The organism is Oxobacter pfennigii (assembly GCF_001317355.1).
Lineage (GTDB): Bacteria > Bacillota > Clostridia > Clostridiales > Oxobacteraceae > Oxobacter > Oxobacter pfennigii.
The window spans coordinates 57,672-115,342 of record NZ_LKET01000016.1 but is presented as its reverse complement, the minus strand read 5'-3'; the positions used below and the strand labels follow the sequence as shown (position 1 = coordinate 115,342).

Below are 57,671 nucleotides of genomic sequence, written 5' to 3'. Positions count from 1 at the left end.
CTTATACCTTCTCTGGCCTGCAGATAAATCATTGGCCCCAATGTGCCGTGGCCATACTTTCCGCCATAGCGGCCAAGGTTCCATTCCACCATCATAAGAGGAATACCTATAATTAATAATGCTGCAAAATAAGGAACCATGAAAGCTCCGCCGCCGTGTTTTCCAAGGAGGTAAGGATATTTCCAAAAGTTCCCCAAACCTACTGCATTTCCTGCCATAGCGAGAACCAGGCCTACTTTGCTCCCCCAGTTCTTTCTGTCCTCTGACATTTAAAATTCTCCCTTCTAGTTGTGTTACATTTATGCTTAAAATACTTTATTCAAACAAAAAAATGCCTGATAACGACCTGTTCCGTATGGGTTTAATTTAAGACTTATACAATGATACTGCTGTAAATAGTGCTGCAAATAATGCTGTATTTACCTTCAAAATATCTCTTCCTCACAATATTATGAAAGGCATCAAAAACTAAAACCCTCAAATCATTACTGGGCAATTTTTTTGTTGAACAAAGTATATAAACAATAAATATAATTTATCATATTTTTTAACAGTAGTGAAGTGCTTTTGTCGATATACTCAAAATATTTTGATAATTTGCTTGATTATACTAAATTCCAATATTATTTTACCCGCGTGACACGCAAAAAATGCATGTAAAAGCAGGCTATACCTATGAAGGAGCCTGCTTTTTAGCTCAATTAAAATTCATTTATGCTTTGAGACATTTCAAGAAGATTTATGCCTTTATTTCCTTCCACAAATCTCTGTATGCCCCATTCGTAGACAAATAGCACAACCAGGTCTTCGTTTTTATCGCGGGCTATCATGCTGTCACTGGAGATATAGAGCTTTGATATATCTGAATCTTTATAGTCCGCCCATCTTATGAATTTATAGGGCAGGTTTTGGATTCTTATATCCACACCATATTCATTCTTCAGGCGGTATTCCAGAACTTCCAGCTGAAGCATGCCTACAACCCCTATAATAAGCTCTTCTCTGCCTATATCCGTCTGCTTAAATACCTGTATGGTGCCTTCCTCGGATAATTGGCTGACACCCTTTATAAACTGCTTGCGCTTCATGGTATCAGCTGAATACACCCTGGCAAAATGCTCTGGTGGAAATACAGGTATGCCCTGATATTTAAAATAAGGCGGCTTTTGGCATAATGTATCACCTAAATTGAAAATCCCTGGATCGAATATGCCTATTATATCTCCGGGATAGGCTTCGTCAACAATTACCCTGTCCTGGGCTAAAAATTGCTGAGGCTGTGCTAATTTAACCATCTTTCCTGCCTGGACATGATTTACTTCCATGCCTTTTTGGAATTTACCCGAGCATATCCTCATAAAAGCTATCCTGTCGCGGTGAGCCGGGTTCATATTTGCCTGTATTTTAAAAATAAAGGCCGAAAAATTCTCATTGTCAGGATATACATCCCCTGCATCTGTAGTCCTCGGCATAGGCAATGTAGTCATTTCCAGAAATTCATTCAAAAATGGCTCCACGCCGAAATTTGTAATGGCGCTTCCGAAAAACATGGGGGTCAATTCTCCGTTATGGACCCTTTTTATATCGAATTCATCTCCTGCCATATCTAAAAGCTCAATATCATCGCAAAGCTTTCCGTATAAATGATCACCTAACAGTTCTTTGAATATTTCATCCTCGGTGCTTCCCACAGTGGATTCAACAGTTGCCCGGCCATGGTCTCCCCCTCCGAATACTTCAATTTGTGCAAGCTTTCTATTGTATACACCTTTGAAATTTCCGTCGGTGCCTATAGGCCAGTTTATGGGATATGACTGTATTCCCAGGACTTTTTCGATCTCTTCCATTAGTTCAAAAGGATCCTTCCCTGCTCTGTCCAGCTTGTTAACAAAGGTGAATATTGGGATTCCTCTCATTTTACACACCTTGAAAAGCTTTTTAGTCTGTGCCTCAACGCCTTTTGCAGCGTCGATAACCATTACCGCACTGTCGGCTGCTACCAGAGTTCTGTAGGTGTCCTCACTGAAGTCCTGATGCCCCGGTGTGTCAAGTATATTTATACAGTATCCGTTATATTCAAACTGAAGTACGCTGGATGTAACGGATATGCCTCTTTGTTTTTCAATTTCCATCCAGTCTGATGTGGCGTATTTTTGTGCCTTCCTGGCTTTTACCGTTCCTGCCAGCCTTATGGCTCCGCCATACAGCAATAATTTTTCTGTCAGTGTTGTTTTTCCTGCATCCGGGTGGGAAATAATCGCAAAAGTCCTTCTTCTGCTTACTTCTTCTAAAAATGTGTTGTTTTGCTCCGGCATTTTATTTCCTCTTTCTTAGGTATAATTAGATAGTCATATATGATTTTACAATTATGGTGCCCCATTGTCAATTAAAGAATATGGCCGGAAGCTTTCGCCTCCGGCTTCGGTTAAACTGTATTTTTTAATTGAATAAGTCCGTAAAAATTCTCTGCTTGACTCCAGATTTTAATGCTTTTACAACAGCCTTTGCAGTATCAACTGAGGTTAAGCACGCTACTCTTTTTTCCGCCGCCAGCCTTCTTATTTTATAGCCGAACCTGTCAGGCTCCCTGCCTCTCGTAGGTGTGTTTACAATGATATCAAGCTCCCTGTTCTTTATAATGTCAAGAAGAACATTTTCATTTCTGTCTATATCATCTAAGACATTGCAGGGAATGTCATTATACATTAAATATGCTCCGGTTTTTTTAGTGGCATATATCAAGTAATCCATTGAATGCAATTCCTTTGCAATTTCAAGTACATCTGCTTTATCTTTATCTGCTACGGTCAGCAATGCCTTTTTCTTATCCCCTATCTTTATTCCTGCACCTGAAATTCCTTTTAGAAGGGCTTCGTTCAAATCATAGGAAATCCCCAATGTCTCTCCTGTGGATTTCATTTCAGGACCTAAACCCGGCTCCACCAATTTGAGCTTTTCAAAGGAAAATACCGGCACTTTTACGGCATAATAATCCTTGTCCTTGCATTTGCCCACTCCAAAGCCCATACCGGCAATCTTCTCACCGCACATGCAGCCCACGGCTATATCAATCATGGGGATTCCGGTAACCTTCGATAAATATGGTACCGTTCTGCTGGAGCGGGGATTTACTTCTATTATATATATATCATCTTCACGTACGATAAATTGTATATTCACAAGTCCAATGACATTTAATTCCCGGGCAATTTTTTCGCTGCATTTTACTATATCCTCCTGTACCTTTTGTGAAATTGTAAATGGAGGATAAACAGATATACTGTCTCCGGAATGAATTCCCGTCTTTTCTATATGCTCCATTATTCCCGGTACAAGTATGTCCTTGCCGTCAAAAATCAAATCGACCTCTGCTTCCGTTCCTTTGATGTATTTATCAACTAAAACGGGATGCTCATTTTCGCCCTGCTCATTTATTATATCCATGTATTCTTCAACATCGCTGTCTGAATATGCTATTACCATTCCTTTGCCGCCAAGCACATAGGACGGCCTTATAAGTACGGGGTATCCTAAGCTGTTAGAGCTTAATAATGCCTCTTCCTTGGTTAAAACACTGTAGCCTTTAGGCCTTTTTATATTAAGCTTTTCCAGCATAGCATCAAATTCTTTTCTGTCTTCCGCCATATTAATGCTCTCATATCCGGTGCCATATATTTTAATGCCGGTTTTTGAAAGCTTTTCGGCAAGCTTTATGGCAGTCTGGCCTCCGAACTGCAGCACTATTCCATCAGGCTTTTCATTTCTTATAACCTCATATACGTCCTCAAAAGTCAAGGGCTCGAAATACAGCCTGTCGGCGGTATCAAAATCCGTACTTACAGTTTCAGGGTTATTATTTATAATGATGGTCTCGTATCCTCTTTTTTTAAAAGCCCAGACTGCATGAACGGTGCAATAATCAAATTCTATCCCTTGGCCTATTCTTATGGGGCCGGAACCAATGATTAGCATCTTTTTATTTTGAGTGCTTATTGCCTCGTTATTTCCGCTGTAATCGGAATAGTAATAAGGGGTATAGGCTTCAAATTCTCCCGAACAGGTATCAACCATCCTGTAAGATGCCATTATGCCTTCCGTCTCCCTTATTGCCCTTACTGTGTTTTCGTCACTGCCTATAAAGTAAGCTATGGCAACATCACTGAAGCCCATTTTTTTAGCCTTATTGAGAATTTCCATGTCAATTGTCTTTATAGTGTATGCTTTCAAGCTCTCTTCCATGGTGATGATATTTTTAAGCTTTTTAAGAAACCACCGGTCAATCATAGTGAGTTCATAGAGCTTATCAATGCCAACGCCACGCCTTAAGAGCACAGAGAGGGCAAGAAACCTTTCATCATCGGCGGTTTTTATCCTATCTTCAATTTTGGTATTTGTAAATTCCGTAAATCTTTGGCTGTCCAGATGATACATATTAAGCTCCAATGAGCGTACAGCTTTTAAGAAAGCTGCTTCGAAGCTGTCCCCTATGGACATGACCTCGCCGGTTGCTTTCATCTGGGTCCACAAGGACCTGTCTGCCTTTACGAATTTATCAAAGGGCCATTTGGGTATCTTAACAACTATATAATCCAATGCCGGCTCAAACATTGCCACCGTCTTTTTTGTAACGCTGTTTTTAATCTCATCCAAGGTATATCCAATTGCTATTAAGGTGGACACCTTTGCAATTGGGTATCCCGTTGCTTTTGATGCAAGGGCGCTGGAGCGGCTTACTCTGGGGTTAACCTCTATTACCTTGTATTCGTAACTTTGAGGATTTAGTGCAAACTGTACATTGCAGCCGCCTTCGATGTTAAGAGCCGTTATGATTTTAATGGATGCATTTCTTAACATCTGGTGCTCATAGTCTGACAATGTCTGTGACGGAGCGACGACAATGCTGTCCCCGGTGTGTACCCCGACGGGATCAAAGTTTTCCATATTGCATATGATTATGGTATTGCCGTTTTTATCCCTTATGACCTCATATTCGATTTCCTTCCATCCTGCGATTGATTCTTCTATTAAAACCTGATTAACCCTGCTTTCTGCAAGGCCTATATTGCTTATTCTTATTAGTTCTTCTTCATTTGATGCTATACCCCCGCCGCTTCCCCCTAAAGTATAAGCTGGCCTGACAATTACAGGATAGCCTGCCTTTGAGGCAAAGGATACGGCACCCTCTATATTGTTGACAACAGCACTTAAAGGAATAGGTTCATTTATGTTTTGCATGGTCTTTTTGAATTCATCCCTGTCCTCGGCTTTCTTGATGGCCGTTGCATCCGTCCCTAAAAGCCTTACACCATGTTTATCAAGTATGCCTTTTTCATAGAGCTCCATTGCAAGATTCAGTCCCGTCTGGCCCCCTAAAGTTGCCAGCATGGAATCGGGGCGCTCATATGCGATTATCTGTTCAACAATTTCAACATTTATTGGATCGATATATATTTTATCTGCTATTTCTTTATCAGTCATGATGGTGGCGGGATTGGAATTTAAAAGTACTACCTCTATCCCTTCATCCTTAAGGGTCTTGCATGCCTGTACTCCTGCATAGTCAAATTCGGCCGCCTGCCCTATTATTATAGGGCCCGAGCCTATAACAAGCACCCTTTTTATGCTGCAGTCCTTCATTCTAGCTCCTCCTGACCATATCTATAAATTCGTCAAACAAGTATGCAGTATCCTGAGGTCCGCAATTGGCTTCAGGATGAAACTGTACTGTAAAACTTGGATGAGATTTGTATCTTATCCCTTCAATTGTATTATCATTAAGATTGACATGGGTAACTTCCATATCATTATTGAGACTTTCGGTATCCACTGAATAACCGTGATTCTGGCTGGTCATATAGCATTTATTGCTCTTCAAATCCTTAACGGGATGATTTGCTCCCCTATGACCATATTTAAGCTTTACGGTATTTGCATCACAGGCTAAGGCCATCAGCTGATGCCCCAGACAAATTCCAAAAATCGGTGCATTTCCCTTAAGCTTTTTGATTGTATTTATGCTCTCAGCGTTATCCTGCGGATCCCCAGGGCCGTTGGTTAAAAGTATGCCGTGGGGATTTAAATCCATTATCTCTTCAGCCGATGTTTTTGCGGGATAAACTGTAACGCTGCAGTCCCTGTCTATCAGGTTTTTTAATATATGATACTTAAAACCATAGTCTATAAGTGCAATCCTGTACTTTCCATTACCTTCCTTATAGGGATTTTGAGTTGTGACATTGGCTACGGCATCCTTTATGGAATAACTGTCAAGTTCTTTTTGTATGGTATCTATATCCCGGATGCTGCCGGTAATGGCACCTTTTAAAACGCCCTTTTCCCGTATTATTTTTACAAGGTATCTGGTATCTATATCATGCAGAAGAGGGATTTTATTGATTTTCAGGAAATGCTGCAGGCTGTCCTGACTCTGGCAATTGCTGTCAATATCAGAAATTGATTTTGTTACAAGTCCCTTTACCTTTATACCCTTTGATTGATTGAAACTTTGATTGATTCCGTAGTTTCCAATCAACGGATATGTCATAACAACAATTTGACCATAGTAAGAAGGGTCTGTGAGTATTTCCTGATAGCCTGTCATGGATGTATTAAAAACAACTTCACCAATTGTATCGTCACCGTTCAATAATTCACCGGTAAGTATCTTCCCGTCTTCTAAGACCAAATATCCTTTCATATTTATTCCCCTCTCAAAACTATATAACAATTAATTTTACTCATAGAAATATTATTCATTATTATGTATAATATCTCATTTTGTTGTATTTGTAAAGCCCCTATAACGCTTGTTTTAAAATAATTATGTTAATTTGCAAACATTAGTTAATAACAGGTTTTTAGTGCTATACCTTACATCATTTTAACACTTGAATATCCGTTCAAAAAATAAATGGCTTTAAAACCCAATGAATATCTTCTTTATATATACCGTATATTTATTCATATTAAATTGACAATTAGTATTGATATCTTAAAATTGCAAAAATACCACAAGATGCTTATTATCATAATTCCATCAACATCAGAAATGTTAATTCCACTTGTTTAAGAGCTGTTTTTATGTTAAAATACCCACAATATGTTTACACAATCGGTCATTAAGTATCAAATACCACTAAAATAATTCGGAGGATATTATGGTTACTGTCAGAATTCCGGCTACATCAGCAAACTTAGGCCCCGGATTTGATTGCTTAGGTATGGCACTTTCAATATATAATACAATAAGCGTCGAATTATCAGACAAGCTAGTCATAGAAACAATACAGTCAGGCACCGGAGTGGAAGAGAATGCGGACAATCTCATATTCCAATCCTTCAAAAAGCTGTACGATTCTCTCGGAAAGCCCGTACCAAACGTGAAAATAATACAAGATGTAAATATACCGATAAGCAGAGGTTTAGGAAGCAGTGCCGCCTGCATAGTAGGGGGCCTCTTTGCTGCAAATGAAATGCTAGGCAAGCCTTATAGCAAGTCAAAGCTTTTGGAATTAGCAACAGAAATAGAAGGTCATCCCGATAATGTGGCTCCGGCACTTTTAGGCGGTTTTGTCGTATCGGTGAGGACCGATGACGGGATAAGATTCCTGCAAAACAATATCAGCAAAAATATAACGCTTATGGCTATCATCCCGGATTTCAGGCTCTCAACGAAGAAATCCCGCGGAATATTACCCACAAGCCTTGATTATAAGGATGCCGTGCACAATGTATCAAGGGCCAGTCTTCTAACGGCAAGCCTTATTACAGGTGATTTAACAAATATAAAATATGCTGTGGAAGATAAAATGCACCAGCCTTACAGGCTTGATTTGATAAACGACGGTAAAAAAGTATTTGCATCGGCATATGAAAATGGTGCCAGCGCAGTGTTTTTAAGCGGTTCAGGCCCAACACTCATGACAATCATATGCGACATATCCACAATTGATAAGGTTAAAAACTGCTGCAGCAAATTAAGCACCAATTGGGATATAAAGCTTTTAGAAGCCGATAATACCGGTGCAATGATTGTTGAATGATAAAAATAATATATGACACAAAAACAGAGGAGTGCACTCCTCTGTTTTTGTTAGATAGTATTAAGCTTTTATCCGAAATACCGTTGCTTAATTTTGACACCTATCTCTCGATAGGTGGGTGTCCGCATACATACCTCTATCTTCCCCTGCCATAAATGGACTTACACTGGGCCTGATATCAGTGATGAGATATAGGACTCCCTTATTAACTCTGTAGGTTCAAAATATAAGTCTGACGAATATTTCAGAAATTTGCATGTATCTTAGTATCTCCATTATATAAATTTTTTATATATTTTTCAATAAGTATTTTGCCTAAACACAGCTATAATGCCCCTTTTATGACATTCAAGTTTTGCTAATATTAGTTATTAATGCATATTTTCAAGTAAATAAAAAAGACTTCTACTGATTAAAAAAACTCATCTCATTTTGAGTTTGGAACTTTTATCACAATCCTTCAGACTCTTTAAATTAAGCTGTAACTTTAAGGTTTTCAGAGTTTTAAGACGTTATAACGATATAAGTATCGACATATTACGAGGTATTTGTTAATACTATTGAGACAGCCTCAAAATAGGTAACAAGCTGATGTTAACCAGCAGTTATCCTCTAAAACAGCGTATTGTTATGAGATATTCAATGCAAGGGAACCGAACATTGTCCCAAGTCACGTGTAACTGTTAAGCGTCGTCAATAAAGTTAAAGGGCTTCAATGGCAGACGGTATGGAAGCATGGGAAGCATGCATTCCCGTAAGTCGAGAGGTAAATTCTCTTGCCCAGGCTGTTTTGATGTTTATGCGTAACAAAGTGGAGAAAACCACAATGTCAGTATCGTAACCACAATAATTTTAAATTGATATTATTGTGTATCACACAGTATAATGATAATGAGGTGATATGATGCCAGTGAACGAGCAAATACAAAACTTTATCACGGAGCTTCGCCGAGGTAGTTTAACGCTGGCAGTTTTGGGATGTTTGAAACAATCGCACTATGGCTACGCATTGCTTGAAACAATGCAGGAAAAGCAAATAGACATTGAAGCTAACACGCTATATCCCCTTTTGCGTCGGCTGGAAAGCCAGGGTTTACTTGTTAGCGACTGGAATACCAGTGAGAGCAGACCACGAAAATACTATACTATCAGTGAAAAAGGCGAAATGGTGTATAAAGAATTAATAGCAGAATGGAAGAAGCTACAAAGCAACATTGAATCCATCTGCAGGGAGGATGACCATAATGGATAATTTGATTGAGCGTTATGTCTATGATGTTACACGCCGCCTCTCGGAAAAAGACCGGGATGAAGTAAGTAAAGAGTTGAAATCTAACATCTATGACATGTTGTCGGAGCATGCAGATGAAAACGAAATAAAGATGATATTGTATAAATTGGGTTCGCCCACTTCATTAGCAGAGAAGTATCGGCAAAAGCCCCGATATTTAATATCTCCGGCTATTTACGACGATTATGTGCGTGTACTAAAGTGGGTTCTTCCTCTGGTCGGAATTGTAGTTTTGGTTATTGGCATAATTCTGGGGGCTATTGCTTCTATAAAAGATGGTATGGTTGATTTGCCTTATTTAATAAGCAATACTTTGTCAAAGGGTATTTCCATGGGCATATCTGCGGCCCTTCAGGCCCTCGTATGGACAACGGTTGGCTTTATAATTGCCGAACGTACAGGGGCTAAAGCAGGCCAAAGCGAAGAACAGGAATGGAAAATTGAAGATTTGCCGGAAGTATTGCCTAATGATAAAGGCAAAATACCATTGTCCGACAGTATTACTGAATTGGTGTTAACCGTTGTATTCTCTGTTTTGGCTATTTTAATGTGCAGTGGATTTTTGCCTATCGCTTTCGTTATCCAAAATGGTGATGTGCAAATACACACCCTTTTTAGCGCCGCATTTTTGGCAATCTGTGTCCCTGCTGTTGCTTGTATTGCTTTATTGGGCGTTTGTGAATGCATTTCCAAGATCAAGGCCCGTAGATGGACGCCTTTTGTTTGCGGCGCAGTTATTGTAAACAATATAGTAAGCACATGCATAATAATTTACCTGCTAAACAGGCCCGATTTGTTTAGCGCGGAATTCACATCTTTTCTGCTGGCTGTTGATTGGGGCAGCTCTGATTTCCTGCGCTTTATGGGAACGAGTGGAATAAATGCATTTATTGTTTTTATTTCCATTGTTGTTGCAGTCTGTTCATTGGTGGAATGCGGTCATGCAGTTTACAGAACTCTAAAAAACAGGAAGCAGTAATAACCGCGATACAAAAGATAGAGGATGCCGGAATGAAAAGGCATCCTCTATCTTATTTTTTAGATATATAACACAAATCCGAACCCTTCATCAACAGGATTAACCTGTCGTAAATGGTTCGGATTATATTAATTTGGTGCGAGAGACGGGACTTGAACCCGTACGGTTGCCCACACGCCCCTCAAACGTGCGCGTCTGCCAATTCCGCCACTCTCGCATATATCAGTTTTAATCCTGACAAGAATAAATTATACTATGTTTATAATTTGCCGTCAACATATAATTTCAACATTTTCATTGGTAACTTAATACTGTGCTCTAATCTTCAGGCAGGTTTTCTAAATACTCCAGAACATCTCTGAAGCTTTTATAATTGATATATTCTATATTGTTCTGTAAACAGAATACAGCCAAATTATCCTTTGCAAAGACCACATCGGCAGCTTCTGCGGCACATCTGTCTGTAAACCCGTCCCCTACATATACTAAGCTGAATTTGTCTTTATACTGCATCATGTATTTATATTTGCATATGCCGCAAGGTCCGTAATCCTTTATGCAATCCGGAACCTCCCCGTATTTTGCTGCCATAATTCCATCCTTTATCTCCAGACTGTTGGAGAATACAGGTATATCTATGCTTCGGCCGTACTTATTGAACAGCCTTTTAACGTAGTTTATAAATCCGCCGCTTAAAATGATAGTAAGGATATTATTATCCCTTGCATAGTCAAGCATATCAAAATAAGCACTGTCTATCTCCATATACCTATCAACATACTCAAAAAAATCTTCTTCGCTTACCCTTATTTTCTCATATTGGGTCTGCAGGCTTTCTCTCAGGCCAATAAGGCTCCCCCTATAACTTTGTTCTATTGTCCTGGTTTCTTCATTTCCAAAATGCTCGAATATTGCCGTATTAACATCTTTTAGCGATATAGTCCCGTCAAAATCACAAATAACAGCCACAGGTTTATTGTTCAGTTTCTTCAATATTAACACCTCTATATGTACAGCATTTGTTTTACATTATATTTTAACATACGTATGTAAAAAGTGAATGAAATATCGGCTACGCCAGGCAGTATTTCTTACTGCAAGGCTTATTTTGTTGCCATTAAAAAATAAGTTATAATATAAGCGTATAATAACAGTTGATTATTGTAGCAATGATTACTAAAATATTGCAAATGAGAGCGTTATGGTTTGCAGCATGAGAAGGTAATTATTATGATAGTGCTGTGCTGATTTTCATCTCTTTAGCAATTACTTTTCATAACAGAATAGATACAGAGCTTACACCATATATAAGAATTACCTATGATATTTTTGGTATTAGCAAAAACTTAGAAGAGAAAATAAGTATCATCAGCTCCTATTTAAATGAACCAGTAAGTGATTAAATCACGTTTGCCCTGTAAATTCTACCTTGTCCTCGTTAATGCTTTCTATAATTGAAGGTTGATTGAATGTAAAAAGCCGATAACATGATTAGCCGTAAACATTAAATACAGCGTCCGCATTTCAATATAATAGAAAAGCCCAACGTCTCAATTTATTGATACGTTAGGCTTTTCTATTTCATGGTGGGCCATCAGGGACTCGAACCCGGGACACCCTGATTAAGAGTCAGGTGCTCTACCAACTGAGCTAATGGCCCATATTTTTTTGCTTTCCCTATGTGGGAAAGGTGTGACAAATTATCTTCGATGTATTATTTTTCGAATCCTAGTAGTTTCAATGGTTTTGGCGCGCCCAGTAGGATTTGAACCTACGGCCTCCAGATTCGAAGTCTGTAACTCTATCCACTGAGCTATGGGCGCCCACCTGGATACAAACTTGGAGCGGGTGATGGGAATCGAACCCACGTAATCAGCTTGGAAGGCTGACACTCTACCATTGAGTTACACCCGCAGGTTTGGAGCGGGAAACGGGGCTCAAACCCGCGACCTTCGCCTTGGCAAGGCGACGCTCTATCAACTGAGCTATTCCCGCATGATTATTGGTGCGGACGAAGGGACTTGAACCCCCACACACTTGGTACTAGATCCTAAGTCTAGCGCGTCTGCCAATTCCGCCACGTCCGCATTTTATTGACAGAAGATAACTTCTGTCATAAGGCGAGGCAAATACCTCTCCTTACATTCTAATGGTGAGCCACCAGGGAATCGAACCCTGGACACCATGATTAAAAGTCATGTGCTCTACCGACTGAGCTAGTGGCTCATACTGGCTGGGATGGCAGGACTCGAACCTACGGAATGCGGGAGTCAAAGTCCCGTGCCTTACCAACTTGGCTACATCCCAACAAATTAATTAGTTGGGGTGGATGATGGGGCTCGAACCCACGACCTCCAGAGCCACAATCTGGCGCTCTAGCCAACTGAACTACATCCACCATATTATTTGAATGGTGCGCCCGAGACGATTCGAACGTCCGACACACGGATTAGAAGTCCGTTGCTCTATCCGACTGAGCTACGGGCGCATATTGGAGCGGGTGATGGGAATCGAACCCACGTAATCAGCTTGGAAGGCTGACACTCTACCATTGAGTTACACCCGCACTGGTTTTCAATCATTCATTTTGTTGCCTTAAGAGAAGCAATGGTCGGGGTGACAGGGATTGAACCTGCGACCTCATGGTCCCAAACCACGCGCGCTCCCATCTGCGCCACACCCCGTTTTCTCTGACGACAAAATATAGTATACCTCAATTTTTTTGTTCGGTCAATAGCAATTTATAAAATATTCTTCCGACTTATTCTTAAACTTTATAAGTGCAAATCCCATATTTTAGGCATGATTAGACCCTTCTCAATTATAACAATTCCGTAAGTTCTTCCTGTTCCTCTTGGTTTAGAAATACTGCCGGGGTTGAACAATATAATATTATTATTCTCTATTATTTCGGGAAAATGCGTATGACCGAATAAAACCATATGGGCATCCTCCTTAATAGCCTTGTAATGAATATTAAGATAATCGGATTTTACATTATAATTATGTCCATGGGTAATCAACAGCCTCTTATTTTCTGCCATAATGATTCTTTCGGCGTCTAAGCCTGAATTAAAATCACAATTGCCTTTAACTTTTATTATTTCGGTTTTTATATACTGTGACACAGCATCAATATCATTTATTCCGTCTCCAAGATGTATTACTAAATCTGCGTCCCCAATGCTTTTAAGAGCACTTCTCAATGCATGTATATCACCATGAGAATCGCTAACTACCCCGATTTTCACTCTGCTATCCCCCTTTATAACTTATATTTCAATATGTTTTTCAACTCCTCTAAGGCCTTCCCCCTGTGACTGATTTTATTCTTTGCTTCGCTACCAAGCTCGGCAAAGGTTTTATCATATTGAGGGATTATAAATAAAGGATCATATCCAAATCCCTTGTCCCCTTTTTCTTCTCTTGCTATTATGCCTTCTACCTCACCCCGAGCCGTGAACTTGCTGCCATCAGGATATACCAATACAATAACGGCGACAAACTTAGCCCCCCTTTTTTCGTAGGGCACATCTTCTAAAAGCTTTAAAAGCTTTATATTGTTGCTTTTGTCATCTCCGTGGATTCCCGAAAATCTTGCGGAGTTCACTCCTGGAGCTCCATCTAATGCAAAAACCTCAAGGCCGGAATCATCTGCCAGAGAGGGAAGGCCGGTGGCTTTCATGACTTCCATGGCCTTTTTCTCCGCATTTCCTTCGAAGGTATCCTTATCTTCAACTACGTCTATATCCAGTCCCATATCTTCAAGAGACAATATTGAAATAGGAAAACCCTCTAATATTTCTTTGAATTCTCTTATTTTATTCCTGTTTTTGGTAGCCGCCACAATCTTCATCATTGCTTTGAACTCCCTATTTTTGACGCACTTTCACCTAGGACTTCCTTTTGAAGCTCAATTAATTCCATTATTCCTTTTTGCCCTAAATTAATAAGCTCATCCATTTCTTCCCGAGTAAAAGGCCTTTGTTCTCCAGTTCCCTGGACTTCAACCAGCTGGCCTGACTGAGTCATGATTATATTCATATCCACCATGGCATTTGAGTCTTCTTCATAACATAAATCAAGTAAAGGTTCATCCTCAACTATACCAACGCTTATGGCAGCGACGAACTCCCTAATTGGGTAGCTTTCAAATTCCACAATCTTGCTTAACTTTTCCATGGCACAGGCAAGTGCTACAAAGGAACCTGTTATGGAAGCCGTCCTGGTTCCTCCGTCGGCCTGTATAACATCGCAGTCAATCCATATGGTCCTTTCCCCTAATAATTTAAGGTCGACAACAGACCTTAATGCCCTTCCTATGAGTCTTTGAATTTCCATAGTCCTTCCGTCTACTTTTCCCTTTGAGGATTCCCTTGGCTTTCTGCTCTGTGTTGACCCCGGCAGCATCCCATATTCGCTGGTTATCCATCCTTCTCCCGTACCTTTAAGAAATGGCGGAACCTTATCTTCTATACAGGCGGTGCAAACAACCTTTGTATTTCCTGTTTCTATAAGCACAGAACCATCAGGATATTTAATATAATCTTTAATTATATTGATTATTCTTTTTTCATCCTTGTTCCTTCCATCAATTCTCTCCATATAAAATTGCCTCCTATCTATATGTGACAAATATTATTATAACCATTTATGGCACCTAAAACCATATTAAAAATAAAAAGAGGGGTTTCCCCCTCTTAATAACTAAATCCAAAGTATTGATTTATTGCATTTGCAATAGCTTGGGCAGCTTTTTGTTTTGTATTATCATCTTTTATCAGTTCTAATTCTTCAGGATTGGATATAAACAGTATCTCAGCCAATGCCGCCGGCATGTTGGTTGAATTTAACACTGCTAAATCAGGCCTGCTCACTATACCTCTGTTTGTCCTTCCTAGTTCTGATATCAATTGATTTTGTATGTATTGTGCCAGAGTGGCTCCAGGTTTTACTGCCTGGCTGTTGTATAATGTTTCTGTACCGTTTGTGGTTTTTGAGGTGAAGCTGTTTAAGTGTACGGACACGAAAATATCTGCTTTTAAAATGTTTGGGCCTTCTGCCCTGTCGGCTAATGATACATATTTATCTGCATCTCTTGTAAGATATATATCAAAGCCTTGGGCCTTTAGTATGTTGTTTGCTCTTAAAATTATATCTAATACAAGGTCTTTTTCCTTGTATTGTCCATTAACAGCTCCCGGTGTTGAACCGCCGTGACCAGCATCCAGCGCTATTATATAGTCGCCTCTTGCCTTGCCCTGGCTGTTTAATTCCACTCCCGGCATTGAATTCGTACTCTGACTGTTTGCATCTTCTACATTTATTACAACGTATGTTTTTAAATACATGTACTGGCTGTCTTTTGTAACCTTGGTCTGGACGTCAGCAATATTGTATTTTAAGGTGGTATTAGGATTAACAGTTATTTTAACTGAGCTTTGACCTTCATTTAAAGCTAATATCGATGAAACAAGATTGCTGCTGGCATCGATAATATTGCTGCTACCTGCGTATCTTGAATTATTAACAGTAACTACTATCCTGCCGTTTTGGTCCATTGAATGGACTATATCGGGTTTGAAAGTACTTATGTTACTGTTAATATCAACCTTCATTGTGACAGGTATTGCTATTGAGCTTTTCTTTGCAGTACTGTAAATCTTTATACTGTCTATCTGGTTTAAGTTTGTGGTACCGGTTTGTCCCGATGTGTTTGTACCGCCGTTTTTAGAAGCGACATACTCGCTTTTAATCCATCCCTTTCTGGAACCGAACTGTATCTTAATCCATCCAGGAGCACTTTCCAATACTTCATAAGTGCTTCCTTTAGTAGCATTACCAATAATTTTAGCATCAACCTCTTTGTCAGCCCTTACAGTAAGCAAAGCTGTGTTTACCGTAACATCTTCTCCTGCAGATATGGTTTCATCATTTTGAGTTGGTGCCCCATCTTCATCTGCCGGCGCTGAAGGATTGGCCGTTGTTTTCTCAACGTAAACACTGCGTACCCACCCTGTTGTGGACTTTTTAAACTGTATTTTTATCCACTTGTCCTGGCTTTCCAAAACTGAGTAAGTGCTTCCCTTTTCAGCCCTTCCTATTATGGAGGCACTGAGGGACTTGGTGCTTCTTACAGTCAGCTGGTCGATCTTTGCAATAACTGTGTCACCGGTTTTAATGATTGAATCATCAATCTCTTCTTCAGGTTCATTTTCACTTTGCTCAGGCTGTTCTGTCTGAACAGGCTGTGTCGGCTGTTCCTGCTGTTGAGGCTGCTCCGTCTCAGCAGGCTGTGCTGTTTCGGGTTTTGTTTCCTCATCAGGAATCACAATAACATAGGTGCCGCTTACCCACCCATATGAAGAGCCATACTTGATTTTAAACCATTCGCCCGATTTTTCATAATACTGATATGTTTCATTCATCTTCACGCTTCCGATTTTTTCTGAGGACGTGGAAGCAGTCTCCCTTACATTCAGAATATCGGCTGTAACTTTTACTTTCCCCATTGGCGTGGGCTGTGAAGGTGCAGTGACAGTTGGTGCCGGTTTTTCTTCAACAAGAGTGAGATAATCACCGCTAACCCATCCGGTGACAGAACCTATCTGTAATCTGTACCAACCATTCTGGCTGGATATTACAGGATAAGCCTGACCCATGATAACTGTGGTCATCTTCTCGTATTCAGTTCCCGGTCCTGACCTTACATTCAGTACTGTCGCAGTTACCGAACCCTTTGTAGCTGCCTTTGCTATTTTAGCTGGAAAGATAAAGACTGAAAACATAACAGCAAACAAAAATGCTGTTATTATTGCGCCTCTCTTGCTCAATTGTTCACCTCCTTGTCGTATTGTGAGATTTGCAACAGCAAAATAGCATGCATCAATTTTACTTATTCGCCATGAATTATAAAATTCCTACAAATACTTTTAAAAAATAAAGCGTGTTATCAAAAAATTAACAACTTTTAGCAGAAATTAAAAAACAGGTGCCTTTATCAATCACCTGTTTTATCGATTATATCAGATTATTATAGATTAATATTGAATAATTCGTCGGGTTGCGGCGGCAAAACTGTTTGTGCCTTACCTCCTCTAAAGAGTACCCGTGTGTTTTTATCCTGGGTTATCTTTCCTATACATTCAGCATCAATCCCTTCATAGGATAAGGCTTCCAATAACTCTTCCCTGTTTTTAGTAGTAATCAGCATCATGCCGCTGGATATAAGCCTTAAGGGATTTAATCCGAAGACCCTGCAGATTTCTCTTGTCTCTTGTGCTATGGGCATGAATTCTTCATAAATCTCAAAACCTTTGCCCGATGCTTCAGCCACTTCCCATACTGCGCCTAATATTCCTCCTTCAGTGACATCGTGCATGCTGCTTACTCCGACTTTTCCGCCTATTATGCCTTCTTTTACCACACTTATTTTATCGATAAATGATTTTGCCTTTGAAATTGTATCCTGGCTTACCTTGTCTTTTAAATAATCTTCATAATCAGAGGCTATAATAGATGTGCCTTCCAAACCTGCCGATTTTGTTACTATTATATAATCGTCGGCTTCTGCCCCTGATGTGGTTACATATTTATCGATGGGACCTTTTCCAATGGCTGTAGTTGATACAACTATCCGGTTAACGGCATCTGTGATTTCGGTATGTCCGCCCAAAATTTCAACGTTTATTTTTGCTGAAGCCTCGTTGATTTCCTCCATCAGTTCATATATATCCTTTTCGGTAACAGAAGGCGGGGCTAATATAGTGACCAATACTCCCAATGGTTCCACGCCGCTGGCGGCAATATCATTACAGCTTATATTAACTGCAAGATAGCCTACAGAGGAACTTGAACCGGTAATGGGGTCGGTTGATAAAACACAGCAATGTTCTCCAAACCCTATTATGCTGCAATCCTCTCCAATTGCGGAATGCACCAGAACCTCCGGCCTCTTCACCTTTATGTTGTTAATAACGCATTTTTCCAATACCTCCGTCGGGAGCTTGCCGATTTTCATATTCCCACCTACTCTATATTTTAAATTAAATTTGCAATCAAATGTAAGTAAAAGCATTGAAGTAGTTCGAATGGCTACAAATAAACATACAGTCAAACTACAAATTATTATATCATATTAAAATATATCTTTACAGAAAGTCTAAAGTTAAAGATTACTGACATATTATTATATATAGATTTTCTTATGAATACACAATCAATATAATAGCTTTCGTTTCTGTGCCTTTATATGAATTTACTTTGGGTGGTGATAATTTGAAGAGTATAAAAGATCATCTGAACAGCAAGGGATATACTCTGAAGAATATATTGGGGCAGGCAATGTGGTACAGCAAGAATGCCGTGCTGTCCGTGTCTTTGATGTCAGGTCTTGGACTTCCCTGGAATTATGATAATTTTAGAATTCGTGAATGGATGGATGGAATTAATGATGAAGATTTTAAATATAAAGTTCCGGAAAATGCTATTTTGCTGCGTGCCGTGTATAAGAAAGGAAATCCTTCTTTCAGCAATGCATACAACGGCAACAGAAACGACTATCAGAACTATTTATGGGATGATACCGGCTTTAAAAAGACTATAACACCCGTATCACAATCCTACCTTATTATAAATGAGTTAATGCTGGCAAAATATCTTGTCAAAGATATAGATGAAGATTTTGAAAATACCGATAACATAAAGGACAGGAAGGCAACTGCCCTTCTATTGCTGAACTCTGCTCTTCTACAGGCTGACTTTTTATGTGAACATATGAGAAATCAGAGCCGTCTTTTTGTTTCTAAAAATGATAAGACCGAAAAACCTTATGGAGAACCTATATTGGAGGAGACAGACAAACCCCCGACAATATCCGAACAGGCAATAGTCTTGGAAGCCTTCTCTCTCCTGGCAAACACTCTTGATAACGAAAAATATCCCGAATTTTTAAATTTGGATTTATCGCAAAAATATTTAAAAAATGCTCAGGAAATATATACAATGTTCAAGGATTCTCCGGGAGACATTTACGGCGCTAAAAGCAAAGAATTGTGCAATATTATTTCCTCTTGTTTGGAATACAGTAAAACCAATGTAAGCAGCGAAATATTGGACTATGCTACTACCTTGGCCATAGAATTGGAATCAAGGGTCGATATGTCCGGAAACCTCATGCGTTATGCTTACGAGGACAGCTTAACATCCAATTCCTCCAGCTTTGTGGCTGTTAAAGCACTTATACAGGCATACGCTTTAACCGGCATTTATAAATTTTTAAGCTGTGCTCAGCTGCTTTACAAAAAGCTTAATTTGCTGTGGGATAAAAGCAATTACCTGTTTTTGTTGGACGATTCGGATAAATATAAGTATACATTAAGAGATATTGGCTCTGTTTTGGGAGGTATAAATGCCATAAGGCTGTTTGGCGATGATCATTACAAGGAGGATGCTAAGGAAAAGCTTATAAACTTCTTCAACACCTCAATTAATTTATCAGGTATATTGCTGTCAACTGCTCCAGTACCCGGCGCCGAGGAATATGAAGGATATTTAAGCCATGCAAGAAGCGACTCAAATGCTGTTTCAATTGAGGATTTTGCAAGCCCCAACATACCTCAGGCATTGGATGTAAGCATGGCTCCTGTTTTTGGCAAAAAATTCACCTTCAAGCCTAAAAAGAAAAAATTCACCATTAACAGTCAAAGCTTTTATTCGGATTATGCACTTTATACCATAAATGAGCTTTTGTGCTTAAATTATCCTGAAATTGAATGTTATGACCTAAAATAATTCGGGCACCCTTTTGGGCTGCCCTTTGACATATATAGAAATTTTTCATCCCATTCACTTATATTCATAGAACAATGATCTGAAACAATTTTTACTATCCTTATATCCTTTGGAGGAATATCGTGCATAATAAGCACTTCGGCATCATATCCCTCTTCAAAATCCCGCCTATCTTTTAAATTTTTCTTAAAGCTTAAGGAATTGTTCCAATAGTTACGTACCCATTGACTTCCTCTGGTTTTTACCAATTCTTTTGCATATTTAAAAACTCCAATATCCTGCAAAATAAAAGGTTCATAAAAAATATTAGCTGAGTTTTCATTTCCGATCCAGCACTCATCCTCGTTTATATTGAAAGCCAGAAGCGCCGAATGGGAATGCCAGTAATGCTCAATCTTAAAATTCAATGAGCCGTAAATTGCTGTGCTTCTTTTTACCCAATGCGGTATATCCTGGGGTTTTAATGAATCGAAATATCTGTTGAACTCTGTATATCTTTCATTGCAGCTTAAATTAGTTTTAAGCCCATTTTCCATTATTTCTTTTAAGTCCATGATATTAGTCACATGATAAACAAGACCTGTTTCTTTATAATCACAAAATCGATTTTTTCTTTGATTTTCCGTGGTGTTCATTTAACATACCTTTCCATTTATAAATTCCTTAATTCTGCTAACAATAAAATCAAAGGAGGCGAACCGTTATATGACAAACATAAACTGCTCTGCCAAGTGCTCCTATGAAAATAACGGTAAATGTACTTTAAATCACATAGGTATATCCTCAAATATCGCCGGCACCGGCGGGGATTGTGCATATTTTCAACCTCGTCAGAGCAAAAGCAGCAAAGATAAGCAATACTAATTTCATTCTGTAAAACATGCAATTATATTCACAAAAGCCTATCGAAATCCTTCTTAACAAAGAAAAGCTGCTTATTTTTCGCAGCTTTTCTTTGTCCTTTATAATTATCACTGCTTTATTTAATCACCAATATATGCCCTGTCAAAGTACATATGCCCTAAAGGAGATTTTATAATGCCTTTTACCTTCGAATTTATAAGCATTGTATTTGTGTAGAAGAAAACCGGCAGAATGGGCATATCATCCATCAGCATGTTTTCAGCATTATGAAGGTATTCCATTCTTTTTTCCAAATCCGCTTCTTTTCTTGCCTTCATAATCAATGCGTCGTATTCCTTATTGGAATAAAAGGTTTCATTATTTTCTCCCTCGGACACAAACAGCTCCAAAAAGCTTAATGAATCCACATAATCGGCAATCCATCCATATCGGGAGATCTCATAATTTCCCCTTTTCCTATTGTCTGCAAACTCTTCCCACCCCAATGCTTTAAGGCTTACATCCACATTTAGATTTGTTTTAAGCATATCCTTTATTGCCTGGGCAATTTGAGCATGATTATTTGTATTATTATATATAAGAGTCAGTGCCGGAAAGCCTTTGCCATCCGGGTAGCCTGCATCGGATAAAAGCTTTTTAGCATTGCTTATCTGGCCGTCGGGATTTAAATATTTGCCGCCCACATCCCTGAAATCCTCATCATTTACATCGGGTATTCCCCTTGGAACATAAGCTGCTGCCGGCAGCACTTCATTCATGGCGGTAAATTCAATTATTTCATTCCGGTTTATGGCAAATGATAAGGCTTTTCTGACCCGTTTATCATTTAATGGTTCTTTATTTGTGTTAAAAGCATAAAAATATGTGCCTAAATAAGGCTCAACCATAAGCTTATTTTCGCTCTTAAGCCTTGAAATTTCCGAAACAGGCGGGTTTTCAACAATATCAACTGTACCTGCTTCCCAGTCCTGAAGGCTTATATTTGAATTTTCCTCAATATTAAAAGTTAGTATGTTAAGCTTGACATTTTCTGCATCATAGTAATATTCATTTCTGGTAAATTCAATTTTATCCCCTAGGGATATCATTTTAAAAGGACCGTTGCCTATATATTTTTGGGGGCTTTCAGTCCATTCATCTGAATATTGTTTTATAATATCCTCACGGACCGGCATGAAAATAGGTTGAGCCAGCATCTCAAGAAAATAAGGTGTCGGATACTCTAATACCACTTCCAGTGTATTATCATCAATTGCCCTGACGCCTACATCTGTTGAAAGGGTTTTTCTTTTGTTGTAGTTTTCTCCGTTCTTTATACAAAAAAGCTGATATGCGTAACTTGCTGCGGTTTCAAAAGACAATGCCCTTTTCCATGCATATTCGAAATCCCTTGCCGTAACTGACTTTCCATCCGACCAGAATGCATTTCTTAAGTTGAATATGTATTTTGTATCCGATTGCTGGCTATAGCTTGATGCGATGCCGGGGACTGCCTTGTTATTGCTGTCTAGTTTCATAAGCCCTTCAAAGTTGGCAAGTATGATATTGGAATCACTTGTTTCGCTGCACAAAGCCGGGTCTAATGAAACAGGCTTTGCACCCAAATTATATGATAGGGTTTGCTTGCCGAAATAATTAGTATTTAAACAGCCGGTCGCTGAAAGAGAAGTACAAAGTATTAATGAAAAAGCCATTATCTTAAATATTTTTTTCATTTGCAATTCCTCCGTAAAAAATATAGGAGACAGCTGCAACTTGATAAATAGCAGCTACCTCCTATTAATTTCCCGAAAAACTGTCTTTTTTATACAATTATATTTTTGATACAGACATGTTTAATTTCTCGCCGTTTATGTTCCATTCGGTGTATTTAAGCTCTGTTTTATTTTCTTCAGCTACTTTGTCAGACAAGGTTTCTGCCATGATAAAGTCAGCATTTGACTCAATTACAACCTTTAATTTTTCATTTCCATAATAATGGAATTCTATCCTGTCGGATACCTCAAAGCCCGAATCCTTTCTCATGTTCTGTATCTTGCTTATTATTTCTCTTATATAACCCTCGTTTATAAGCTCTTCAGTTAATGCCTTATCCAGGACTACTGATATATGTCCGTTGGTCTGGAAAGCATAGCCCTCCTTGCCCTTCATGACAACTTCCACATCATCGGTTGTAAGAGTTACATCCTCACCTGAAACGGTGATTTTAAGCTCGCCCTCGCTCTTGAACTTCTTTGAAGCTTCAAGAGGAGATGCACTTTTTAAAGCCTCTCCTATTTTAGGCACCAGTTTGCCGAATTTAGGTCCTAACACAGGGAAATTGATTTTAAATCCATATTCTACATATTCGTCGATGCTATCGCTGAATTGAACATCTTTTATATTCAGTTCGTCATTTACTATGCCGATGTAGTATTCCGGAAGTTTTGCATTTTTAAAGTTTATTATCATGCGGGACAATGGCTGCCTGTTTTTGATGTTGGCATCATTTCTCGCTGCCCTGCCCAACTGCACTATTTTGTATGCAACATCCATATCATTTTCCAATTCTGTATCTATAAGTGATTCATCAAATTCAGGATATTTGCATAAATGAATGCTCTCGGGTGCATTTTTGTCCGTACTCCTAACTATATTCTGATATATTTCCTCAGTTATAAAGGGTACAAAAGGTGCTGCCAGCTTTATAAACTTATCAAGGATATTATATAGAGTCATATAGGCTGCAACCTTGTCGTCGGTCATTTCGCTCTGCCAGAACCTGGCCCTGTTTCTCCTTACATACCAGTTGGAGAGCTCGTCAACAAACTCGGATAAAGCCCTTGCAGCTTCTGTTATCCTGTAATTGTTAAGGTAATTATCAACTGTCTTTATAACGGAATTAAGCTTGGATATTATCCATTTATCCATTATGTTCTCGCTTGGCTTAAACTTGTAATCATAAGGATTAAAGCTGTCGATTTCAGCGTATAGAACATAGAAGGCATACACGTTCCACAAAGTTCCCATGAATTTCCTCTGATATTCTATAACTGCATCTTCATAGAATCTTGAAGGCAGCCATGGAGCGGAGCCGGCGAAGAAATACCATCTTGTTGCGTCAGCGCCTTCTTTATTTAAAACAGTCCATGGGTCTAATACGTTACCCTTGTGCTTTGACATCTTCTGGCCGTTTTTATCCTGAACGTGGCCTAATACTATACAGTTTTCAAAAGCAGCCTTGTCAAATAAAAGTGTTGATATAACATGAAGAGTATAGAACCACCCTCTTGTCTGGTCAACAGCTTCGCTTATGAACTGAGCCGGGAACATGTTTTCGAACTTTTCCTTATTTTCGAAGGGGTAGTGCCATTGTGCAAAAGGCATGGAGCCAGAGTCAAACCAACAGTCTATAACCTCAGTTACCCTGGTCATTTCGCCGCCGCACTGGGGGCATTTAAGCTTTACTTCGTCTATATAGGGCTTATGAAGCTCAATATTTTCAGGTACATTTATACCCTTTTCCTTAAGCTCCTGTTTGCTTCCTATGCATTCCTTGTGTCCGCAGCCGCAGGTCCATATATTAAGAGGGGTTCCCCAGTACCTTTCCCTGCTTATGCCCCAGTCTATAACATTTTCAAGGAAGTTACCAAACCTTCCTTTTTTTATGTTGTCTGGAAGCCAGTTTATTGTGTCGTTGTTTCTTAAAAGATTTTCCTTTATGGCTGTAGTCCTTACAAACCAGGTATCCCTTGCGTAATAAAGAAGCGGTGTATCACATCTCCAGCAGAAAGGGTATGAGTGCTCGTGCTTTTCTTCCTTGAATAACAAGCCTCTGTTATCCAAATCATTTGTTATGGATTTATCCGCATCCTTTACAAACTGTCCCTTCCAGGGAGTAACTTCCTCTTTGAATTTACCCTGGGTATCAACAAGCTGTATAAAGGGCAGATCGTTCTGCTTGCCTACATTATAGTCATCCTCACCAAAGGCAGGAGCCATATGAACTATTCCCGAACCGTCGGATAAGGTTACAAAATCACCTGCAACTACATAGTATGCTTTTTTATCCGGCTTCGCAAAGTCAAAGAGGGGTTCATATTCTATCCCTAGAAGCTTGTCACCCTTAAATGTTTCTAGAACCTTTCCTTCCTCTCCTAAAAGAGAGAGCCTTGCTTCAGCAAGTATCAATGTCTGGCCCATATATTCCGCTTTTACATAGTTTTCGTTTTTATTGACTGCCAATGCCACGTTGCTGGGCAGTGTCCAAGGAGTTGTGGTCCACACCAAAAAGTAAGTTTCAGCTTGACCCTTTACACGGAATTTTACATATATGGAGGAATCCAGGACATCCTTATAACCTTGTGCTACTTCGTGGCTGGATAATGCGGTCCCGCACCTTGGGCAGTAGGGCACTACCTTGTGTCCTTTGTATAAAAGGCCTTTATCCCATATCTGCTTTAATGCCCACCATTCGGATTCTATATAATTATCATGGTAAGTTACATATGGATCATCCATGTCCACCCAGAAACCTACCCTGTCGCTCATATCTTTCCACTCACTGGCATAGGTAAATACGCTGTCTTTGCATTTCTTGATAAAATCCTCAACACCGTATTCTTCTATCTGAGGCTTACCGGAAATTCCAAGCTGCTTTTCAACTTCCAGTTCAACGGGAAGTCCGTGGGTATCCCAGCCTGCCTTTCGCAAAACCTTATACCCCTTCATTACTTTGTATCTCGGAATCAAATCCTTGATAACCCTGGTAAGAACATGGCCTATATGGGGCTTTCCGTTAGCTGTGGGCGGCCCGTCATAGAAGGTAAAATATTCACCATTGCCTTCCTGTTCCCGGCTTTTCTTAAATATCTGGTTTTCTTCCCAATACTTGAGTATCTCTTCTTCCATATTAATAAAATTCAAAGAAGATGAAACCTTCTTATACATCGAAAATTCCTCCTGACATATATAAATTTTGCATTATGGCAATTAAAATTAATTTCTTCCTTTAATATTATCCATAATATATGAAATCAAAACAAAACCCCTCGTCTCTATAACAGGACGAAGGGTAAATTCGCGGTACCACCTGATTTGGCATAAAAGCCCATCTCAATTACAGTACTTATATACTGTTTCCTGTTAACGGCAGGAATTCCCGGCAGCACTTACTTAATTCGGCCTGCAGCTTAAGGGTGATTTTCGATGAATCCTCTCATGCCGCCTTCCACCAACACGGCTCGCTGTATTTTGAAGATATACCTACTCTTCCCTATCATTGCATTTCTTATAAATTATATGATTTCAAAAATCATTTGTCAATATATTTGTAAAAAAGGCTTTTATCCCTTATTTAATGCAGTATCTGCTTCATTTTTCATACAATTTGCTTCGCAAATTGTATGTCATAATGATTTCAATGGCTAACCATTATTGAAATCATTCGTCATTTTCTCGAACTCATCCTCACTTATTACATTCACACCGAGTTCTCTTGCTTTTGTAAGCTTGCTTCCTGCGTCCTCACCAGCCAAGACGTAAGATGTCTTTTTGGAGACGCTGCCGGAAACCTTGCCGCCGAATTCCTCAATTATCCTTGAGGCTTCCTCTCTTTTAAACTTTGAAAGGGTGCCTGTGAGCACAAAGGTTAGTCCTGCAAAAACTTGGGGCTTATCAGATGCTGAAGCTTTTGATGCCATGTTGACACCGGCGGCCTTCAGCTTTTCTATAAACTGCCTGTTCCTGTCGTTAATGAAGAAATCATAAATGGTCTCCGCCATTTTAGTACCTATTTCTTCTACCATAAGAAGCTCTTCCTTTGACGCAGTCATCAAATTATCCATGGAACCAAAATGTTTTGCAAGGTTCTTGCCTGCTTTTTGACCTACATAACGGATGCCCAATGCATTAATCAGTCTTTCAAGATCGTTTTCACGGGTCTTATCAATGGAGTTTAACAGGTTTGTTACGGACTTTTCACCCATTCTCTCTAAATTAACCATGTCCTCAAACTTAAGATAGTATATATCTGCCGCGTCATGTATAAGGCCGTTATCCAATAAGAGGGCAATAATTTGGGGCCCCATACCGTCTATATTCATGGCGTCTCTTGATACAAAATGCTGTATTGCCCTTCTCTGCTGCGCAGGACAGGCAACATTTGTACATCTTACAGCCGCTTCCCCTTCTTCCCTTATAACTGGGGCATTACAATCGGGACATAGCTTTGGCATTTCAAAAATTACTTCGCTGCCATCCCGCTCTTGTTTTAAAGACTCAACCACTTCGGGAATTACATCTCCGGCTTTTTGAATTACAACATAATCTCCTATTCTTATGTCCTTTTCCTTTATATAGTCTTCATTGTGCAGAGTGGTTTTTGATACCGTGGAACCTGCGATACGAACGGGTTCCAATATTGCCATGGGAGTCAAGGCGCCGGTTCTTCCCACATTTATTATAATATTTGTAAGCTTTGTTTTTTTCCTCTCCGCGGGATATTTAAAAGCCGCTGCCCAGCGCGGCGTTTTGGCGGTGGTTCCTAAAATTTCTCTTTGTGATAAAGAATTCACCTTAACAACAACGCCGTCAATTTCGAAGGGAATATCCCCTCTTGATTCGCCTATTTCATTTACAATATCATATACTTCCTCGATAGTTTTACAGACTATTCTTTTGGGGCTTACCTTAAAGCCCAAGCTATTTAATGCTTCAAGGCTTTCAATATGGGTTTGAAAGGCTTCACCCCCGTATCTTTGAACATTGAATATAAATATATCCAGGGGCCTTCCGGCGGTAATTTTAGGGTCTAGCTGCCGCAACGATCCTGCTGCAGCGTTTCTTGGGTTGGCAAACAAAGGCTGCCCTTCTTCTTCTCTTTTTTCATTCAGCTCCTGAAAGCCTTTTTTAGGGATGTATACTTCTCCCCTGACTTCCAGTAAATTTGTATCCTTAATTTTAAGAGGAATGCTCTTTATGGTTTTAAGATTTAATGTAACATCTTCACCCGTTACGCCGTCTCCCCTTGTTGCCCCCCTTGCAAACTGACCGTTTTCATATAAAAGGGCTACTGATAAACCGTCAATCTTTAACTCCACAACATATTCCGGAGCTTCGTCCAAACCATTTCTGACTCTTGTATCCCAATCTCTTAACTCTTCAAAGCTGAATACATCCTGAAGGCTCTGCAATGGTACTGTATGTACCACCTGTTCAAATTCCTTCAAAGGCGTTGCACCTACCCTTTGAGTAGGTGAGTCCGGAGTAACAAGCTCCGGATGCTCTTCCTCAAGTTTTTTTAACTCCCTTAGCAGCATATCGTAATCGTAATCATCTATTTCCGGATTATCTAAAACATGATATCTATGATTATGGTAATTGATTTCTTCCCTTAACTTTTCAATCTTTTTTTCTATATCCATATGGCAACTCCTTAATTCATGTGTCAAGTGATAAGGCATTCGAACTGTCTTCAGCCCACGAATTCTATGGGGGCATATTTAGCCGACAGCCTTTTTATACCCTGGCTGTCAAAGGCAACGGTGATTTCAAAATCATCGTCCTTTTTATCAACAGCAACGATAAGACCCATGCCCCATTTTTTATGGGATATTTTCTGGCCTATCTTTATAGTATCTCCCGAATTTATAATTTTTGTCTCTTTAGGAGTTAAAACCGGCATTTTATTTATTATCTTTTCTGCGATAGTCTGCTTCTTAACTTCCGGCTTTGTTCTTTCTTCCAGACCTTCTATGCAGTCTTTAGGAATTTCATCCAAGAAATCTGACACTGAGTTAAACTGGGTTCTTCCGTATATGGTCCTCTGATAGGCATAAGATAAATAGAGCTTTTTCATCGCCCGGGTCATACCTACATAGCAAAGGCGCCTTTCTTCCTCCATTTCCTCTTCATCCTCAAAGGATTGCATATGAGGGAAAATGCCCTGCTCCATTCCTGCCATGAACACAACGGGAAATTCCAATCCTTTTGCGCTGTGAAAGGTCATTATTATAACAGCTCTTTCATTTTCATCCACAGTATCAATATCGGCTACCAGGGCAATGCCTTCCAAAAATGCATTCAGAGATTTGTCCTCGCTGGTTTTTTCAAATTCCTGGGCAACTGATATAAATTCCTGGAGATTTTCAATCCTTGATTCATCCTCCACCTCTCCGGAATCCTCAAGCTCTTTGACATAGCCTGTGATATCAAGTATATCCTTTATCAAGGCCGTTACCGAATACTCCTCGACGCTGCCTATATAGGTTTCCATAAGCTTTGAGAATTTTTTAATGGATGTAACGGCGCGAGAAGAAAGACCTTCAATATTATCAACGGTATTTACAGCCTCCATTACGCTTATTCCCATACTCGAAGCATAATTTTCAAGCTTTTCATAAGATGCAGCCCCTATATTTCTTTTAGGAACATTTATAATTCTCTCCAATGAAACATTATCGACGGGATTATTTATAACCCTTAGATAGGCGATTATATCCTTTATTTCCTTTCTCTCGTAGAACTTCTTTCCTCCCACTACTTTGTAAGGAATCTGATGCTTCATGAAGCTTTCTTCAATTACCCTGGATTGGGCATTTGTCCTGTAAAGAACGGCATAATCATTGTAACTGTCGCCTTCATCAATCCCCTTTAATATCTTTCGGGCAATGAATTGTGCTTCTTCGTGCTCTGTCATTGCTTCATATATGGTTATTTTTTCGCCTTGTTTTTTCTCTGTCCATAATTCCTTTGACTTTCTGCCTCTGTTGTTTCTTATAACGCCATTGGCAGCTTTTAAAATGCTGGTGGTGGACCTGTAGTTTTGCTCCAGCTTTATTATTTTAGCATTGGAATAATCCTTTTCAAATTCCAGTATGTTTCTTATATCCGCGCCTCTCCAGCCGTATATACTCTGATCATCATCACCCACGACGCATAAGTTGTGGCTTCTGGCAGAAAGATGATGTATAAGCCGGTACTGGGCATAGTTTGTATCCTGATATTCATCAACATGGATGTATTTGAACTTGTGCTGATAATAATCAAGTATGCCGCCGTCAAAATTAAAGAGGTGGATTGTCTTCATTATTATATCGTCAAAGTCCAGTGCGTTGTTTTCCATCAGCTTTTTTTGATATAGAGAGTATATTTCATATACCTTCTTTGCTCTGAAATCATATTCCTTTCCCTCCAGATATTTATCGGGATATATAAGCTCATTTTTAGCCTTGCTTATGCTTTCCTGAACCCATTTCTGAGGATATATTTTATCATCAATGTTAAGCTCCTTCATGCATCTTCTCAATAGAGTCTGCTGATCGCTGCTGTCATATATAACAAAATTCCTTTTATAGCCTATTTTATCTATATCCCTTCTTAAAATCCTCATGCAAATAGAGTGAAATGTACCAATCCACATCTCATTGGTAACTTCACCTATAAGCCTGTGTATCCTTTCCTTCATTTCACCTGCCGCCTTGTTTGTAAAGGTTATGGCCATGATGCTGCCGGGATATTCATTTTTATCCAATATAAGATGGGCAATCCTGTATGTAAGCACCCGCGTCTTTCCGCTTCCTGCCCCGGCCAGTATTAAAAGAGGCCCGTCTGTCGTCAGTACTGCTTCTCTTTGTTCCTTATTTAATGATGCTAAATCTAACATAATACCCTCCTATATAATAATGAACTATTGATGGGTATCTGATTGCAAAGAAGCGTAAAGCGAGCCATGGACGGCAAGCGCGGCCATCAAAACCAGGACGGTTTTGGGCCGATGAGCTCTTTGCAATCAGATACCAGTAAATTAGCACTACTGCCGCTTGAATAATATGGAGTTATTCTTTGCAAACTCTGATAATTCAGGGCACATTACACTGAATTCGGGATTCACAATCATTTTTCTCACAATTTGTCCATGGGTTGATATAAAGTCTTTAAGCCCCATTGTTTTATGCTCCAGTGCCTTTAAGCTTAGTATCCATCTTATTCCGTTAGCGCATTTTTGCATGGTGCCTTTTGTTATGTCTCCATGGTTTTTCTTATCTGTACTTATTAAATCCGACATAACTTTTATAAGACTTTGCATGGTCATAAACAGAATTTCCAGATTGTCTCCCACATCACGCACCGGTTTTCCTTCTATTATATCGTCAGGATGTACTATGCTGTTTTTATATTTACAGTATGCTATAAATTGATGACCTACCCGTGTACCTAAATTTGAAAGTATCCTGGCATTTAATATAGGATCATTTTCATCATACTCATTCCTGTTTAAAATATCCGACACAGCCTTCCATGACCTGGGAGATGCGAATAAAAGCTCGGATTCGCTGTTTGGATCATAGGTATGCAAATCCGACTCTCTCCAGGATACATATCCTGTAACCAGGTAATTTATATCACTTCTCATTGCCCAGGTTTTCCAGGATTCCACTGTTTGTACAACATTTAATACGGAGCACCTGTTTAAAAAGTTCCCTTCCATCCCCTGATAATCTCCGCCGTCGTCTTCCCCGTTGCCTAAGCATATAACCATCCAGCCTTTTGGAAGTATATACTCGCCCAGCTTACGCTCGTTTAATAATTGATATGCCGCCGTCCTTATACTTTTAGGTACGGAAGTTATTTCATCCAATACCAAAAAACCTCTTTCTCCGTCTCTTTCTATCCGAGGCAGTATATTGTTCTGGAGCCAGATTGTGAATGTGTGGTTTTCATTAGGATAGGGAATACCTTTTAAGTCTCCCTCATTATACATTAAAAGCCTTATATCTATATGGCCTATACCCATCTTAATAGCCAGGTCTATTATACTCTCAGTCTTGCCTATACCACCCCTGCCTAATCCGAATATAGGTCTCATTAAACCTTCCTTGTATTGCATCTCAATTATCTTTGTAAACTGTTCTACTGTGACTATGGGAATATTCCTGCTGCTGTTGTCCAAGTTTTTCTCCTCCGTTAAAAACCTATTCTATTTCTCCGGTTATTCGATTTATCTTATAGGATTCTATCCCTTCTTGTCTATGATCCTTAATGTAATAAAAATTATCATCGGATGAATGCTCTTGTAAGTTAAAGAATTCTCTTTTAACTGCTTCAAAATTATCTGTTATTACATAAGTAAAGTGTATGGGATTATGAGATGTATTTTTCACATTAGCCATCAATATTTTATTTGTACTAAAATTTTCTATTTTTGTTCCTTTAGGCATCGATTTGCTTAACAGCTTCTTTGTATTTGTATCAAATACATCTATAGAGTCAGACCCGCCGCTTAAAAAAATAATTATAAATCTGTTGTCGCATATACTATAACTTACTCCTTTAAATGTAAGTATTTTATCCTCATACATTATGTCTATAATGTGAGTTCTCCAGTCTTTCGGCTCTGTGGTTATGCCGACCATGACCTGGTTTATTATATCATACTTAGAGTACATCATATTTAATATGTTTTCATCCATAATATTCTCCATAAAAGTTATTTATACTTTGCTGTTACTCGTTTTCCAAAGGGCGGCACAAAATCCTTATTATAGCCCTTTGTCATAATCCATATGGTGTCCTTGTATTTTTTTCTGATAGGGGCATTGGCGAATTGTGTATAAAAGTGACCGTCAGTAAATATTAACGTTAAAAATGGCTTGATCTTACACTCTTTACTGTTAAAATATTCAAAAAGTACTCCCGGGTTTGTTCCTCCCCCACCATAAACTGCAACCTTTTTCATTTCTTTATAATTTTTAAAATTTCCTTTAGACTGTATTATACTGTTCCAATATATCAATTCTGCTTCTACTTTAAACTGCTTCAGCAAACTGTGTACCTGTCCGTAGTAGTACTCTATGTCTTCATCTATTATGGAACCTGAAACATCAAAACAAACCTTTACCCCTTTTAATTCATTGTCTTCTATGGATTTTCCGGGGTATATGATTTTTTGATACAACATCCTTTTATCCGGATTCATATAAGACATATCATATGTTGTACCCTTTATTAAGTACTTTCTTACAATACTTCTCCAGTCTACTTCTGACTTTAACATATTACCCGCCAAGATTTCTAAAGCCCCCGGACTGTCTCCCATAGAACTGCTTCGCATATTGTATCTTGTCACTGCGTCAGAAAGCAATTTACCGGCTTCTTGTTTCTTCTGCATGGAATTGCCGGAGGTATCTATAAGGTCTATACTGACATTACCGACCCCTATATCAACTTCAAATATATCGTAGCCATCGGAGCTGAAAACGAAATTATCGATTTTAGGGTCTGCTTTTCCTTTGTATGTGAAATGAAACTTCTTTGTACCTCCGTTATAATATCCATTTTCTTTTGCCTGTCTGTCAAACTCTTCATATATCTGCTCAACGTACTCTTCATCAGTGTCTATGGATGAACAATAATAAATACCTGCAGGTATTTCTATTTTATATCCGTTGGCATTTATAATTGTTCCAAGCCTTCTGAAGCCCAATTCCTTTGATAATACTGAGTTAGTATATAAATCACAGGCAACTTGCCATAGACTTAAGTTTCTAGACTCTTTTCTTGCAACATGCATCAATCCCGTATGCACCAACTCATGCAGTACATAAAACAGCAGTTCTTCAAAAGATGTATTTTCTACATACTTTTCATTATATAAAATTTCATTTATTGTAACCCCTATAGTATCTATATTTTCAGTTTTCCTTTTCTTCATTACTTCAAATATTGCACTGTAAAAGGGTCTTATTGCTCTTAGTGCAATTAAAAGCCTTGCAAGTTTTTGTTCAGCCGTCATTTTATCTTCCATATCATCCGGACCTCTCTTATATTGGCGTTACTCATATTCAATTCAGAAGTTTATTCTGGATTGGTCCCTCTTAAAATATACAGACCAAGCTGTTAGATTATATTATATCATTTAATAATACGATTACATTAAACAAGGTAATATAAATTTACAATCACTATGTACCTCAGATTATAATTTATCAAAATTATTCCCATGAGTATTATAAAAAAATTTCCTTATTTTAAATAAGGAAATTTTTTATTGATAATAATAGCATATCAATATTCCGGTCAGCTATTATTATCAATTTTTTGAATTGTAGAGTTATCGTACTTTTTTCCATTAAGAATTATATATTGAGCCAATTTATTCTTAGTTGTGATTTTTATTATAGATATTTTTGTTGAAGCATTTTCACTTTCATGAGCAATAATTTCTAAGCCGCTATTTCCATGTGGCTTAATAGTCTCTCCGGTTATTTTTTGATTATTTACAAGTAAATAATATTCTTCTACTTGATCTGATTTTGAGATTTTTCCTAAGTAAACACCAGGATTATCTTGAAATCCTTCAGTCCAATTTTTTATTATGCTGCTTGATTCTTCCACCTTAATATATTCCATATCAATACTGACAATTTCTTCAGTGCATCCGGATATAATAAATAAAACTGTAAAAATAACAAATGCTACAAAAATATTTCTCTTCATAAAATTCACCTATTCTTTATATTACTTAAATAAAGATATTTAGCAAACTATTAATTTACACTGATAATAGAAGCTGTCTTTACAGGACAGCTTCTATTATCATATAGCTGTGACTAATTATAATCACTATAATACACATGATCCATATAATAGGCTACCTCTTCAGTATTGCTTGTAAAACCAAATCCTATACCCCATGGATATTGAACACCCGGACTCGTTGAGAGTGAAGTATGTCCATATGCTACTTTAAAACCAAATTCTTCAACTAACCCTAATTTATTCACTTCTAAGTATCCAAAACCGTAATCTGACTAATGATTATCAGAAAGGAAAATGTCAAATTTCACTGAAGCAGTACCTGTTTGATGCTTCTGCTAAACTAAATCTAAACGTTTTCACCTTTTATATATTCATCATAATATGCTTGATTTTACATTAATTTGACATCTACACTAACCGCGTCATCTCCAAGGGTAACTGTCATCCTAAACGGGTTGTATATAAAATTGCCATTGTAATCACCGACTCTTCCATCATATCTCCATTTTAAAAAAGCATCTTTGCTGCTCGTCTCATAAAATGATTCTTCTTCTATGTACTGGTTCTGTGTAAATTCCTGGCTTCCAAGTTCATTTTCTGTAAAATAATCATTATTATTTAATCTTACGGTATATGATATTTCTATTTCCATAGTGTGACCAATGGCTATATTCATTAAATCAGGATACATTTGAGCATATGCTATAGCATCATCTCTTTCATAGTAATTCGTTCCATAATAATATGTACCGCCTTTTACTGCACATTCATATACAACACCACTGCTAAAGGCAATTAAATGGTAGTAATCATAACCTATTGTCTTTTCCACATCAATGATTACTTCATCTTCTTTGCTCAAAGGCAGATTATCATTTGTTTCTCCTTCTTGAGCCCTCTCTTCTGCATATCGTTCTATTATTTCAAATTCTTCAGGAAAAATTTTCCTAAACTCTTCATGCCTTTTCATTTGAATACTATTTTTATCATTTTGTTCTTTATTATCCTTAGCGAAAGCTACAGAAGTAGAAGTCAAAAAAATTATTGTCATGATAATAGATATAATTTTTTTCATTTTAATACCTCCTATAATTTAGGCTAATCATATTTTTATGCTTGTCCAAATGATGCGTACTTCCTTATTCTCTTTTTCTTTTTTATTTTATATTTTGGCATTACGGGATTAGTAGAATTATTTGACCTCCTTCCTTTAATTTTTCCTTCGACAAGTGATCCCTAAGGTGTAGATCTCATTTGCGAAGGCAGCTTTTCAAGGAATTATTGATTTCCTATGGATTATTTTGCATAATTGTGATTTTGGTTTAGAAAGATAATTTTATATATAATTGGGCTATATCCCCCAAAAGCTTACTTTTATGAAAGTAGAAGTTTACCTAATCTTCTGATTCTATTTACAGAAATATAAAAAGTATATTCTTGTGTTATAAACTAGATTTACTTCCACTATATTTTAGAATTGTTTTAAATAATCTAAAATATAATTTAATTTTTCTTTTTTTTATAGTACTTTGCCAAATAAAATCCTAAAACTATCTGGACTAAAGTTATTACCATGGAAATTATATATTGTACTATAATTTCGCTAAGCTGTGATTTAATAATTGGTGTCTGCAAAAATGCTATCATATGAATAATAATATACTGTAGATCAGTCGATAAATTCAGCAATCCATGTACAATTATAAGTACACCCGCTGCCATGCAAATATCTCCATTTTCTAATATGCTTAAATAACCGGTTTGATTTGATTTTCTAATTTTTAGAATTAACATTATAATTGATATTACTATAATTACAGCCCATAATATATTATTAATGGAAAATACCCTTACTTCATCTCCAAGTCCAGAAATTAAAACACTTAACCTATCAAAAAGTGAAAATATACTTGTGATTACCGTATATAATAATACACTCCTTAACATAGCAATATCAGTTTGCTTCTTTTTAATATATTTTACTAAATAAATTCCCAAAAATAATTGGCATAAAATTATTATTACAGAAATTGAATCTCCTATTATGGCATTTCTAAGCATTAATATATTGCGCACATCCTGCGGTTGTGATTTAATTAGCCCTAAAGCCCGAGTAATAAAACTCGGCAACAAATATGATAAATTAGTTAGTCCCTGTATTACCACTAAAATACCTGTTATTAAATGAATCTGCTCTTTTTCTTTGATGTCAAAATAGTCTATTTGATTTGATTTTTTTATTTTAACTCTTAATATAATAGTGATTATGCTTGCAGCAATAATCATTATTATATTACTAAATAAAAATGCTTTAATTGCATTTCCAATTCTGTCTTGCCCAAGATATACACTATAATATATATTTTCCATAGATCTGCTTATAAATAAAAATATGCATGTGATTACCGTAAACAAATAAGCAATAGAAAGTATAATATTAACTTGTTTGCGATTTTCCATAAATATCTCTCCAATCATTAAGAGTTAGTATAAATCAAATTACATTGTATTTATTATATAACACGCAGTTTATCATAACATACACTGATAAGGGAACTGATATTATTTCTCCTTATGTATCTAAGTATAAGATTATAGCTATCAGGCTGAAGTCTCCTGATAACTCTACTTATGATTGCTTAGCTTGCACCTGTCTTTTCTGTAATTTCTATGTAAGTCTTTTTTTCATTGAGCGTTTTTACCGCTTTCCAACCTTTGTGTAAAGGCGCAGCTTGTTTATGCTACCTATATCTTCAAAAATTTCTGCTATTATGTACAATCAAAGAAAACTTATCTTTATATTATTAAATAAATTTCGGATTTCTTTATCTTACTATATAAGACAGTTTTTATTTGAAAAAGTTTCAATTTTTGTAAAAATATTTTTTTAGCTTTTATAAAAAATAAATTTGAAATAGAAAAAGTAATACCTTTGGGGTATTACTTCTCTTTAATGCGCTTTAGTATAAGATTATATCCGTCGGCACCGTACTGAAGGCACCTGTTTACCCTGCTTATGGTGGCTGTGCTTGCCCCGGTTTTTTCTGCAATTTCTATGTAGGTCTTTTTTTCATTGAGCATCTTTGCGACTTCCAGCCTTTGTGCAAGGGATTGCAGCTCGTTTATTGTACCTATATCTTCAAAAAATCTATAGCACTCTTCAATATTTTCAAGCAAAAGTATTGCCTCAAAAAGCTCCGTCATTTCCTTAGATTCAATCTTGGAATGATATTCAGACATATAACCACCTCATCTGATTTTTTTATAAATATCTATGTACGTAATCCAAATCTCAATATAACATCTTTATGGTCTATTATTCGATAAAAAAATCTTCTTTCCTCCCTACATTATTAAACATTAAAAATATTCCTTTTTGATTATGTTCACTTTATAGCGGCATTAAAGCTATTAAGCTTTGATGCCGCCGTGGAATATTATTTAAAAATAGTAGGATACTAAGTAAAAAATATCTAGGTACTTTGTTATTATTAATCTTTTCAGGGAAGGTGATAATTGATGGACTTTAGCAGCAGGGAAAATATTGATGAAAATAAGCATTATGATAAGGATAGCATAGAGCAAAGCAATGATTATGATTACCCCATTGTTGAGCATTTAAGCAATGCCCGGCTTATGCCTCAGACAGGCCCAATGGGAAATTTGGACTTTCTGGATACCTTTGAATACTCATCGGTGCCGGAAGGCCCTGAAACTCCCCTGGAGGATTATAGCCTTATAATGGATAAGAACAAGAAAAAATAACCTCTTTTGGGAGGTTATTTTCATATGTGCTAGTATTTTTTCACGCCGATGTCTTTTCTGTAATGCATTCCTTCGAAGCTTATATTGTCAATTACTTCGTATACCTTTTTAGATGAAACTGAATAATCGGCACCTTTAGCCGTAACTCCGAGAACTCTGCCGCCGTCGGTTTTTATTTGCCCATCCTGCAGTTTCGTGCCCGAGTGGAAGACGACCACATCTGAAGGCATATTGTCAAGGCCGGTAATGACTTTGCCTTTTTCATAGCTTCCCGGATATCCACCGGAGGCTATAACTATGCAGCTTGCTGCACTTTCATCCCATTCAATATTTATATTGCTTAGAGTACCGTCAATTACCGCATCCATTATATCCACCAGGTCGGTCTTTAACCTTTGCAGCACTACCTGGGTTTCCGGGTCTCCGAACCTGCAGTTGTATTCCACAACCTTGGGACCATCCTTGGTCAGCATAAGTCCGAAAAATACCACCCCTTTGAAGGTTCTGCCTTCTTTGTTCATGGCATCAATTGTGGGAACAAATATTTCCTCCATGCAGATTTTTTCCATTTCAGCTGTGTAATATGGTGCGGGGGAAATTGTTCCCATACCACCGGTATTCAAGCCCATATCGTCATCGAATATCCTCTTATGGTCCCTTGCGCTGACCATGGGCTTTACGGTTTTACCGTCCACAAAAGCCAGTACCGACACTTCGGGGCCTTCCATGAATTCTTCGATTATTATTCTGTCTCCGGCATCGGAAAATGTTTTTTCTTCCATGATGCTATGGACTGCTTCAATTGCCTCGGTCAAGCTTTGTGCTATTATAACGCCTTTCCCAGCTGCCAGGCCGTCAGCTTTAATTACTGTGGGGAAGGATAAAGTTTCTATATAATCCCTTGCTTTTTGGGGATCTGAAAATTCCATATAAGAAGCTGTGGGAATTCCGTATTTTTTCATAAGGTATTTTGAAAAAACCTTACTGCTTTCAATCTCTGCTGCTGCCTTTTTAGGGCCGAAGCATCTTAAGCCTTTTTCTTCAAAAGCATCTGCGAGACCCATTGACAGAGGAACCTCAGGCCCTACAACCGTTAAGTCTATTTTTTCATTTATTGCAAAATCAACGAGCTTTTCTATATCCTCTGCCTTTATATCAACACACTCTGCCAGGCTTGCTATTCCGCCGTTTCCTGGGGCGCAGTATATTTTATCTATCCTTTTGCTTTGCTTAAGCTTCCAGATTATTGCGTGTTCCCTTCCGCCTCCGCCTACAATAAGTACTTTCATATATACACTTCCTTTTCTTCTAGTGCTTGAAATGCCTCATACCGGTAAATACCATGGCAATATTATGCTTATTGCAAAGCTCTATGGATTCATCATCCTTTAGAGATCCCCCCGGCTGTATGATTGCTGTTATACCGGCTGCAGCAGCAGCCTCAACCACATCGGGAAAAGGGAAAAACGCATCTGAAGCCAATACACAACCAAAAGTTTTTTCTCCTGCCTGGCGTATGGCATTTTCAGCCGCCCATATCCTGTTGGTCTGTCCCGGCCCTAGTCCTATTGTCATGCCACTCTTAGCAAGTGCAATTGCATTTGACCTTAAATGCTTGACAACCTTCCAGGCAAAATTTAAATCCTTTAATTCTTCATTTGTAGGCTTGCGGTTTGTTACAACTTTCAATTCATTAATTTTTCCGTTATCGCTGTTTTGTATAAGGAGGCCTCCGTTAACCTTTTTATAATCCAATGATTTGGTATTTTTTTTCTTAATATCCTCAAGCTTCATTACCCTTATGTTCTTTTTGGACTTCAAAATTTCAAGGGCTTCCCCGGTATAATCGGGAGCAATAACTATCTCCACAAAAATCTTGTTTATTTCATCGGCTGCAGCTTTATCTACAATATCGTTTATAGCGATTATTCCCCCGAAAATTGAAACGGGGTCACATTCATAGGCTTTTATGTATGCACTGTATGCTGTATCTCCCACTCCCACTCCGCAGGGGTTGGCATGCTTTACTGCAACGCAGGCTATGTCTTCAAATTCCTTGAGGCATTCTACTGCCGCATTTGCATCATTTATGTTGTTAAAGGAAAGCTCTTTACCGTGAAGCTGTATAGCTGAAGGCAGGCTTCCTTTGACGGCTATGGGCTCTTTATAAAAAGCGGCGCTCTGGTGAGGGTTTTCACCGTATCTTAAATCCTGAACCTTTTCGAAGGTTATTGTAACTGAATCGGTATATCCTTCGATTCCTGCCTGTTCTTTAAGGTAGGAGGAAATCAGCGCATCGTAGGCCGCAGTGTGGTTAAAGACCTTGAAAGCAAGATAAAACTTTGTCTTTTCTGAAACATCCCCATTTTCCTTAATTTCATCCAATACCTTCCGGTAATCTTGAGGGTCCACAATTACAACCACATCTTTGTAGTTTTTAGCTGCTGCCCTTAACATTGTAGGGCCGCCGATATCTATGTTTTCAATGGCATCTTCGAGCTCCACATGCTCCTTTGATATGGTCTGTTTGAAGGGATATAAATTCACGATTATCATATCTATTGTATCAACATTTAATTTCTCAAGCTGTTCCATGTGCTCTTTGTTGTCTCTCATGGCCAGTATGCCCGCATGTATTTTAGGGTGAAGGGTTTTTACCCTGCCATCCAAGCATTCCGGGAATCCGGTAACATCTGAAATGTTTATAACGTCCAGTCCCGACTGCTTAAGGGTTTTTTCCGTTCCCCCCGTTGAAATTATCTTCACTCCTAAATCACTAAGCTGCTCAGCCATCTCGACGATTCCGCTTTTATCGAAGACGCTTATTAAGGCAGTTTTAATCATCTATTATACCTCCTTAAGTTAGGGATAATTAATTGGGTCTTCAAAATTTTGAACAACGTAATTAAGCATTGTGAGAGTTCTGTGAAAGTTCTTGGCGAAGCTGCCACAGAAAATGCTTAGAATTTTAGATTGTTTGAGCATGAGCGAGTTATCAAAATTCTTGCATTTTCAAGGCAGGGAGCCTTAGAACTTGCAGAACTCGAACAGCGTATGGAGTGTTCAAAATTTTGAAACTCTCACCTTATTATAACTTTCCGGCCGGATATGCTTACCTTTCCGTCGCATATAAGCTTTACTGCCAATGGCAGAAGCTGGTGCTCATATGCGAGAATTTTCTTCTGAAGGGTTTCGGGAGTATCATCATCTGAAACTTCCACAGCTTTCTGAAGAATTATGGGGCCGGTATCCGTACCTTCATCCACAAAGTGAACGGTGCAGCCCGACACTTTTACGCCGTATTCCAGGGCCTTTTTATGAACATTTATTCCATGGTATCCGTCTCCGCAAAAAGAGGGTATTAAAGAGGGATGGATATTGATTACTGCATTTTGATACCTCTCTATAATTTCCTTTGACAATATTGAGAGATATCCTGCAAGAACCACCAGGTCCACATTATGTTCAGTAAGCTCTTTTAATATATTAGCATTAAGTTCCTTTGAAGTCATAATCTTTCTGTCAAAGACTGCCGCAGGTATTCCTTCATTCTCCGCCCGCTTCAATGAATAAACCTCCGGCCTGTCGGTTATGACAACAGCAATTTCACCCTTTATATTTCCGCTCTTTATATCATCAATTATGGCTTGAAGGTTGGTGCCTCCCCCCGAGACCAGAACACCTATCTTTAGCAAAGCTCCACCCCGGCCTTTCCTTCTGCCACCTCTCCTATGACGAAGGCTTCTTCACCTGAAATCTTCAAATATGATAATATTTCATTTGCTTTTTCCTTAGAAACAGCCATAACCATTCCGATACCCATATTGAAGGTATTATAAAGCTCATTATCACCTAATCCCGAAAGGTTTTTCAAATCATTGAATATGGGCTTCATATCCCAGGAGCCTTTGAATATCCTGGCCATAAGGCCATTTGGAAGCATCCTCGGTATATTTTCAATAAAGCCTCCGCCTGTAATATGGGATAAGCCTTTTACTTCATAATTTTCAAGAAGGCTTAAAATTAGGTCTACATATATCCTGGTAGGCATTAAAAGCATTCCGCCTAATGTGCAGTTAAACCTTTCGTCAAATTTATTAAGCTCCGATGCATCAACATTGCCGTATAATTTCCTGACCAGGGAATACCCGTTGCTGTGTATCCCCGAGGAAGCCAAGCCAATTAAAACATCGCCCTTTTCTATTTTGCTGCCGTCAATTATTTTGTTTTTATCAACAATACCCACAGCAAAGCCTGCAATATCGTATTCATTTTCTTTATAAAATCCGGGCATTTCAGCAGTTTCACCGCCAATCAGCGCTGCCTTTGACATTTTACAGCCTTCGCTTATACCTTTTACAATATCCGCTATTCTTTCAGGTTTAAGCTTGCCGCAGGCTATATAGTCAAGAAAAAACAAGGGCTTTGCACCCTGGCACACTATGTCGTTGACGCACATGGCAACGGCATCTATTCCTATGGTATCATGTTTATCCAGCATGAATGCCAGCTGAAGCTTGGTTCCTACTCCGTCGGTTCCGGATACCAGCACCGGGTTTTCATATTTTTTAATATCAAGAAGCTCGAAAAGCCCTCCGAAGCTTCCTATATCTCCTATAACGCCCTTTGTATAAGTTGACCGCACGTGTTCTTTCATCATCTTTACAGCTTTGTATCCTGCCTCAATATCTACTCCGGAATCCTTATAAGTTATCATGCATTTAACCTGCCTTTTTCAAACAAATATTTATCGGACTCTCTTGGAACCGAAATAGGATATACACCGGAAAAACATCCGGTACAGAAACCGGCATTGGTGCTGCCTGTAGATTTAATGAGCCCGTCCAAGCTTATATATCCAAGAGAATCAGCCCCTATGATATCCCTTATTTCATCCATGGTGCTCACAGCTCCTATAAGCTGCTTTCTTGAAGGTGTATCAATTCCAAAATAGCATGGATATTTAATCAATGGAGAACAAATTCTCACGTGTACTTCCTTTGCTCCGGCGGAGCGCAGCATAGACACAATTTTTTTACAGGTGGTGCCGCGCACGATTGAATCATCCACCATTACAATTCTTTTGCCTTCAACGTTTCTTTTAAGCGCATTTAATTTTATCTGAACGGCCAGCTCTCTTAAAGTCTGGTCCGGTTTTATAAAAGTCCTGCCTACATATTTATTTTTTATAAGTCCTTCGCCAAAGGGTATTCCTGATTCTTCCGCATAGCCAATGGCCGAAACGGTTCCAGAATCCGGAACGCCTATAACCAAATCCGCCTCAACGGGATATTCCTGGGCAAGTATGGCTCCCGCGTTTCTTCTTGCCTCATAGACGCCTATACCGTCAATTGTGCTGTCAGGGCGGGCAAAATAAATATATTCGAAAATACATAATGAGGACTTTATTTCCTCCTGAATTTTTAAGGATCTCAGCCCTTCATTATCAATTATAATAATTTCTCCCGGTTCAACATCCCTTATGAATTCTCCGCCGACGGTATCAATGGCGCAGCTCTCGGAAGCCAGTATAAATCCGCTTGCTATTTTGCCTATACAAAGGGGCCTTATACCATAGGGATCCCTTACCCCTATTAGTTTGTCATCTGCCAATATAGTTAATGCATAGGAGCCCTTTACTGCCTGCATGGTTTCTAAAACAGCAGTTTCCAGGCTTCTTTTTGCATATCTTGCAAAAAGGTTTGCTATGACTTCTGAATCTATTGATGTCTGGAATACCGCTCCGCCGTCTTCTAAAAGGTCTCTTATAACTTCGGCATTTACAAGGTTTCCGTTATGAGCCAGTGCGATATTACCCATCTTGTATTTCATGACAAGGGGCTGTGCATTATTAACTGTACTGGCGCCGGTTGTTGAATATCTTACATGTCCTATTGCTGCGCTGCCTTTTAAATTATCAAGTACATCCCCTCTGAATACATCGGATACCAATCCCATCTCCTTATGACATACAACGGAGCTGCCATCGTATACCGCAATACCTGCACTTTCCTGTCCCCTGTGCTGGAGTGCATATAACCCAAGATAGGTTATTTTAGCACAGTCTATATCTTCATCGGTACACCAGATACCAAATACTCCGCATTCGTCTTTGAATTTATCTGTTTCAAGTATGTCAACCATTTTAACTATCCTTTCCGGAATTTATTTTCCGCCCAGTCTTGATAAGATTTCTTTATATGCTCCCTCCACGTCTCCTAAATCTCTTCTGAATCTGTCCTTATCCAGTTTCTCTCCGGTAACCGCATCCCAGAACCTACAGGTATCGGGGCTTATTTCATCGGCAAGGACGATTTCCCCTTTGAACCTTCCGAATTCCAGCTTAAAATCTATAAGGTCTATATTCATTTTCTTGAAATAATCCTTCAGTATATCGTTAACCTTAAGTGCCATTTCTGAGAGCTTTTCAATTTCTTCTTTTGTCGCTAAATTTATGCTTAATATGTGATAATCGTTTAGCATGGGGTCGCCTAAATCGTCGTTCTTATAGCAAAACTCCAATACCGTGCAGTTTAATTTGGTTCCTTCTTCTACTCCCAGCCTTTTTGCAAGAGAGCCTGCTGCCACATTTCTTACTATAACTTCAAGAGGAACTATTTCCACTCTTTTGCACAATTGTTCCCGCTCATTAAGCATCTTTTCAAAATGGGTGGGAATTCCATTTTCTTTGAGCATTTCAAAAATCATAGAGGTTATTTTATTATTCATAATACCCTTATCTTCAATGGTGCCCTTTTTTAGACCGTTAAAAGCAGTTGCATCATCCTTGTAGTGGATAATAGCATAATCCGGGTCATCGGTTTTATATACCTTCTTTGCCTTGCCTTCATAAATCATCTCTAGCTTTTCCATATTTGTTCTGCCTCCTCTTTTATTTTCTTATCTTTTTCAAGGACCTGACTTTTCATAGTCTCTCTGTAGGATATGAGTTTTTCTTCTAATACTTCATATTTCATTGCCAGTATTGAAACTGCCAGTAGAGCCGCATTATCGCTGCCGTCAACGGCAACGGTGGCTACGGGTATTCCCGGCGGCATCTGTACTATTGATAACAGCGCGTCCATTCCATCGAATGTTGATGATTTTATGGGAACTCCAATGACCGGCATGGTGGTCATGGCGGCAATTACTCCAGGAAGATGGGCGGCTTTTCCCGCACCGGCTATGATGACCTCAATGCCATTATCTTTGGCTGATTTTATATAAGTAGTTAACCTGTCTAAATCCCTGTGGGCTGATATTACCGATACCTCAAAATCCACCCCGAATTTTTTAAGGACTTCGGCGCTTTTTTTCATAATCTGATAATCCGAGTCGCTTCCCATTATTATGGCAACCTTCATTGCTTTTCCTCCTTATGATTTCTACGTTGGGGACATACCTTTAGGTGTGTCCCCGCACCTTCCTGCACCTTATTGGTCCCCTTTCCTTTTACTTAGTTTTTCCATTAAAATATAAAAAACCCAGGGTAATAGACCTTTGAGTGAAATCTATCCCAGGGTTTTAATCAGGACAAAGAGTAAAAAACACCAATGCACTTTAAACCTAATATATTCATAATAGGCTGAAAGGATGTTTTAAACCGCATGATTTCACCCATAGTCACGCAGTTTACGGCTGCATGGTAGAGACATCCGAACCATATCATCGGACATATATGAGTGCAGGCAATATTTTCTTTATTACATCTTAACAAATTTTTTTATATAGTGTCAATATTTTTGCGAACTTTTTAATATAAATTTAAAATACTGAACGCTTATTTACGAATATTCAGCAATATAAAAATTAATATAATTCGTGTATCGCAGTTTTTATAATTATCCGTTTATTTAATCTGTTTTTGATATTGATATCCCGGTTCCTATTAATTTATCCTTATCTTCAATATTCTCTATGTCTGCAATGATTACTTTAAGATTTTTATAATTTAAGATTGGTTCAATGCTTTTAATTCCGGTTCTTCTGATATAAATCTCCTCTATATTTTCAAATCCTTTAAGTACGCTAAGATCGGATATTTCAGACTGGTCTAATCTTAATTGCTTCAGATTTGGGAGCCTGTCCGAAGGTATATCAATATTTTTTATTAAACTTCCCCCTAAATCCAATTGCATGAGTTTTTTCATAGTGGGAAAATTGTTGATACTATCTATATCGCATTCTTTAAAATTTAGAGATTCCAGATTATCCAGTGCAGGAATAGTATTAACTTCATCTTGAGTTATGGTTAATCCAAACAAAGATATTGATGATGCAAACTGTAAGTTTTCCAACGGTTTAAAGTTTTTAACATGAGGAGTGTCTGCCAGCCCTCTCCCAAATATTTCATACATTTCTAAGTTAATATTAATTTAGAAATGTGAAATTGTAAACTAAGTATTACTCAATTCTATATAGTATATGGACAAAAATAAGTGCCTGCTTTTAATGGCAGACACTTTATAATACTAAATATTCCTTTTTAAACCTGCATTATGAATTTGATGATAAAGAGCAATGTAAATATATACATTATAGGATGGACTTTATTTGCCTTTCCGGTAAATACTTTAACTAATGTATAGAATATAAACCCTGCGGCTATTCCGTTGGCAATGCTGTATGTAAAAGGCATTATGGCCAAGGTTAAGAATGCCGGCAAACCTTCTTCAAAATCATCAAAGTTGATTTTGGTTACAGCTCCAATCATAAGCACCCCAACTATAATAAGGGCAGGGGCTGTTGCCTGTGAAGGCACTACTCCAACAATGGGTGATATGAATAATGCAAGGAGAAAGCATATTGCAGTTACGACGGAAGTAAGTCCTGTCCTTCCCCCTTCACTTATTCCCGCAGCGCTTTCTACATAAGTAGTAACGTTGCTGGTCCCAAGAAGGGCACCGACAGATGTGGCAGTAGCATCTGCAAATAATGCTTTATCAAGTTTTCTAGGGAACATGCCTTTTCCCGGCTTATCATTCTTTTCATCAAACATTCCTGTCTTTTCTCCCGTACCTATAAAGGTTCCTATGGTATCAAAGGTGTCAACCAGGCTGAAGGAAAGGATAATTGTAAGCGCTGTAAGAATACCTGTGCCTGCATTGAATAACTCGCTGAAATTGAGCTTTAAAAATGTAGGTGCGAGGCTGGGCGGCGCAGATACAAAACTCGTGGGCAAAAATATATTAAGATTAACATTAAAAGCAGTCTGTGCTATTATACCTGCAATGGTTGTAAGTATAATACCAAGAAGTATAGAGCCTTTTACTTTTTTAACCATTAAAACTACTGTGACAATAAGACCGAAAATGGCAAGGAGCGTTTTAGGATCTGTGACGCTTCCGAAGGCCAATAGGGTATCGGGAGATGAAACTATTAGACCCCCTTCTTTTAAACCTATTAAAGATATGAATAAGCCGATACCGGCTCCTATGGCGCTTTTTAAGGAATCAGGAATGGCATTAACAATGGCCAGCCTTATTCTTGTTACTGTTATGAAAATATTGATTAAGCCGCATACAAATACAGCTGCCAGTGCCGCCTGCCATGAATATTTTGCAGTTAATACAACATAATAAGTAAAAAATGCATTCATTCCCATTCCTGCAGCTTGTGCAAAGGGCACATTTGCAACAAGTCCCATTATCAAAGTTCCTATAATGGCAGATATAATAGTGGCTGCAAATACAGCGCCGATTATTTTATCGTTTGCCGTGTTCAAGCCTGCGGCGGCTACAGCGTCTCCAAATAAGCCTTTTTCATTCATGCCTGCTGCGCTTAAAATCATGGGATTCACAAATATTATATACGCCATTGTAATGAATGTTGTAATACCGGCAATTACTTCGGTTTTGAAATTAGTGTTGTTCTCCTTTAATTTAAAGAAATCGTTCATTGTTATGTTCCTCCTCTGTGTTTCACATACTCTTTCAAAAATAATCTGAAGATATTTGTTAAAATAAAGGCTTTTTCAATTTTATTATCTCCCAATAAAGCGCATATACACCATTTTAGCATATTATTGGCTTAAATAATATTGATAAGCAAAGTGTAAAGTAATATTATTAAGACAGTCAATACTTACTTTATGATATTTTCATAAGGGAGGAAATAATTTATGAGCTTTAAAGATCTGCATGCCCAATTTTCAAAGGATTTGAATATAAGCCAGTCATTCATTAAAAAGCATATAAACGACGCTGAATTTTGCGAGAAGCTGAAGGCAATCATCGATAAAAAAAATTTCAGCTGCAGCGCAGTATTTGATCTGACATATAAAATGATAAATGAGCTTTCAAAAGCAGATTTACCCTTTGACTGGCTAAATTACATATATCAGTTTGCCCTATATAAATCCTTTCCCGATGCCGTCACTATAAAGCTTGATGAAAGGCTTAACGTGGCCTGCAACCTCTATTTAAATGCCTTGAGAATAATAAGCCGCTATCAGATGGAAAACAAAGACGGCACCTGGCAGAGCAAATACCCCATGGTTTTTCTTACAAAGAATGAAATTGAATATTTAGAAAGTCCCAAAGAATATTTAAGCTTTATGAATGCCTTTGCCAGAGATTATATATATGAAATGATGAAATTAAGCAAAGAAGTCATGGGTTATAGTACTTTAGACCATATATGCGGTGTTCATCACCTTGCATTAACTCTTGGAAGGCAGCTTAAAAAGAAGGGCATTCCCGTGGATTTGGGCCGGGTTTCCGGTGCCGCTGCCGGACATGATATAGGAAAATACGGCTGCAAGGGCGTTGAACTTATAAGAGTCCCCTATCTTCACTATTATTACACCGACCAGTGGTTTAAAAAATTTGATATAAATTATATAAGCCATATTGCAGTCAATCATTCCACCTGGGATTTGGAGCTTGAAAATCTCCCTTTGGAATCACTGCTTTTAATATATGCAGACTTCAGGGTTAAAAGAAAAAACAGTGAAAACGGTTCAAGCACAATGCATTTTTATTCCCTGAAGGATTCCTTTGATGTCATATTAAGCAAGCTTGATAATGTAGATGAAAATAAGCTTAAGCGTTATCAGAAGATATATGCAAAGCTTGAGGATTTTGAAAATTATATGCTCAGGCAAAATATAAGTTTAGACCCTGATTTTGAATATGATAACACAGATTCTATATACAAACCTTCAGCTTATTCCCTGATGCAGGGAAAAGAAATTGTGGACAGCTTGAAATTCCTTGCAATAGACCACAACATAAACCTTATGCACCAGTTCAGGGATGAGTTTTCTTTAAGTATGATACTCCAATCGGCGAGGAGTCTTACCGACTGGAAAAGCTTGAGGGAATATATAAGGATATTTGAGGAATATTCTGCTTACCTTACTCAGAAGCAGAAAATCCAAACCCTCAAATTTCTCTTTGAATTTGCAACCCATCCCGAAGAGGATATAAGGCGCCGGACAGCTGAAATAATTGGTTCCCTAATTGCAATGTATGATGAGGATTACAGAAAAGAAATACCCGGAGATGTAAGTATCCAAAGAGGGGATATAACCAGCCGAAGTATTTTTGAAGAATATCTCAATCTGTTTCTTTACCCCGGGCATAGGTATATTGATGAATACAAGGAATGGATCGGCATAAATTTAAGTGCAATGGTAAGCTCGGTATTTGAACACTGCCCCAAAAGGCTTGTAAATGAGCTTATGAATACCTTGCTCAAGTTTTATGAATACTATGACAGCAAAAGCAAGGCTTCCCTTCTCTACCTATTAAAAACCGCCGAACACATACCCCTTGATTATTGCGATATCAATTTTAATCCGGTATTTTTATTTTTAATAAAGGTACTTAATAAAGAAAGGGGAACCTTAAAGCTGGCAGGCTATGAGTCGGCCTACAATCTCATGCTAAGAATAAACGAACCCTGCTCTTTGCATACCGGCTTAACAGAATTGATTGAAAGCCATGCTTCACGGAGCAAATATCCTACAGAAAATTATATGAAATTAAAAATTGCACGCCATCTTGAAATGAAGGATGAAATTATAGCAGAGCTTGAGCAAAATTGCAGGCTGGATAATAAAGAACAGTCTGAAATGTTTTTAAGCAATTTAAAGACGGCTACCAATTGGATAATAAAAAAGACACAAATTGAAATATTGCTGGAGCAAGCTCTGAAAAATCCTAAAGGAGACGGGCTTCATACTGCTATACATCTTTGTAACCTTTTAAAAGTCAGCGCCATGGAATATGTCCGTACCAATGCCGGGGAGGCCATAGTCAAAATAATGCCCGGCCTTTCTCCCGACAAGCGAAACGAGGTGGCGGTAGAATTGGTCAGGGCATTAGAAATTGAAGGCTATCATTTTACAGAGTATATACCAAATTATTTGGGACAGGTAATGCTTTGGCTGCAGCCAGTAGAGCTTGACGAATTAATAGACGATTTAGCTGTAAAAATCAAAAGATCCGATTCACAGATTAAATCCTTGATTTTAAAAACCATCGGTGTATGTATTGAACATTACCCGAAGTACAGCAGCACTTTTTTCGAAGATATTAATAAATTCCATGACAGGCTTAAAAAGATGCTTGGAATACTGCTTAATGCCTTAGGAGACTATAACATCCACGTAAAGCAAATAGCATTCAGCGTATTTTGTAAGGATATATTCGGCTCCGAACACTTAAACACAGAAGAGAAAGCCCATATATTCACACTTACGGCAAAGAAAATACTGGTCCTTCTGGTTGACAACAAAAAGGATCAGCTGCTTTTTTTAACCAATTCGGCAGGTCTCAACCATATATACAGGTTTGTATCCGATTATATTTTATCCATTGGAGATCTGGTTCTTAAAACTCCTGAAAAAATAGCCTTTTTTCCCGGAACCTTCGACCCATTTTCCTTAAGCCATAAGGAAATCGTAAAACGAGTTGCGGATTTGGGCTTTGAGGTTTATCTTTCCATCGATGAATTTTCATGGTCTAAACGTACTCTGCCCAACCTTTTAAGGAGAAGGATAGCTTCAATATCAACGGCAGACGAACCTAGGGTGTATCTGTATCCCGAAAATTTCACCGCCAATATTGCAAATCCTGATGATCTTAAGGTACTGAAGGAAAACTTCGGCAAATCAGAGGTGTATATGGCGGTGGGCAGCGATGTTGTCCTTAATGCCTCCTGTTATGAAGGTGAAAAAGCTTCGGATTCAATATACTCTTTTCCTCACATTATAATAGACCGGAATGACAATACAGACAAAAACAAAAAAATAGGCGATATTATAAAAAATATTGAGGGTGAATGCCTGTGGCTTACCTTGCCAAAGGAATATTCGGAAATAAGCTCCACCCATATAAGAAAGCATATTGATGAAAACCGTGATATTTCAAACTTTGTAGACTCCCTTGCCGAGCGGTATATTTTCGAACATGGGTTTTATCAAAGAGAGCCCCAGGAAAAATCCTTGCTTCAATCCTCTATAGACAGAAAAATTGAAATCTATGAATCCATAAAGCCGGAAATTATATACAAGCTGGCGGCCTTAAACCCCGAGGAATATGACAGAATTAAAAAAGCCCTTTTGGAATTATCGGCCAATACTTCATACAGGATAATAACCCTCTATGACAGTCCCAACGGCAATATTTTAGGCTGCTCCATATTCCACTGGGTGCCTTCCAGCAATCTCTACAGTGAGTTTAAAAACGATGCTTTATCAAAATATGTCCGCAATAATACCATTGGAAGGATTGTTCTCATTGACGGAATTATTGTGGATGAAAAAATGAAAGGCAAGGCTTTAGAGCAGGTCCTTGTAACAGAAACTTTAGCCTTCTGCCTTGCAGGGGATTATCAAAGCGCCGTTTATTATGATTCAATACATGAAAAGTGCCCTCCAAAGGTTATGGAAATCCTTACACTTCAAGGGTTTATAAAGCTTGATATCCCTGATAATGACAACCCGGCCTTTGTTGTTGATATGTCCAATCCGTCCATAATTGATTTGGATATAGAAACAGTGTTAAAGGAACCTTTTAAAAGCAATTCTGTAATAATGAAAGCAATATCAAAAACACGGAAAAAGCTGCAGAAAGCTATGACAAAGCTCTATCCCGGGCAGCTTATTTTGTCCTTTGATATAAATGTGCAGCATGAGCTCATGATAAAGAAAATATGCCAGGAGAACAATGTCCCCACACACATTGAAGAGCCTAAGAATCTCGGTCCCTTTATGTGCGTACCCTATGGGAACATATTGGATAAATATATCATACCAAATACCGTCACAAAGGCATTGCATACCGAAAAATTATTCTACCCGGATATGAAGACCTTTACCATAGGACCTTATCCATATTATCTTGATTTGGATATACAGGCCAAAGCCATTCATTCCTTTAAAAGAAAAGTAATCCTGGTGGATGATCTGCTTCATAAGGGACACAGGGTAAAGGCGGTAGATGCAGTATTTAAAAAAGAGGATGTATTTGTACACAAAATAATTGTGGGCATATTATCAGGAAGGGGCAAAGAATTGATGGATATGCAGCACCGAGAGGTAGACAGCGTTTACTTTATCCCTAAGCTCAACATTTGGTTCAACGAAAATGCTCTTTACCCCTTTATTGGCGGAGATGCGCTGTGGAGAGGAGTATATCCTGAAAGAAACCTCCTTCCCTCCATAAATTATATACTGCCTTATACTTCACCCACATTTATAAAAGATGCAGACAATTCTTCAATTTTCAATCTTTCAAGGACAGCCATTGAAAATGCCATTGACATATTGTCTGCCTTGGAAAATGAATATCATGTGCTAAATGAAAAAAACCTTACTCTGTCCCGTTTGGGAGAGGTATTCATAGCCCCCCGCTGCCCAGATAAGGGACAGAATATGGATTACGACTTGAATTTCAGTCCTTCATATTATTTGAAAAATGACCTGGAACTGCTTATAAGGCTTCAGGACATAATTGCAAGGATTTGAGGTGTAATATGTACTTTTATAAGCATAAAGACTGTATTTTAGCTTCCTTAACCGAGAGGAAAAATTTTAATAGCATAACGGAAGCAGAGGCTTCTCAGTATAACGGCATCCTTTATGTATTGAATGAAATGGAACCCTTAAAATCAAGAAGAAGCTTTTGCATTACGTCTCCATCCCATGTATTTTTGCAGAAGGAAGGTTTGGAACTTCTTAAAAAAAGTTATAGCTATAAAAATTCCCTTCCGCATTGGCTGGAAGAAAAAATAAATAAAAGAATGGTTACGTCCTTAAACACCTTGTACCCTGACTGGGAAGATGTTCTTGATTTCACCCATCCTAAAAAATGGAGAATAAATGTGGCCGGCTTAGGAGATGTAGGCGGCATTTTAGCGACGGGATTAAAGCTCCTTGGCGGAAAAAACATATCTGCCCTAGGCTTATATGACATCAATGAACATAAAATAAGGCGCTGGTGTATGGAGATTGGGCAGATAGCACTGCCATCTTATAAGCCATCTCCTGAAATATTGCCGTTAAAGGATGAAGAATTATTTGATTGCGATATGTTTGTATATTGTGTTTCAAAGGGTGTTCCTCCTGCTGACAGTGAAATTAAAGATGTCAGAATGTATCAATATGAAAGCAACTCAAAAATAATAAAAACCTATGCAAAAATGGCAAGAAATAATAAATTCAAAGGAACCTTTGCTGTTGTGTCAGACCCGGTGGACCTTTTGTGCAATGCAGTTTTTAAAGAAAGCAACTGTACTGATAAAGGAATGGCAGACTTTAAAGGTTTAGCTCCGGAACAGATAAGAGGCTTCGGCTTAGGTGTAATGCATGCCCGGGCAGCATATTATTCAAGGGAGCAGCAGGAAACCCTTCATTATGAAAAGGAAGGCAGGGTTTTCGGCCCTCATGGTGAAGGTCTTGTTGTTTCTGACAGCATTAAAAAATATAATCATGAGCTTTCAATAATGCTCACCAAAAAAACAATCAACGCAAATATGAAAATCCGTGAAACGGGATTTAAACCTTATGCAGCCCCTGCATTGTCCTCAGGCTCCCTTCCCATTATAGCAACCATAACGGGAAAATGGCATTACAGCGCCGTTTTTTTAGGCGGAGTATTCATGGGGTGCAAAAACAGGCTCATTGCTTCCGGTACCGAAATCGAAACCCTGGATATACCGGAATTGCTGTGGCAAAGGCTTAAAAATACCTATAATAATTTAAGCAATTCAATATAGATTTGTGATAAAAAATAAGGGCAGCTCATTGGCTGTCCCTGACTTTATTCTCCTTTAATTTTGCTTGTAAAGTGCAATAACTTAATACCGGCACCTTCCTGGCCGGGTTTATATTCCATTTTAATGATTTCTTTCATAGTCCTGCTTTCAACGTCATACTCAACTATCTTTCTGTTTTCCGAATCAAAGGTGGCATAGTATAATTTCTTGCTGTCATCCGCCCATGCTGCCATATATACATCATCGGCTATCATCATGGTGTTCTTGTTCATATCTATGATGTGCACCGTTTTATTCAGTTTCTCATTGATTGCAATAAAGGAAATCATGCTGCTGTCAGGCGAGATTTTAACGGTTTCCCTTGCGATGTTCAAGCCCGCGGTCAATTCTTTCCTGTTTGAGCCGTCGATGTCCATCATATAAAGGTTATACTTGCCCTTTTCCTTTTCATCGCTTAAAAAAATAATCCTTGTTCCATCCGGAGTCATTACCGGAGAAATATCATTGGCACTGTTGTTTGACAGGTTTGTTGCGGTCATAGCTGCAATTTCATATTTATAAATATCAAAATTGTCATCCTGGTTCTTAATGAATATAATAAGCTTTCCGTCACTGCTGAACTTAGGATTCTCATCTTCGCTTAAATCGTCGGTTACCTTGATAGGCGTGCTGTCCGCCACAGCCTGGCAATAATAAATTTCATTGGATTTATCCAGAGCTTGCCTGGAGGAAAAGGCGATTTTCTTTCCGTCGGGAGACCAGGACACGAAATTATTCAGAACGGTTATATTTCCATTTATAGTCTTAAGCCCACTGCCATCGGCATTAATCATATTGAGGAGTTGTTTTTCACCTTCAATAGAAAAAAAAGCTATCTTCTCTCCCTTAGCAGTGGCACCGTACATATCCTCTTCATATGCTTTCTTTTTATTCTTGCCCGTAACCTCGGCATTATAAAGCATATTGCCTTTTGAAGGCTCTGAATTTAAGAACACCACATAACCCTTGCTGCCTTCTTCGCTTTTCTCCTCAGATTTCTGGGGGCTTTGTTTTCTTTGAGTGCATGATGCCGTATATATAAACGAAAATACTATCAATAACAAGCATGTAAATCTTCTTAAGTTCATAACTCCACTCCCTTTGAATAGAACCTCTTAGTTTATTTTTTCCTCTTACAGAAATTTTATTATATAGAAAGCAATATTTAATGTCTTTCGGTTCAAAGGAGAGTATGATATGAACTTTATCGGATTTTAATAATTGTTACACCTCTTTTTGATACGCAAAGTCCTTTTTTGTATATAATTTTTATAATCTATTTCAGCTTTCTTTTTTGCTTTTTGATACCGGAGTGCAAGAATTTTAAACTGCTGCATGCTTAGCGCTACTTCCAAATTATCACTCCTAAAAATTATTTTTCAAGTCCATTTATACGATGTTATCTATACGATAACATAAATTTATTACAAATCTATCACATACATGTTAATTTTCTATTATTTTTAAATGCAAGTTTTTAAAGCCCCCTCATGTAATATATATGTCATAGGTATATTTTTATTTCACTTTACTCTAAAAAGCCTGCGGTAAAGCATCTTTATCTGCTTCTTCTCTGATAAAAGTCAATGATTTGCTTGTAATAAAACAGCAATATAGTTGGCACCAATAAAAACAGCAATCTTCCAAAAATTGTGTTGGCAAAAAGTATCAATGCTCCCAGCCACCGGTTTCTTCCAGCGAACACGCCGATTACAGCTTCTCTTAATACGGTTTTTATCATAGCCCCGGCTTGGGACATGGGCGGATAATTATCTATATCCACCTTGAGATTATTTTCATTTTTTTCAATGATTCTCTCAACGTAAATTACATTATTTTGCTTAAAAATAATTATCTCTCCTACGCTGACTTCATATTGAGTATCGATTTTTTTGAAGTAAGCAAGATCATTCAGCATGATTTCCGGCTCCATTGTATCGGATTTGAAAACAAAGGGAATTACCCCCCGTATTGTAACCTCGCTGCCGGGGGTGGATGCATTGATCAAAATAATGAACACATTAAAAAACAATAGGGTGCAAATAAAAACTATCAAGAAAACAGTAACTGCGGTATCAAAGGCTTTTCTTTGCTTCAAAGACTTTTCACCGCCGCCGGCAAGTCTCCATTTTTTCGCTCTTTTGTCTTTATATACAATTTCGGTATCTGCGGGTAAATTGAGGTCATAATCGAGTATATTATAATATTTTGCTACATTCCTGGCTCTTATGACGCATACCAGGACAGAGGCAATTATCATGACTGCGGCAACAGGTAAAAACACAGAGCGGCTGATATCAAAGAGATTATATATATTCTGCATTGCTACCCGGTTAGACAGCACGGGATAGTATCCCAATACTGTTTTAAGTACTATAATGAAAACCGCTGAAAAAAATATGAAATACCGGGCATTAATAATAGTTTTTACATAAAGGGAGACTGCCATAGTAAATATGCTTATGAGTATTAAGTCCGTAAGCCCGGCTATATAGAGAGAAGGCATATATGCAAGTATAAAACTGTATTTTAGAAAAACGGTAAGCAATATTATGGACATAAAGCCAATAGTATATATTAATACAACAGAAAGAAGCAGGGCAAAAAACTTGGAAAAAATCATAGACACAGGATTATATCCCATTTGCACCAGCAGGTACCATGAGTTTTTTCTTATTTCGGAGAAGAAAAGGTAATCATAATACACAATGAAATACACCGCATTCAGAAAAAAGGATATATGAATGTAAATATAAAGCGTTGAAAAGAAACTGGGCTGCATTATTTCCGGGACTACATCGGAAAGCACGCTTTCCTGCAGTGTTTGAAGCAGAAAATAAAGTGCGAATGAGATAAATCCCAGAAAAATAGCAAATATTATTTTCCTATTGTTACCGGTTTTATTTCCCGTATATGCCTGACGGAGCTCTTTTTTAAAATAACTGCTTCTGTAAATCATACTGTAAGATAATCTCCTCGTAAGCATTTTGCACTGTTTTGGGGTTTATTTCCATATAATCGGGTGTGATGCCTGCCTCAGCTACTTTTTTATATATATAACCTGCATCGCAGCCTTCTTTTCCGGTACAGTATACAAACAGGCTGTCATCTTTTACGGATAATTTATGATAAGGGAGAATTGCTGCAAGCTTATCCG

The 57,671-nt window shown here is 38.2% G+C and carries 43 protein-coding genes, 12 tRNA genes, 1 other RNA gene, 1 riboswitch and 1 other annotated feature (2 of these 58 cut by a window edge); of the genes, 9 read left to right on the top strand and 47 right to left on the bottom strand.

Annotated elements, in window-relative coordinates; genetic code table 11:
- The 4 genes from OXPF_RS02190 to OXPF_RS02175 all read right to left on the bottom strand — a co-directional run.
- Positions 1 to 269, bottom strand: the 5' portion of a protein-coding gene (locus tag OXPF_RS02190; RefSeq protein ID WP_054873572.1) for a sodium:neurotransmitter symporter family protein. It extends 1,309 nt beyond the left edge of the window; only the first 269 of its 1,578 coding nucleotides appear in the window; its start codon is at positions 267 to 269; its stop codon lies off the left edge, out of view.
- Between the two features lie 432 nt (positions 270 to 701).
- Entirely contained in the window at positions 702 to 2,315 is a 1,614-nt protein-coding gene (locus OXPF_RS02185) for a peptide chain release factor 3 (RefSeq protein ID WP_054873571.1), read from the bottom strand.
- A gap of 124 nt (positions 2,316 to 2,439) precedes the next feature.
- Entirely contained in the window at positions 2,440 to 5,637 is a 3,198-nt protein-coding gene (gene carB, locus OXPF_RS02180) for a carbamoyl-phosphate synthase (glutamine-hydrolyzing) large subunit (RefSeq protein WP_054873570.1), read from the bottom strand.
- A 1-nt stretch (position 5,638) separates the two neighbouring features.
- Positions 5,639 to 6,697, bottom strand: coding sequence for a carbamoyl phosphate synthase small subunit (locus tag OXPF_RS02175; RefSeq protein ID WP_054873569.1), 1,059 nt, complete (start codon positions 6,695 to 6,697; stop codon positions 5,639 to 5,641).
- 460 nt (positions 6,698 to 7,157) lie between these two features.
- Between OXPF_RS02175 and thrB the strand changes: the two genes are divergently transcribed.
- Positions 7,158 to 8,042, top strand: a complete 885-nt coding sequence (gene thrB / locus OXPF_RS02170; RefSeq protein ID WP_054873568.1) for a homoserine kinase — start codon at positions 7,158 to 7,160, stop codon at positions 8,040 to 8,042.
- A 65-nt stretch (positions 8,043 to 8,107) separates the two neighbouring features.
- Here thrB and ssrS read toward each other — a convergent pair.
- A non-coding RNA gene (gene ssrS / locus OXPF_RS21555) (6S RNA) lies at positions 8,108 to 8,296 on the bottom strand.
- 461 nt (positions 8,297 to 8,757) lie between these two features.
- Here ssrS and OXPF_RS23265 point away from each other — a divergent pair.
- The 3 genes from OXPF_RS23265 to OXPF_RS02160 all read left to right on the top strand — a co-directional run bounded on the left by OXPF_RS23265 (position 8,758) and on the right by OXPF_RS02160 (position 10,312).
- Positions 8,758 to 8,883: a hypothetical protein gene (locus OXPF_RS23265; protein WP_278308333.1), complete on the top strand. Its 126-nt coding sequence runs from the start codon at positions 8,758 to 8,760 to the stop codon at positions 8,881 to 8,883.
- A gap of 141 nt (positions 8,884 to 9,024) precedes the next feature.
- Positions 9,025 to 9,294, top strand: a complete 270-nt coding sequence (locus tag OXPF_RS02165) for a PadR family transcriptional regulator (protein WP_242854299.1) — start codon at positions 9,025 to 9,027, stop codon at positions 9,292 to 9,294.
- Positions 9,287 to 10,312, top strand: a complete 1,026-nt coding sequence (locus OXPF_RS02160; protein WP_054873566.1) for an HAAS signaling domain-containing protein — start codon at positions 9,287 to 9,289, stop codon at positions 10,310 to 10,312. The genes OXPF_RS02165 and OXPF_RS02160 overlap by 8 nt, the downstream gene beginning before the upstream one ends.
- Positions 10,313 to 10,446: 134 nt before the next feature.
- On the opposite strand, the gene OXPF_RS02155 is transcribed toward OXPF_RS02160, so the two are convergent.
- The 18 genes from OXPF_RS02155 to OXPF_RS02070 all read right to left on the bottom strand — a co-directional run bounded on the left by OXPF_RS02155 (position 10,447) and on the right by OXPF_RS02070 (position 18,332).
- Positions 10,447 to 10,529 (bottom strand) — tRNA-Leu (locus OXPF_RS02155).
- Between the two features lie 101 nt (positions 10,530 to 10,630).
- On the bottom strand, positions 10,631 to 11,305 hold the full coding sequence (locus OXPF_RS02150; RefSeq protein ID WP_054873565.1) for an MtnX-like HAD-IB family phosphatase: 675 nt from the start codon (positions 11,303 to 11,305) through the stop codon (positions 10,631 to 10,633).
- Positions 11,306 to 11,896: 591 nt separating this feature from the next.
- Positions 11,897 to 11,972, bottom strand: a tRNA-Lys gene (locus OXPF_RS02145).
- Between the two features lie 87 nt (positions 11,973 to 12,059).
- Positions 12,060 to 12,135, bottom strand: a tRNA-Arg gene (locus OXPF_RS02140).
- A gap of 17 nt (positions 12,136 to 12,152) precedes the next feature.
- Positions 12,153 to 12,226 (bottom strand) — tRNA-Gly (locus tag OXPF_RS02135).
- 5 nt (positions 12,227 to 12,231) lie between these two features.
- Positions 12,232 to 12,307, bottom strand: a tRNA-Gly gene (locus OXPF_RS02130).
- Positions 12,308 to 12,315: 8 nt separating this feature from the next.
- Positions 12,316 to 12,399, bottom strand: a tRNA-Leu gene (locus OXPF_RS02125).
- Positions 12,400 to 12,462: 63 nt separating this feature from the next.
- Positions 12,463 to 12,538: transfer RNA gene (locus tag OXPF_RS02120), tRNA-Lys, on the bottom strand.
- Positions 12,539 to 12,542: 4 nt separating this feature from the next.
- A tRNA-Gln gene (locus OXPF_RS02115) sits at positions 12,543 to 12,619 on the bottom strand.
- Between the two features lie 14 nt (positions 12,620 to 12,633).
- Positions 12,634 to 12,710: transfer RNA gene (locus OXPF_RS02110), tRNA-His, on the bottom strand.
- A gap of 13 nt (positions 12,711 to 12,723) precedes the next feature.
- Positions 12,724 to 12,800 (bottom strand) — tRNA-Arg (locus tag OXPF_RS02105).
- Positions 12,801 to 12,804: 4 nt separating this feature from the next.
- A tRNA-Gly gene (locus OXPF_RS02100) sits at positions 12,805 to 12,878 on the bottom strand.
- Positions 12,879 to 12,920: 42 nt separating this feature from the next.
- Positions 12,921 to 12,996 (bottom strand) — tRNA-Pro (locus tag OXPF_RS02095).
- Positions 12,997 to 13,086: 90 nt separating this feature from the next.
- Positions 13,087 to 13,563, bottom strand: a complete 477-nt coding sequence (locus OXPF_RS02090) for a metallophosphoesterase (RefSeq protein ID WP_054873564.1) — start codon at positions 13,561 to 13,563, stop codon at positions 13,087 to 13,089.
- A 14-nt stretch (positions 13,564 to 13,577) separates the two neighbouring features.
- Entirely contained in the window at positions 13,578 to 14,171 is a 594-nt protein-coding gene (locus tag OXPF_RS02085) for an XTP/dITP diphosphatase (RefSeq protein WP_054873563.1), read from the bottom strand.
- Positions 14,168 to 14,917: a ribonuclease PH gene (gene rph / locus OXPF_RS02080; RefSeq protein ID WP_054873562.1), complete on the bottom strand. Its 750-nt coding sequence runs from the start codon at positions 14,915 to 14,917 to the stop codon at positions 14,168 to 14,170. Before rph ends, OXPF_RS02085 begins: the two co-directional genes overlap by 4 nt.
- 95 nt (positions 14,918 to 15,012) lie before the next feature.
- On the bottom strand, positions 15,013 to 17,145 hold the full coding sequence (locus OXPF_RS02075) for an N-acetylmuramoyl-L-alanine amidase family protein (protein WP_054873561.1): 2,133 nt from the start codon (positions 17,143 to 17,145) through the stop codon (positions 15,013 to 15,015).
- A 200-nt stretch (positions 17,146 to 17,345) separates the two neighbouring features.
- Entirely contained in the window at positions 17,346 to 18,332 is a 987-nt protein-coding gene (locus tag OXPF_RS02070; RefSeq protein WP_054873560.1) for an AIR synthase family protein, read from the bottom strand.
- A 257-nt stretch (positions 18,333 to 18,589) separates the two neighbouring features.
- Here OXPF_RS02070 and OXPF_RS02065 point away from each other — a divergent pair, with 257 nt between their 5' ends.
- Positions 18,590 to 20,104: a hypothetical protein gene (locus OXPF_RS02065; protein WP_054873559.1), complete on the top strand. Its 1,515-nt coding sequence runs from the start codon at positions 18,590 to 18,592 to the stop codon at positions 20,102 to 20,104.
- On the opposite strand, the gene OXPF_RS02060 is transcribed toward OXPF_RS02065, so the two are convergent.
- Positions 20,089 to 20,658, bottom strand: a complete 570-nt coding sequence (locus OXPF_RS02060; protein WP_201779660.1) for a hypothetical protein — start codon at positions 20,656 to 20,658, stop codon at positions 20,089 to 20,091. The two genes, OXPF_RS02065 and OXPF_RS02060, sit on opposite strands and share 16 nt — an antisense overlap.
- 151 nt (positions 20,659 to 20,809) lie before the next feature.
- On the opposite strand from OXPF_RS02060, the gene OXPF_RS22040 reads away from it, so the two are divergent.
- Positions 20,810 to 20,968: a DUF1540 domain-containing protein gene (locus OXPF_RS22040; protein WP_152967676.1), complete on the top strand. Its 159-nt coding sequence runs from the start codon at positions 20,810 to 20,812 to the stop codon at positions 20,966 to 20,968.
- Positions 20,969 to 21,087: 119 nt separating this feature from the next.
- On the opposite strand, the gene OXPF_RS02055 is transcribed toward OXPF_RS22040, so the two are convergent.
- The 11 genes from OXPF_RS02055 to OXPF_RS02005 form a co-directional block, all read right to left on the bottom strand.
- On the bottom strand, positions 21,088 to 22,683 hold the full coding sequence (locus OXPF_RS02055) for a peptide ABC transporter substrate-binding protein (RefSeq protein WP_054873558.1): 1,596 nt from the start codon (positions 22,681 to 22,683) through the stop codon (positions 21,088 to 21,090).
- Positions 22,684 to 22,780: 97 nt separating this feature from the next.
- A complete protein-coding gene (ileS, locus tag OXPF_RS02050) occupies positions 22,781 to 25,897 on the bottom strand; it encodes an isoleucine--tRNA ligase (protein WP_054873557.1) in 3,117 nt (1,038 codons plus the stop codon).
- A 110-nt stretch (positions 25,898 to 26,007) separates the two neighbouring features.
- Positions 26,008 to 26,238, bottom strand: a binding site (T-box leader).
- A 135-nt stretch (positions 26,239 to 26,373) separates the two neighbouring features.
- Entirely contained in the window at positions 26,374 to 28,371 is a 1,998-nt protein-coding gene (ligA, locus tag OXPF_RS02045; RefSeq protein WP_054873556.1) for an NAD-dependent DNA ligase LigA, read from the bottom strand.
- A 50-nt stretch (positions 28,372 to 28,421) separates the two neighbouring features.
- Complete coding sequence (gene pcrA, locus OXPF_RS02040; protein WP_054873555.1) at positions 28,422 to 30,611, bottom strand: DNA helicase PcrA; 2,190 nt, start codon at positions 30,609 to 30,611, stop codon at positions 28,422 to 28,424.
- Positions 30,612 to 30,758: 147 nt separating this feature from the next.
- On the bottom strand, positions 30,759 to 31,898 hold the full coding sequence (locus OXPF_RS02035) for a hypothetical protein (RefSeq protein WP_054873554.1): 1,140 nt from the start codon (positions 31,896 to 31,898) through the stop codon (positions 30,759 to 30,761).
- Positions 31,899 to 31,920: 22 nt separating this feature from the next.
- Positions 31,921 to 32,418 (bottom strand): hypothetical protein, encoded by a 498-nt coding sequence (locus OXPF_RS02030; RefSeq protein ID WP_054873553.1) that lies wholly within the window; start codon positions 32,416 to 32,418, stop codon positions 31,921 to 31,923.
- A 17-nt stretch (positions 32,419 to 32,435) separates the two neighbouring features.
- The gene (locus OXPF_RS02025) at positions 32,436 to 33,752 is read right to left on the bottom strand and encodes a DUF2201 family putative metallopeptidase (RefSeq protein WP_054873552.1); all 1,317 of its coding nucleotides are present in this window, start codon (positions 33,750 to 33,752) and stop codon (positions 32,436 to 32,438) included.
- Between the two features lie 272 nt (positions 33,753 to 34,024).
- The gene (locus OXPF_RS02020; protein WP_054873551.1) at positions 34,025 to 34,444 is read right to left on the bottom strand and encodes a hypothetical protein; all 420 of its coding nucleotides are present in this window, start codon (positions 34,442 to 34,444) and stop codon (positions 34,025 to 34,027) included.
- 433 nt (positions 34,445 to 34,877) lie between these two features.
- Positions 34,878 to 35,561 (bottom strand): hypothetical protein, encoded by a 684-nt coding sequence (locus OXPF_RS02015; protein WP_054873550.1) that lies wholly within the window; start codon positions 35,559 to 35,561, stop codon positions 34,878 to 34,880.
- Between the two features lie 428 nt (positions 35,562 to 35,989).
- The gene (locus tag OXPF_RS02010) at positions 35,990 to 36,946 is read right to left on the bottom strand and encodes a hypothetical protein (protein WP_054873549.1); all 957 of its coding nucleotides are present in this window, start codon (positions 36,944 to 36,946) and stop codon (positions 35,990 to 35,992) included.
- A 480-nt stretch (positions 36,947 to 37,426) separates the two neighbouring features.
- Positions 37,427 to 37,726 carry a YerC/YecD family TrpR-related protein gene (locus OXPF_RS02005; RefSeq protein WP_054873548.1) on the bottom strand — a complete coding sequence of 100 codons (300 nt, stop codon included), beginning with the start codon at positions 37,724 to 37,726 and terminating at the stop codon, positions 37,427 to 37,429.
- 279 nt (positions 37,727 to 38,005) lie between these two features.
- Here OXPF_RS02005 and OXPF_RS02000 point away from each other — a divergent pair, with 279 nt between their 5' ends.
- The gene (locus OXPF_RS02000; RefSeq protein WP_054873547.1) at positions 38,006 to 38,251 is read left to right on the top strand and encodes a hypothetical protein; all 246 of its coding nucleotides are present in this window, start codon (positions 38,006 to 38,008) and stop codon (positions 38,249 to 38,251) included.
- Positions 38,252 to 38,280: 29 nt separating this feature from the next.
- On the opposite strand, the gene purD is transcribed toward OXPF_RS02000, so the two are convergent.
- From purD to OXPF_RS01955, 9 genes are all read right to left on the bottom strand, one after another.
- On the bottom strand, positions 38,281 to 39,540 hold the full coding sequence (purD, locus tag OXPF_RS01995) for a phosphoribosylamine--glycine ligase (RefSeq protein WP_054873546.1): 1,260 nt from the start codon (positions 39,538 to 39,540) through the stop codon (positions 38,281 to 38,283).
- Between the two features lie 19 nt (positions 39,541 to 39,559).
- Entirely contained in the window at positions 39,560 to 41,095 is a 1,536-nt protein-coding gene (gene purH, locus OXPF_RS01990) for a bifunctional phosphoribosylaminoimidazolecarboxamide formyltransferase/IMP cyclohydrolase (RefSeq protein WP_054873545.1), read from the bottom strand.
- 236 nt (positions 41,096 to 41,331) lie between these two features.
- The gene (gene purN, locus OXPF_RS01985) at positions 41,332 to 41,946 is read right to left on the bottom strand and encodes a phosphoribosylglycinamide formyltransferase (RefSeq protein WP_054873544.1); all 615 of its coding nucleotides are present in this window, start codon (positions 41,944 to 41,946) and stop codon (positions 41,332 to 41,334) included.
- Entirely contained in the window at positions 41,940 to 42,968 is a 1,029-nt protein-coding gene (gene purM / locus OXPF_RS01980; protein WP_054873543.1) for a phosphoribosylformylglycinamidine cyclo-ligase, read from the bottom strand. The genes purN and purM overlap by 7 nt, the downstream gene beginning before the upstream one ends.
- The gene (gene purF, locus OXPF_RS01975) at positions 42,965 to 44,395 is read right to left on the bottom strand and encodes an amidophosphoribosyltransferase (RefSeq protein WP_054873542.1); all 1,431 of its coding nucleotides are present in this window, start codon (positions 44,393 to 44,395) and stop codon (positions 42,965 to 42,967) included. The genes purM and purF overlap by 4 nt, the downstream gene beginning before the upstream one ends.
- Positions 44,396 to 44,416: 21 nt before the next feature.
- Positions 44,417 to 45,124, bottom strand: coding sequence for a phosphoribosylaminoimidazolesuccinocarboxamide synthase (purC, locus tag OXPF_RS01970; protein ID WP_054873541.1), 708 nt, complete (start codon positions 45,122 to 45,124; stop codon positions 44,417 to 44,419).
- Entirely contained in the window at positions 45,112 to 45,615 is a 504-nt protein-coding gene (purE, locus tag OXPF_RS01965) for a 5-(carboxyamino)imidazole ribonucleotide mutase (RefSeq protein ID WP_054873540.1), read from the bottom strand. Before purE ends, purC begins: the two co-directional genes overlap by 13 nt.
- 236 nt (positions 45,616 to 45,851) lie before the next feature.
- Positions 45,852 to 45,953: riboswitch (purine riboswitch) on the bottom strand.
- Between the two features lie 151 nt (positions 45,954 to 46,104).
- On the bottom strand, positions 46,105 to 46,608 hold the full coding sequence (locus OXPF_RS01960) for a leucine-rich repeat domain-containing protein (RefSeq protein ID WP_054873539.1): 504 nt from the start codon (positions 46,606 to 46,608) through the stop codon (positions 46,105 to 46,107).
- A gap of 128 nt (positions 46,609 to 46,736) precedes the next feature.
- The gene (locus OXPF_RS01955) at positions 46,737 to 48,149 is read right to left on the bottom strand and encodes an NCS2 family permease (RefSeq protein ID WP_054873538.1); all 1,413 of its coding nucleotides are present in this window, start codon (positions 48,147 to 48,149) and stop codon (positions 46,737 to 46,739) included.
- A gap of 222 nt (positions 48,150 to 48,371) precedes the next feature.
- Between OXPF_RS01955 and OXPF_RS01950 the strand changes: the two genes are divergently transcribed.
- Positions 48,372 to 53,225, top strand: coding sequence for a nucleotidyl transferase family protein (locus OXPF_RS01950; protein ID WP_054873537.1), 4,854 nt, complete (start codon positions 48,372 to 48,374; stop codon positions 53,223 to 53,225).
- Between the two features lie 8 nt (positions 53,226 to 53,233).
- The gene (locus OXPF_RS01945) at positions 53,234 to 54,475 is read left to right on the top strand and encodes a lactate/malate family dehydrogenase (protein WP_054873536.1); all 1,242 of its coding nucleotides are present in this window, start codon (positions 53,234 to 53,236) and stop codon (positions 54,473 to 54,475) included.
- A 44-nt stretch (positions 54,476 to 54,519) separates the two neighbouring features.
- Here the strand turns inward: OXPF_RS01945 and OXPF_RS01940 are convergent, their stop codons facing one another.
- The 3 genes from OXPF_RS01940 to OXPF_RS01930 all read right to left on the bottom strand — a co-directional run.
- Positions 54,520 to 55,602 carry a TolB family protein gene (locus OXPF_RS01940; RefSeq protein WP_054873535.1) on the bottom strand — a complete coding sequence of 361 codons (1,083 nt, stop codon included), beginning with the start codon at positions 55,600 to 55,602 and terminating at the stop codon, positions 54,520 to 54,522.
- A gap of 470 nt (positions 55,603 to 56,072) precedes the next feature.
- A complete protein-coding gene (locus OXPF_RS01935) occupies positions 56,073 to 57,473 on the bottom strand; it encodes a S24/S26 family peptidase (RefSeq protein WP_054873534.1) in 1,401 nt (466 codons plus the stop codon).
- Positions 57,448 to 57,671: the final stretch of a P-loop NTPase family protein gene (locus OXPF_RS01930; protein ID WP_054873533.1), read on the bottom strand. Its footprint extends 784 nt past the window's final position; only the last 224 of its 1,008 coding nucleotides appear in the window; the start codon falls outside the window, past its right edge — the gene reads right to left on this strand; the stop codon is at positions 57,448 to 57,450. Before OXPF_RS01930 ends, OXPF_RS01935 begins: the two co-directional genes overlap by 26 nt.

What these genes read in the sequence shown, in the direction of transcription:
- ileS (WP_054873557.1), bottom strand. Translation starts at nt 25,897, where the DNA reads ATGTATAAGAAGGTTTCATCTTCTTTGAATTTTATTAATATGGAAGAA.
- OXPF_RS02060 (WP_201779660.1), bottom strand. Translation starts at nt 20,658, where the DNA reads ATGGACTTAAAAGAAATAATGGAAAATGGGCTTAAAACTAATTTAAGC.
- thrB (WP_054873568.1), top strand. Translation starts at nt 7,158, where the DNA reads ATGGTTACTGTCAGAATTCCGGCTACATCAGCAAACTTAGGCCCCGGA.
- OXPF_RS02030 (WP_054873553.1), bottom strand. Translation starts at nt 32,418, where the DNA reads ATGGATGAAAACATATTAAATATGATGTACTCTAAGTATGATATAATA.
- carB (WP_054873570.1), bottom strand. Translation starts at nt 5,637, where the DNA reads ATGAAGGACTGCAGCATAAAAAGGGTGCTTGTTATAGGCTCGGGCCCT.
- rph (WP_054873562.1), bottom strand. Translation starts at nt 14,917, where the DNA reads ATGGAGAGAATTGATGGAAGGAACAAGGATGAAAAAAGAATAATCAAT.
- OXPF_RS02055 (WP_054873558.1), bottom strand. Translation starts at nt 22,683, where the DNA reads ATGAAAAAAATATTTAAGATAATGGCTTTTTCATTAATACTTTGTACT.
- purD (WP_054873546.1), bottom strand. Translation starts at nt 39,540, where the DNA reads ATGAAAGTACTTATTGTAGGCGGAGGCGGAAGGGAACACGCAATAATC.
- OXPF_RS02070 (WP_054873560.1), bottom strand. Translation starts at nt 18,332, where the DNA reads ATGAAAATCGGCAAGCTCCCGACGGAGGTATTGGAAAAATGCGTTATT.
- OXPF_RS01950 (WP_054873537.1), top strand. Translation starts at nt 48,372, where the DNA reads ATGAGCTTTAAAGATCTGCATGCCCAATTTTCAAAGGATTTGAATATA.
- OXPF_RS02020 (WP_054873551.1), bottom strand. Translation starts at nt 34,444, where the DNA reads ATGAAGAGAAATATTTTTGTAGCATTTGTTATTTTTACAGTTTTATTT.
- OXPF_RS02025 (WP_054873552.1), bottom strand. Translation starts at nt 33,752, where the DNA reads ATGGAAGATAAAATGACGGCTGAACAAAAACTTGCAAGGCTTTTAATT.
- OXPF_RS02185 (WP_054873571.1), bottom strand. Translation starts at nt 2,315, where the DNA reads ATGCCGGAGCAAAACAACACATTTTTAGAAGAAGTAAGCAGAAGAAGG.
- OXPF_RS23265 (WP_278308333.1), top strand. Translation starts at nt 8,758, where the DNA reads ATGGCAGACGGTATGGAAGCATGGGAAGCATGCATTCCCGTAAGTCGA.
- OXPF_RS22040 (WP_152967676.1), top strand. Translation starts at nt 20,810, where the DNA reads ATGACAAACATAAACTGCTCTGCCAAGTGCTCCTATGAAAATAACGGT.
- OXPF_RS02000 (WP_054873547.1), top strand. Translation starts at nt 38,006, where the DNA reads ATGGACTTTAGCAGCAGGGAAAATATTGATGAAAATAAGCATTATGAT.
- OXPF_RS01960 (WP_054873539.1), bottom strand. Translation starts at nt 46,608, where the DNA reads ATGTATGAAATATTTGGGAGAGGGCTGGCAGACACTCCTCATGTTAAA.
- OXPF_RS02085 (WP_054873563.1), bottom strand. Translation starts at nt 14,171, where the DNA reads ATGATGAAGATTGTGGCGGCTACCAAAAACAGGAATAAAATAAGAGAA.
- purE (WP_054873540.1), bottom strand. Translation starts at nt 45,615, where the DNA reads ATGAAGGTTGCCATAATAATGGGAAGCGACTCGGATTATCAGATTATG.
- OXPF_RS02015 (WP_054873550.1), bottom strand. Translation starts at nt 35,561, where the DNA reads ATGAAAAAAATTATATCTATTATCATGACAATAATTTTTTTGACTTCT.
- OXPF_RS01945 (WP_054873536.1), top strand. Translation starts at nt 53,234, where the DNA reads ATGTACTTTTATAAGCATAAAGACTGTATTTTAGCTTCCTTAACCGAG.
- OXPF_RS02175 (WP_054873569.1), bottom strand. Translation starts at nt 6,697, where the DNA reads ATGAAAGGATATTTGGTCTTAGAAGACGGGAAGATACTTACCGGTGAA.
- purM (WP_054873543.1), bottom strand. Translation starts at nt 42,968, where the DNA reads ATGATAACTTATAAGGATTCCGGAGTAGATATTGAGGCAGGATACAAA.
- ligA (WP_054873556.1), bottom strand. Translation starts at nt 28,371, where the DNA reads ATGGATATAGAAAAAAAGATTGAAAAGTTAAGGGAAGAAATCAATTAC.
- OXPF_RS01935 (WP_054873534.1), bottom strand. Translation starts at nt 57,473, where the DNA reads ATGATTTACAGAAGCAGTTATTTTAAAAAAGAGCTCCGTCAGGCATAT.
- OXPF_RS01940 (WP_054873535.1), bottom strand. Translation starts at nt 55,602, where the DNA reads ATGAACTTAAGAAGATTTACATGCTTGTTATTGATAGTATTTTCGTTT.
- purC (WP_054873541.1), bottom strand. Translation starts at nt 45,124, where the DNA reads ATGGAAAAGCTAGAGATGATTTATGAAGGCAAGGCAAAGAAGGTATAT.
- pcrA (WP_054873555.1), bottom strand. Translation starts at nt 30,611, where the DNA reads ATGTTAGATTTAGCATCATTAAATAAGGAACAAAGAGAAGCAGTACTG.
- OXPF_RS02005 (WP_054873548.1), bottom strand. Translation starts at nt 37,726, where the DNA reads ATGTCTGAATATCATTCCAAGATTGAATCTAAGGAAATGACGGAGCTT.
- OXPF_RS02160 (WP_054873566.1), top strand. Translation starts at nt 9,287, where the DNA reads ATGGATAATTTGATTGAGCGTTATGTCTATGATGTTACACGCCGCCTC.
- purF (WP_054873542.1), bottom strand. Translation starts at nt 44,395, where the DNA reads ATGGTTGACATACTTGAAACAGATAAATTCAAAGACGAATGCGGAGTA.
- OXPF_RS02010 (WP_054873549.1), bottom strand. Translation starts at nt 36,946, where the DNA reads ATGGAAAATCGCAAACAAGTTAATATTATACTTTCTATTGCTTATTTG.
- purH (WP_054873545.1), bottom strand. Translation starts at nt 41,095, where the DNA reads ATGATTAAAACTGCCTTAATAAGCGTCTTCGATAAAAGCGGAATCGTC.
- OXPF_RS01955 (WP_054873538.1), bottom strand. Translation starts at nt 48,149, where the DNA reads ATGAACGATTTCTTTAAATTAAAGGAGAACAACACTAATTTCAAAACC.